Consider the following 55,769-nt stretch of genomic DNA (forward strand, 5'->3'; position numbering starts at 1 on the left):
CAGCGCCAGGACGGTGATCCCGTCGCGAAGCGCTGCCAGGTCGCGAACATGCGTGTAGAGGCTGGGCGTCTGTACGCCGAACGACCGCGCGATCGCGGCGAGCGTCACGGAGTCGAAGCCGCCGGCGTCAGCGATCTCGGCTCCGCGGGCGATCACCGCGGTGCGGGTCAGCTGCGTGCGGTCCATGACACCACCCTAACACCATTAGGTCAAATCCTAATGGTGTTAGGGTCGGTTGACCGCTCCAGGTCAGCTGCTCGGGCAGGTGTCGCGGTACTCCGAGATGGCGCGATCGCCGGTCGGCGCCGGGCAGAGGAACTGTTCGTAGCGGGTGTCGTCGTCGATGAACCGCTTGAGCCAGGAGATGCTGTACTTCGCGATCGTCGTGTTGGACGTGTTCGGGGCGAAGTGCGAGGCGCCGGCGAGTTCGAGGTACGCCTTGTCCGGAGTGCTCGGAAGGCTGTTGTAGAAGGGTTCCGCGTGGGTGGTGACCGACGCGACCGAGTCGTTCTGTGCGCCGACGATCAGGGTCGGTACCTGGTTGCCGGACCAGTTCTTGGTGGTGTTCCAGGGAGTCAGCGGGATCGCCGCCTGCAGCGCCGGCTGGTCCTTCGACGCCTCGAGGCTGCCGCCCCCGCCCATCGAATGGCCCATCACGCCCAGCCGGGAGGCGTCGATCCGGGTCCGGACCGAGCTGCGCTGGGTGAGGTAGTCCAGAGCCGCGAGCAACTGATCACCCCGGCTGGACGGCTGGTCGTACCGCGTCAGCGTGTCGATCGTGAAGATCACGAAGCCCTGCGACGCCAGCCGCGGGCCGAGCCAGCTCATGCTCGACTGGGAGGCGGTGTAGCCGGGGGCGATCGCGACCGCACCGAAGGTGCCTTCGGCGGTGCTGGTCGGGTAGTAGATGGTCCCGCCGCCGAAGCCGCTGACGACGGCCCGGGAGACCGACTGCTGCGAGGTCGCGAACGGGCCGCGGGCGGCCTCGATGCCGGCGGTCGTCGGTGCGGGACCGCGCTCGTACGGATTCTCGGCCGCCTGCGCTCCCGGTACGACGGTCAGCCCGCCGGCGGTGAGTGCGAGCACCGTGGTGACCAGGCCGAGCAGTCGCGCGGCCGGTCGGTTTCTGCGCGTTGAGTGGTTCATCAGACCGCGACTCCTTGCCAGAGAAGGTCCCGCCCCGTCGCCCCTCGGCAACACCTCGGTGAGACATTAAGGGCGAATGTTTCACCCGGCAAGACTTCGCCTACGGTTCGTGACGCACACCACGCGAAGCGTCACCGAGCACCAGGGCGCGGTACAGCCGCCCGACCTCCGCGGGCCGGGCCGGGCGCCCGGCGATCACGTCGGCATAGAAGAACGACTCGGCCATCCGGACCAGCGCGTAGGCCAGGTCGTCGACGTCCAGCAACGGCGTGAATCCGCCCGCCTCGGCATCACGCCGCAACAACCGCGCATGCGCCTCCCGTACGCCGGGGTGCACGGTGCCGAACGGATCGGTCAGCACCCGGATCGCGAGCAGCGGCTCCTCGTCCAGCAACCGGCGTACGCCGGTGTTGGTCGCGGCGCGGATCCCGTACCACTCGAGTTGCTTCAGGCAACGAAGCTCGCCCTCGGGCGTGTGCAGCGCGTCGCCGTACTGGTCGATCCATCGTTGCTCGCACAGCTTCAGCGACCGATCCGACAACCAGGCCAGCGCCGACCCCAGCAGCTGTTCGCGATTGCCGACCCGTCGGAACAACGTCGCCCGCGACAACCCGAGCTCCGCGGCCACGCCGTTCAGCTCCACCCGCTTGCCGTCCGCGATCTGCTCCGCCGCATGACGAACGATCTGCTCAGCCGAAACCACCACCACGGCCGCAGTCTAGTCAGCGGAGCCACTCGCGACCGGAGCCCCGTCATTGGTCTTCGTCCTGAACCTGCCACGACGACGCGCAACCGGAGAGCCGCGGCTAGTCTCACCAGGGATTTCGACTTCGAGGAGGACCCGATGGGCTACCAGGAACGTCGAGCCAAGCAGATCGCCGCGCAAGCCGCACCACATCTGGAGCCCGGCGAGCAGATCCAGACGGGTTTCCTCGCAGTGACCGGCGGCGCGATCTTCAACACCGGCTGGTGGGTCGTCGTCACCGACCGCGCGATCCTGGTCGTCCGCCGCGGACAGTCCGTCCGTGTCCCCCGCGACGTGGTGTTCGGCGAACCGAAGGGGGTCTACCACCCGATCGTGCTCGATCAGCGGTACCGGGTGCACCGGCAGTTCTACCAAGAACTCGTCGCCGCCGACGAAGCACTTCGGCAGATGCGGGCCGGTGACAACCCGGCGCAGTGAGGCGAGACGGGTCAGCGCCTTGGGAGGTACCTTCCCCCGGGCAATCGCGGCAATGCCGCAGGCTGATCAGGCTGGCACCCAGCTACGCAGGTCAGGCTCGGCCGTCCGGGCTGCGCGCAAGTGGTCGAGGAACGCGGCCAGACCGGGATGCCGGTTGTCGGTGTGCCAGATGATCGCGTGGGGATAGACCGGCGTGGGTTCGACGATGGGAATCCGGCGCAGATCGTACGCCTCGGGCCAGAGGTACCGGGTGCCTTCGCCGACCAGGGTCGCGAGTTCGGAGGAGCCGGCGAGTTCGTCCAGCAGCACCTCGGACCCGAAGCTCGGGCCCGCGGTGTCGATCCTGAGGGCGAAGGTGGCCGCGAGTTCGGCGTAGTACCGGCCCCACTCGGAGTCGGCCGGCAGACCTGGCATCCAGATCGGGTACGACGTGAGCTGGGCGAGTGTGAGCCGGTCGGCGGAGGCGAGCGGGTGCCGGGGCCCGACCAGCAGTTGATGCCGGTCGTCGATGACCCGCTCGGCCCGCACCTGCGGGTCGCTGTGCTCCCGCGGATACCGGAACGTGGCGTCAATGGTGCCATCGGCAACAGCAGCGACGGCTTCCTCGGGAAGGGCGTGCGACAGCTCGACGACTTCCAGCTCGATGCCGGGGTGCAGCTGGTGAAAGGCGTGCAGTGCGGCGGCCGGCGCCGTCCGGCGATTGAGTACGTCGATCCGCAGCGCGCGGCGTCCCGTCCGTACGGACGCCTCCGCTCGCCCTGCGACCCGGAGCAACTCGCGGGCATGCGGCAGGAAGGCCTGGCCGTCGACGCTCAGTTGGGCCCCGCGCGGAGAGCGGGTGAAGAGCAGGACGCCGAGATCCCGTTCCAGCGCCGCGATGCGTTTGGACACAGCCTGCTGCGTGATGCGCAGGTGGTCCGCGGCCGCCTGGAACTGTCCGGCATCCGTCACCGCCACGAACGTCCGAACGGCCTCGAGATCCACGCGGCAACTGTAGGCGGACAACCAGGCGTTGTGGCGCGGCCGGGGTCCGGTTGTTTGCGTTGTCGTTTCGCCGGTTGCTTGGGTGAATCCCATGGAAACCGCAACTGCCGTACCGGACTTCCCGGCCTTCCGCGAGCGCGTTCTTCAGGCCATCCGCGGGACCGAGCAGCTCAACAAACTCCCGTACGACCACCAGCCCGCCATCCTCGCGGCGTGGAGCCGGCTGACCGGCCAACCCGTCGACGAGACCTTCCACCTGATCCCACCGGTGTACTCCGACCACGGCATCAACATCCGGGTCGGTCAGCACGTCTTCGTCAACCAGGGCTGCCGCTTCAACGACATCGGCGGGATCGAGGTCGGCGACCACGTGATGATCGGACCAGACGTCAGCCTGATCAGCTCCGGCCACCCGGTCACGCCGTCCGAACGCCGCTCGGGAATCACCGCGGCCCCGATCCGCATCGAGCGCAACGTCTGGATCGGCGCGTCGGCGATGATCCTGCAGGGCGTGACCGTCGGCGAGGACTCGGTCGTGGGCGCCGGCGCGGTCGTCACGCACGACGTACCGCCGGGCACGCTCGTCGTCGGGTCCCTTGCGCGGGTGGTGCGAACCATCCGCTGACCACCTCAGCCGCGCGAGTCTGCTCGAACTCATCGGTCCCAGCGCACGCCGGTGGCGACAACCGTCACGGGCGACGATCCTCGGTTGGCGGAGTCGGGATCATTGGCGCCGTCGCCGGCGCGGATGCCGCTCGCGATGGTCACCGTCGCCACGTGGACGCCGCGGGGAGCGAGTTCCTGCCCCGAAGCGGGGTGGCGCCGAGCATCTGGGGTACTGGGCCGGTATGAGCGACGAGGACAACACCGGGCCGGTGGAAGCGGTGCGGGTCGGTCCTGGGCAATTCTTGTTGGCTGCCGAGCGCGCTGAGGTCGAGATCGGTCTGGTGTTCGCTACAGCGGGCCAGACGTTCGAGGTCGTCTCGCGTCCGGTCGACGTCGGCTCTGGTCGGTATCTGGCCACAGTGAACCTGATGGCCGGCCCTGGCGCCGGCCGTCAGCTCACCGTCGAAGTTCTCCAAGCCGGCCCTCGCGCCGACTGAGCTGTTGCTGACACCGGCTGTGCTGGCCGGTAGCCCAGCGATGGCTCACTTGGCAGAGGCGGCCCAGCGATGCTGCAGTCTTGCCGGCAGGAAGTGGCCGAAGACGTTCCCCGCGAAATGGCCTCCGGCGATGGTCGTACGCTCGTCGTGGTAGTCGTCGAGCAGCCTGACGCGTGTTTGCGTCCCAGCTTGGGGTCGACGTCGAAGCGGAAGTTCCAGTGGGTCTCGCTGACCTGCGCCTGGGTGTGCATCACATCGCCCAGGATCAGTACCCTCTCGTCGCTGTCCGGGGCGGTGACGAGCAGGCTGGTGTGGCCGGGCGTGTGGCCAGCGGTTGGAATCGCACGGACGCCTGGCACGATCGGCTCCCCACGATCCAGAAATTGGACGACCGGGCTCAATGGCTTCTGGACGGCCTCCGGGTCAGGTCCGGTGAGTTCGGCGCTGCCATTCCAGAACTCCCACTCCGAACGGTCGACCACGTGGCGCGCTCGGTCGAAGGTCAGGCCGGTCGGCGATCCGCTGTGGACGGCGTTCGGGGCCGGCGCGTGGTCAGTGGTCCAGCCGACGTGGTCGTGATGAAGGTGCGTGAAGACGACCGTGTCGATGTCGCTCGGGTGCAGATCCTCGGCAGCGAGGCTGTCGATCAACCGCCCGCCGGTGAACGAACCCATCCCCGGGATGTCGAAGTCGACCGCGCCGAGACCGAGATCGACCAGCACCCGGTGGGTCGGGGTTCGCACCAAGAACGAGCCGACGCTGATCGGCAACCTTCCGTCGTCGTCGAGATAGGGCGCGTACGCCGACCAGCCATCCGGCGCGGAGGCAGGGAAGAACACGGTTGGGTCGAGGTGGACCTCCCCGTCGGGAAGGTAGGTGATCGTGGTCGAGCCGAGTGTGACTCGGGATCGTGGTGCGGCGTTGAGCATCGAGAGCATCCCTTCGTGAGCTGATGGAACTAACCATTGGTGAGCGCTGATGCGCTGGACAAGTACGCACTTGCAAGTGCGTAGATCCTCGAATCGCTTCCCTGGAACGCTTCACGGTCTGATGGACCTGGCTCCCCTTGAAACGAGTACTAACCGTCGGTTAGCTTCCAGGAATGCCACGACCTCCTGTCAGACCTCGGCCCCGCCCGGGCACGCGTAGGCCGGCCCGCGCCCGGCTTGCGGACGGTCACTTGGCGAACGTCTACAGTGCGGCCTGCCCGTCTCGGCAGGCGTTGGACCGGCTGGCCGACAAGTGGAGTGTGCTGCTGATCGGTGCGCTGGAGGCCGGGCCGCAACGCTTCGGCCAGCTGCGCGATCGAATCGACGGCGTCAGCGAGAAGATGCTTGCTCAGACACTGCGCAGTCTCGAGCGGGACGGGTTGGTCAACCGGCAAGGTGACCGTCCGGACCGCACGGTCGTCTACCAGTTGACGCCTCTGGGGGAGACGCTGCGCGCACCGGTCGCCGCGATCCGGGAGTGGGCTGAGCAGTACATCAATGACATCGAGCAAGCTCGCGAGCAGGCTGACTCACGTCAGTCCGAGGATCCTGGTCGGGTCCGCGAGTGATCAGCTCATCGTCGCCCGGTGCTGCCGCAGGTGGTCGAGTACTGCGGTGAGCATCGGCGTGCCCTGGCCGCCTTCGCGGATGGCGGCGAAGAGATGACGTTGTGGGCTCGGGCCGTGCACCGGCCTGATCGCCAGGTCTGGTGGCATCGAGGTCTGGGCAAGTCGTGGCAGCAGTGCGACAGCGTGAGCTTCACGGACCAGCTGTGTGACAGCGTGCCAGTCGTCGACCCGGTGTGCGACGCGAGGTGCGAAGCCGGCGCCGGCACAGACGGCGGAGGTGACCGTGGCGCAGCAGCCGCCCGGCGTACCGGTGATCCACAGCTCTTCCCGCAGATCGCGCAAGTCGATGTCCGGCTGGTCCGCGAGTCGATGTCCGGCTGGTAGCGCGACGTCCAGGATGTCGGGTCCCAGCTCGACTCGGTGATACCGCGGATCTCCCGCGACCGGGGACCCGTCGAAACTGACCGCGATCGCGAGGTCGACGCGCCCGGCGTCGAGCAGGTCGAACAAGCCGGGAGGGTCGAGTTGCTGCAGCGAGATCTGCACCTGCGGAAGCTCAGCGCGAAGCGACGTCAGGACCGGCGGCAAAAGGCCGACCAGCGCCGAGGAGAACGCGCCGATGGTCAGTTGACCTCGAACGGTTTCGTCCCAGGTCTGGAGATCCAGTCGTGCCTGCTCCAGTCTGGCGAAGACGCTGTCGGCGTGCTCCAGTAGCGCGGCGCCGCGGGGAGTCAGCTCGACCCGGCGGCCGCGCCGTTGGATGACTGCGAACCCCAGCTCGCGAGAAAGCCCGGCGAGCTGCTGCGAAACCGCTGAAGGCGTCAGGTGCAGAGCCGTCGCGGTCTCCGTGACGGTGCCACGCTCTCGAAACTCACGGAGAACCCGGACCCGACGCAGGTCGTCGATGAAGTGCGGGCTTAAGGGTTTCATGTCAAAAGGCTAGATGGACTGAATCCTCCAGGCCAGCTCACGCTTGATCCGTGAACAGGCGACCAGTGCGATTGGGCATCATCGGTCTCGGCGCGATGGGCACGGAGGTTTTGCGCGTAGCTGCGGACCATCCGGAGTTCACCGTCGTTGCGGTGGCCGACCTCGAGCTGAGCGTGCTCGAACAACATCGCCCGGGTCATCCGGACGTTCGATGGACCCAGGATCCCGCCGACATCGTTTCAGCGGTGGACATCGACGCCGTGTATGTCGCGACTCCACCCGCAGCGCACGCGACGCTGGTTACTGCGGCGTTGAAAGCAGGTATGTCCGTGCTGTGCGAGAAGCCCTTGGCCATCGACGGAGCTGATGGCCAGCGCATGGTCGACGCGGCGGCCGAAGCCGCAGCGGCATTCGGCAGCGCGACTGCGGTCAACTTCGCCCTCTCGGATCGGCACGCCACCCGTCAACTGGAACGTGTGCTGCGTGCGGGCGACGTCGCTGAGGTGCTGTCGGTCGAGATTCGGCTGGCGTTCGCACAGTGGCCGCGAGAGTTTCAGGCCGGCGCGGACTGGCTCGATGGGCGAACGCAGGGCGGCTTCGTCCGCGAGGTTCTGTCCCATTTCGTCTATCTGACCGACCGTTTGATCGGTCCCCTGGAGCTCGTCGAGTCGGTACTGGAGTATCGCGCGGGCGACGAGACCCGCAGCGAGATCGCGGCCCGGGGGGTGCTCCGGGCCGGTGACGTACCGGTTCAGGTCTGCGCGGCCAGCGGTGTCGCCGGACCCGACACCTACGAATGGATTCTCCGTGGGACCGAACGCTCCTACCTGATCCGGAACTGGGATCAGCTTTTCGTAGCCGACGGCAACGGATGGCATCCGGTCGAGCTGATCGGTCCCCGCGGTTCGGAGGCGACCCGACTGCGCCTGTTCGCCGACGCGATCCACGGCGTGCACTCGATCGACCTCGCCGATTTCGAGACCGGTCTGCGTGTGCAGCGGGTCATCGAGGCGTTCCGCTCGGGCGGCACGGCATGAAGGTGATCGAGGTGGCCCGCCATGGCGGGGCCGAAGAGCTCCGGATGGTCCATCGGCCGGCGCCCGCGCTCGGGGAAGGTCAGGTCAGGGTCAGGACAGCTGCCATCGGCGTCAACTACCTCGACGTCCAGGAGCGCACCGGCGCGTACCAACGGGCGGTGCCTTACGTGCCGGGGGATGAAGGCAGCGGCACGATCGTCGCGGTTGGTGCCGGGGTCTCTGGATGGCGGCTGGGACAACGGGTGTGCTGGCAGGGGATCCAGGGATCGTATGCCGACGAGGTGGTGGTTCCCGCCGGGCGGCTCATCGCCGTACCCGGTGACGTGACCGACGACGTGGCGGCGGCACTGCTGACTCAGGGATTGACGGCGCACTACCTGGTCACCGACTCCTACCGAGTGCGCGCCGGGGATTTGGTCGTCGTCCTGGCCGGCGCCGGAGGCGTGGGACTGCTTCTCACCCAGGCGGCCAAGTTGAAGGATGCTCGTGTCGTCAGTGTGACCTCCACTGCGACGAAGGCCGAACTGTGTCGGGCCGCGGGAGCCGATCGGGTCGTGACCTACGACGACCTGGAGTCAACGGTGCTGGCCGAGTCTGCCGGAGAAGGCGCGCAGGTTGTGTACGACAGCGTCGGTCAGTCCACGTTCGAGAAGTCCTTGAGCTGTCTGCGACGGCGCGGAACCCTGGTGCTCTACGGGCAGTCGAGTGGTCCGGTCGCCCCGTTCGATCTGCGACGGCTCGGACAGCTCGGGTCGCTGACGGTGACCCGGCCGACCCTTCGCGATTTCGTGGTCGGTGAGACTCAGTTGCGTGCGCGGGCGGCGGAACTCATCGACTGGGCGCAGAAGGGCCTCGTGACGCCCCGGATCGGCGGCAGCTATCCGTTGGCCGAGGCCGCTCGAGCTCATGCCGATCTGGAGGCCCGACGGACCAGCGGCAAGCTTCTGCTGATCCCGTGACGGGGGAGCTGCTCCCGGGGGTGTGGGATCAGTCGTCCACCACCTGCAGTTGGACGTCATGGTGCTCGGCATCGGCGGCGGCGAACGCGAGTAGATCGGCGCCCTCGGTGGCGAGTGCCGCGGCGACTTCGGCGGATGGCCGGCGGTAGGTGCGCACTCGTAGCGTCGCGGCGGTTTTCGTCCGCTCGATCGTCCAGTCGCCACCGGTCTCGCCGTCGACCAGCACCACCGACGGCACTGGCCCGTGCGGACGGAACGAGTGGCGGTGGAAATCGGCGGTGATGATTCGGGAGCGGTCGGCGTGGGAGAGCAGCAGGTTGTCGAAGTCGTAGAGGTACCGCGGCGGCGCGGGCGTGTCGGCACCGGGTCGCGGCGCGTCGGGCAGATCGAACAGTTCGCGGTTGTCCTCGTCCCGGAAGACGAGCAGTTCGCTGCGCATCGGTTCGATGACTTCACCCAACCGGGTGAGGCCTGACCAGGTCTGGACGTCGCGCACCGACGCAGGCCCGAAGGCGCCGAGGTAGCGGCGTACCAGCCCGGCGAGATCAAGACCCCCGTCGGGTCGGCCGCCGAGCCAGGACTCCGCGGTGGTGTGCGCGATCGACCCGCTCTGACCCCACAACCCGCGGGGTGGTACCTGCACGAGCGGCACCAGGTTGCGTACGGCGTACGCGAGGCTGGCGGGCGGACAGTCGGGCCAGCGCTCGTGCAGGAGTCGCCCGAGTTCGCGCTGGGTCCTCGGACGCTCTGCGAGCAGGTCGCGGCCGGCGGCGGTTACCGCGTCCACATCGAGGTCGCGGACCGCATCGCGGTGCGTGTGGTTGGTGAACAGATCGCGATCCAGGACCGGCTGGACAAGCGGGCGCAGAGCGCCGGCGTCGCGTGCCGTGATCAGGTGGATCGTCGACCTCATCACTGCCATTCGTACCAAGGCTCGCGAGACCAGCCCGTCGGCGGCGACTTCGGGGTGGAAGCCGGCGATCCTGGTCCACAAGCCGGTGTACCAGGTGTGCGGTGTCTGCGCCTGGAGGCCGACGAGATGTTCGATCACGTCCGGCACCGGCCGGTCGGTGCGGGAGAGCAGGAACTGGCGGGCGAGGGTGGCGCGGTTGAGGTCGCGCCGGCTCAGCAGGCTCGTCATAGTGTCAAATCTCTGTTGGCTGGATGGACGGCGCTTTCAGCTCGGATCGGGACGCCTGGCTGTAGCGTTCGGCGAGCTGCTCAAGGTACGCGTGGAGTTCGGCCGGTCCGTCCTGGATCTCGAAGTCGGTGTCGAGCAGGCCCAGGTGCACCGCGAGGCCTTTCACGGAGCTTGACCCGGTGCTGAACAGGCAGGTGTGCTCGTCGATCGGTTCGATGGTGCCGGCCGCCGGCGGTAGTTGAGCAGCCATGGTCTCCGCCGGTGCGTGGACGATGATTCGGGCGCGATAGCGCCAGCCGGCCGCTGATACCCGCCGGGAGAGGTAGGTGGCGACGTCACCGTCTTCAGGGAGCCGGCGAGGCGTGAACCGTGGCCCGGTGGGTATGCGGGGCGAAATCCTGTCGACCCGGAACGTCCGCCAGTCCTGCCGATCGAGGTCGTAGCCGACCAGATACCAGCGGCGTCCCCAGTTGACGAGACGGTAGGGCTCGACCTTGCGTCTGGTGGGTTCAGCGCGGTGCGACAGATAGTCGAATCTGAGCTGCTCGTGATCGCGGCAGAGCGCGGCGAGTTGGGAGAGCAGTTCCGGATCGATCACCGGTGCGGGTTCGTCGTGGGGGACCTGGACGGTGAACGCGGCGATGGAGTTGACGCGGCGGCGCAGGCGGGACGGCAGGACCTGTTCGAGTTTGGTCAACGCTTGCAATGAGCTCTCTTCCAGCCCGGTGAGCTCGGCGGATTTCCGTAGCCCGATCACCACGGCGACGGCCTCGTCGTCGTCCAGGAGCAGTGGTGGCAGCGATCCGCCGGCGCCGAGTCGGTAGCCGCCGACAGAGCCTCGGGTCGCGTCGACCGGATAGCCCAGGCCTCGGAGCCGTTCGATGTCGGCGCGGATGGTGCGGGGGCTGACGTCGAGCTTTCCTGCCAGCTCGGCACCGGTCCAGTCGCGTGGCGACTGGAGCAACGCGAGCAGCTTCAGCAGCCGTGCCGAGGTCTCGATCATGCGAAAAGTCTGCCAGTCCATTAGGAAGCTGGCTCGCCTAATAGGGAAATAGCGTTCTTTCCATGACGACATCTACCGACATCCGCCCGTTCCGGATCGACATCCCGCAAGCCGACCTCGACGACCTGCAGAGCAGACTGGCCCGGACCCGCTGGGCGAACGAGCTGCCGCTGAAGACCGAAGGAGCGGTGCAGACCGGACCGGTGCCGCCGGGCTGGGAGTACGGCGTACCGGTCGGCTATGTGCAGCGACTCGTGGAAGCGTGGCGGACGACGTACGACTGGCGCGAGTGGGAAGCGCGGTTGAACGCGTATCCGCAGTTCGTCACCGAGATCGACGGCCAGCAGATCCACTTCCTGCATGTGCGATCGGCCGACCCGGACGCTGTCCCGCTGCTGCTGACGCACGGCTGGCCGAACAGCGTGGTCGAGTTCCTCGAACTGATCGAGCCTCTGACCGCACCGACCGAAGGTCAGGCCTTCCACCTGGTGATCCCGTCTTTGCCCGGATTCGGATTCTCCGGCCCGACCGCGGATCAAGGCTGGAACAGGTACCGGACCGCGCGCGCCTGGGCCGAGCTGATGCATCGCCTCGGCTACGACAAGTACGGTGCCCACGGCAACGACGCGGGCGCGTTCGTAGCACCTGAACTCGGCCGGATCGATCCGAGCCACGTCATCGGCGTCCACGTGACCCAGCTGTTCTCGTTCCCGTCCGGCGACCCGGCCGAGCTGGAAGGCCTGTCCGAGCACGAGGTCGGATACCTGACGTTTCTGCAGACCTTCCGGGACAGCATGTCGGCGTACGCCAAACTGCAGGAGACGCAGCCGCAGACCCTCGCCCACGCCCTGGCCGATTCGCCCGCCGGCCAACTGGCCTGGATCGCGCAGCTACTGGGCGGCACCAGCGACGAGCACGTGCTGACCAACGCGACGATCTACTGGCTGACCAACACCGGTGCGTCCTCGGCCCGCTTCTACTACGAGGACCACCACGCCGAACATCCCACCACACCGACCACCACGCCGACCGGCCTGGCGAGCTTCGCCCACGACTTCCGGCCGCTGCGGCGGTTCGCCGATCGCGACCACTCCAACATCGTGTCCTGGAACGAGTACGACCGCGGCAGCCATTGGGCCACCCAGGATGCTCCCGACCTTCTGATCAAGGACATCCAGGGGTTCTTCGGCAAGCTCACGACCTCGTAGTCCGGGAAGACGGTGAGGAAGGCGCGACCTTTCTCACCGACATCGATGGCAGGGCGTCTGGTTTCCGCGGACGCCGGGGTACGTTCCCGGCGTCCGCGGTCTTGCGGATTCGCAGCCGTGCGGTTGCTCGAGGAGTCGGGAGCGCGCTGGAACAACTCCACGCCGGATCGAGCAGAGCGACACCCGTCTACCATCTCGGAGAATGATCGGTAACGACGACCACCTTCTAGAACTGGAGATCGACACGATCTTCGGACTCGCGCCCGATCCGCCAGGCGAGCACCTACGCCTGGCGACATCGGATGTCGCCGCCGTCTTCGGATGGTCGCCGAACGCACGAGTCCTTGCTCTGAGCGCGACTGCAGCCGAAGTGATCGACGCGCTCGATCTCAGCGTCGCTGGGGACTTCTCGCCGGAGATCGAACCGACTGTGGTGACACAGGTGAAGAACTGTCTGCTCGACAGGACAGATCCTCCGTCCACGCTGAGCGTGGCAGGCGGACCCTCCTATGTCTTCCCTTCATCCGTCGAAGCTCCGCACGTGGGCTTGCCGATCGTCGTCTCCGACGACGCCGGGATCTCCGCCGCGCAGCGATTCGTCCGGCCGGACAACTGGGAAGTCTGCGAGTGGAAACAGTTGATCTGCGGCGAAATCGGACCGTGGGCGATGGCAGTGAACGATCTCGAACCAGTCTCCATCTGTCACACCCCCACCTCGACACCGAAAAGCGCTGAAGCAGGCATCTGGACCCGGCCGGATCACCGAGGAGCCGGACTTGCAGCGGCTGCCACGGTCGCTTGGTGGAAGCTCGAACGCCGATGTCGCGAGGTCATCTTCTACAGCACCGGTCGAGACAACTTCGCTTCCCGGTCAGTCGCTGCCAAGCTAGGTCTGCTACCGCTCGGGTGGTTGTGGACCATCAGATGAGCAGCCGCAGAGGTACCGTGCAGGGCGTGGGCGAGGCTGATCGGGAGGTTGCGCCTTCCGGACTGCTACGTCCAGCTGTTTCAGGGCGGTCACGTACCAGTGCTTTACTCAGCGCCGACGTCAGATCGACGAGCCAGGCGGTGGCCCGGCTTGTACAGCGACGCTATGGCGCGGCGGGCGGGATCGCGCCGAGGTGCTGGCCGGCTCTCAACGCAAAGCTCGGAAGCAGGTGGCGGACCAGGTAGGCACGCAGCCGGGCCGACCACGCGCGTCGACGCCGGAGCCCGGGGGATCACGACAGCATCATCCCACTACTGCCGAACGGCCCCGGCCCGGTCGCCTCGATCCCCGCCGCTCGCAGACGGTCAGTTGGCCTCGGCCACGACGACCTTCACGGTGGAGTACTTGCGGCGAAGCTCCTTGAACGGCTGGTACTCCGGGGAGTTCCAGAAGTCGAGGATGGCCTGCTTGCTGGGGAATTCGTGGATGACCAGGGTCGGCGGGTGCCAGTCGCCCTCCAGGGTCTGGCTCTCGGGATCGACGAGGACGTTGCGGGCGCCGACCCGCTCGATCAGCGGGTTGACGCCGTCGATGTACTGCTGGAATCCCTCGGCGTCGGCGATGTCGAGATCGATGACCACATAGGCGCTCATGGCGTTTCTCCTGATTGTCGTTGGTGACTTGTCATCAGCCTAGGAAGCAGAGAGGGGCTTTTCTATGTTGCTGTCGCCCGGAAACATGTGTGATCGTCCCGATTCACCGGTGCGGGCTCAGGCCCGAGTAAGCGTCGCGGCGGTGGTGAGGATGGCCGCCAACTGCGCCCGCAGCAGCTCCGTCAGTGGTATCTGCCGTCCGGGCGCCGCTTGCTCGGCCGCCGTTGCCCACTGGTCGAACAGCTCGCTCAGCTCCCGGTGCGCCCGCCGTACGGCGGGGGAGTGGTTGCCGACGGCAAGCTCGCCGGCGAGCAACCGCAGCGCGGATCCACAGCCGCGCAGCCGAAACAAGTGGGCCGTCTGCTGCCAGCCGAACCACTCGGCCGTCGTCGCCTCGCGCTGGTGCTCGCCGGAATGCGCGCGCAGGGCGGTGGCGAGCCCATCGACGGTACGCCGTACGTCGGCGGTCGACCGGACGAACGGTGAGTCCGGCGCGGACAGCGTGGCCGTCGCCGGATCGAGCCGCGTCCCGATCGCGGCCGACACACCGTCGAGCAGGTCCGCGGCGCCGGTCAGTACCTCGCTGAGCGGGACGCCGCTGCCGGTGGGATCGCAGCTGCGCGGGTCCGACCACTGCGGTACCTCGACGACGAGAGACAACGTGCCATGTCGTCGTGCCGCGTACTCGAGACTCGAGGTGCCGGTCGTCGTCACCGCGGCGTTCACCTCGGTGCTCGTCGGAGCGAGGAAGACGCCGGGCGCGAGTGGCCGGGCGCCGGGCAGCTCGGGATCGCCGAGATGCAAGGGAATGCCCACGTCCAGCTCGGTGAGGGCCTGGGCCAGGCCCGGCACTTCGCGCGTCACATAGTAGAAGACTCCGCCGAACTCACCGTTGTGCAGCGAGACCAGCAGGTCGGGCCGGATCGAGTCGATGGCCTCCATCAGCGCCTGGGTCTCGGGTGGGACGTCCGCCGCCGACCCGTCGCCGGGGAAGCTCCACTCGATCTGTTCGGCCAGGGGAGGGCGGTACAGGTTCCGTGCGTAGTGGCGCCGGGTGAAGGGTCCGCCGTACCAGCCCTCGTTGAGCCGGGCGGCGTCGGGATCGAGGCAACCGATGAAGTGCCAGGTGTACTCCGCGCTGAGCGGCCCCATGGTCGCGGAGCTGCTCTCTGGGCAGAGCGACTCGGCCAGATAGGGCACGGTCAGGAACCCGACCGGCTCGTTCGCATGCGGACCGGCGACGACCAGAGCCTCCCGGGGACCCGAGCCGATCGAGACCAAGTGGATCTCCTCACCCAGCCGGGAGGTGCCGAGCCGGCGGCGCCGGACCAGTTCCGGATGCCGATCGGCCAGCGCGAGCAGCCGCTCGTCGACCTCCTCGGGGGTCGGAAAGACGGTTTGCTCCGGCACCTGGTCGAGGAGCTGCGAGAGAATCATAGATAATGACATTATTCAGATAATGCCGTAATCTCAACAGCACGATGAAGCGGGCAGAGATTCAGCAGCGAAACCGGCAGGCGCTGACCGCGGCGGCGATCGACGTGATCGCCGAGCACGGGTACCGGGCCGCCACGGTGGAGACCATCGCGGCCGTGGCGGGCCTGTCGACCGGCGCCGTGTACTCGGTGTTCGGCGGGAAACAGGAGCTGTTCTACGCCGCGATCGCGGCGTGCCGCGGCGAGTCGATCGACGAACTCGCCCTGCCGGCCGACGGCTCGGTCGAGGAGATCCTCCGCGAGTTCGGGGCCGCGATGGCGGCGTCCGCGCGGTCCGACGGCTCCCGGCGGCTCTACCGGTTCGAGCTCGAACTCGCTGCTCTCGCCCTGCACGACGCCGCCTTCCGGAAGCGCCTGCGCAGTGACGGCGACCGGCTGGCCGACTTCCTCGCGGCAGCGCTGACCGGGAGGCCGGCCGCCGACGGCACCGCGTTGAGCGCGAAGATGGCGGGTCGAGTGGCGATCTTGGCCGTGTCCCTGGCCCGCGGGCTGATCCAGCGCAGTCTGTGGCTGGACGACGACGAGGTCGATCTGTCCTCCGCGTGCGCCGCGTTGGCGCCGGTGTCGGCCGCGGATCGGTGAGGCACAAGGGAGATGGCGATTGTGGCTACGCTGATCGACCATGGAGTTTGACGCGGTAGTGGTCGGCACCGGGTTCGGCGGGTCGGTCGCGGCGGCGCGGCTGGCGCAGGCCGGTCTGCGCGTCGTCGTCCTGGAGCGGGGCCGCCGCTGGCCGCGTGGGTCTTTTCCGCGCAACGACGCGGATCTCAAGGACGGCTGGTTGTGGCGGTTCGGGCGCGGGCTGTACGACGTCCGCTGGCTGGACCAGATGGTCAGTGTGCAGGCCGCGGGCTGGGGTGGCGGCTCGCTGGTGTACGCGAACGTCTTCGCCCGGCCGCCCGCCGACGTGTTCGACGACCACTGGCCGAGCGCCCACACCCGGGACACGCTGGCGCCGTACTACGACCTGGCCGCGCACATGCTCGAGGTAGGGCCGGTGACTCCGGATCCGGCCACCGGTGAGTATCCGTTGCGGACCGCGGCGATGGAATTGGCGGTCAACGGGATGGGCCGGCCGGCGGGCACAGTTCGGCCAAACCTCGCCGTCCGGTTCACCGACGCTCCCGACGTACCCGAAAAGAACCGGCACGGCGCTGAGCAGCTGGGTTGCACATTCCTGGCGGAGTGCGTGTTGGGCTGCAACCGGGGCGCGAAGAACAGCCTCGACCTGAACTACCTGACCGTGGCCGAGAAGGCCGGCGCCGAGGGCCGGACCGGATGCGAGGTCACCGGCATCGAGCCGGTCGAGGGCGGCGGCTACCGGGTTCGCTACCTGGACCACGAGGCCGGGGAGTCCCGCACGGTGACCGGTACGCAGGTGTGGCTGGGCGCCGGCGCGGTCGGTACGACGGAGCTGTTGCTGCGCGCGCGGGACGTCGCCCGGACCCTGCCGGGCCTGTCGCCGGCGCTGGGCAACGGGTTCTCCGGCAACGGTGACTTCCTCGCGTTCGTCCGTCGGACCAAGACTCCGCTCGACCCGGACCACGGGCCGACCATCACCACCACCAGCATCGTGGACTGTGAGATCGACGGCCGGCGGTTGTGGTTCCAGGTGCAGGACGGCAGCTATCCGCGCCGGCTCGCGATGCTGGTGGCTGGGCTCAACCCGGCCCAGGCGCCGCTGGATGCGATCCGCTCGTGGACCAAGCGGTTCCGCACCGGACCACGGCGCGGCGACAACATCATGACGCTGCTGCTGATGGGCCGCGACAGCTCCGACGGCCGGCTCAAACTCGACCACAAGAACGAAGCCGCCGTGGACTGGCGATACATCGCCAACAAGGATCTGTACGCCGCGCAGAGCCGGGCGTCCCGCGAGGTCGCACGGCAGCTCAGTGGCCGGATGAGGCTGACGCCGACGTGGCGGTTCCTCAAGCAGGCCGTCACGGTGCACAACCTCGGCGGGACACCGATGGGCAAGGATCCGGCGACGGCCGTGATCGACGAGTACGGCCAGGTACACCGCTATCCCGGGCTGTTCGTGGTCGACGGAGCGGCGGTGCCGGGGGCCACCGGTACCAATCCGTCCGCCACGATCACGGCCATGGCCGAGCGGATGGTCGAACACGCGATCCGCCGGCACGTCGGCGACCCGACGTGGTGCGCCCCGGAGATGCGCGACGTCGTACCGGCCAACGTGCCCGAGGACGCCGCGATGGCAGCGATGGCCCAGGCTCGGGTGGAGACCGTGGGCAACGGGGTGCGATTCCAGGAACGCATGACCGGGACGGCGCGGTTCCCCGACGGGAGCGCGGCAGTGGATCTGCGGTTGTCGGTCCGGATGCCCGGGTGGCAGCCGTTCAGGGCGGACCCACGGCACAAGCTCACCGTCAGCGGCACCGTCACGGTCGGAGCGGTCACGGCCGAGACTGAGGTCGCCGGGACGCTGGCACTGTTTCCGAGCGGCGACTCGGTCGCCATGCAGTACGACCTCGGCTTCGTCGCCGACGACGGCACCGACTGGGTGCTGCGCGGCGTGAAGAACCAGCGTCGCGGAAACCCGCTGGCACTGTGGAGTGACCTGACCACGCTGTCTTTCGACGTGCACCCGGCCGAGGGCGGCGGCCCGGTCGGATCGGGCGTCGTACGGTTCAGCGTGCCCGGCGCACTGTCCCTCGGTTTGTCCTTGCGTGGTGAGGCCTACAGCCGCCGCAACCGCATGGCCGCGCGAGCCCGCTTCGCCGGCTTTTTCACCGCCCAGGCCGCACGAGGCCTCATCGCCCGCCGCTGATCCGCGCAAGGGCGGGCCGGACGACGGCGCGGTTCACTGGCCGCGGCGGCCGACTAACGCGGGAGTGAGGCGAAGAAGTCAAGGAGCCCCTGTGGGTCGGACCTGCGACCGGACGCGCGAACGCTCGCCGGCCTCCCGCAGCGTCGTACCGGCGTCGAGCACGGCGTGGCCGAGCGGTGTCAGGGTGTGCCACACCCCGTTCCGCTCCCGTTGTGACGCGACCAGACCGGCTTTGCGCAGCACGGCTGCATGCTCGGAGGCCGACGGCGCGGAAACACCGAGCTGCCTTGCCAGCTCGCCCGTGCTCGCGCCGTAGGTCAGTGCGACTAGCGCGGCTCCGCGCGTCTTGCCCAGCAGCGCGGCGAGTGCGCGCTCGTGCTGATCTGTCCCGGATGGCTGGAGCGACGACATCCGGTGCGAGATCGGGTAGACGAGAACAGGTGCGAGGGCCTGGCCGGTCAGCGAGAAAGGAGCGCGCCAACAGAAGTAGGCCGGCTGCAGAGTCAGGCCTCTTCCCTCCAGGTGCAAGTCACGCTCCGCGCTGGTTTCGATGGTGAGCACCGGCTCGCGCCAGGTGATCGACGGGTGCACCGAGGCCAGGAGGGCCGCCGTCCCAGCGCCGGCAAGGATCCGCGCGCGAGCTGCGATGTCGGTGCCGACATCGCGGCGCAGCGCACTCCAGTACGGCGCGATGGCCTGGTCGTGGTAGGCCCGGAGGGCAGTGGCCAGTTGTCGCCAGGCTCTGGCCGAGTCCGGCGGACCCGCAGCCCACCGGGGCATCTCACCCTGTCGGCCAAGGATTCCCAGCTCGTTCCGGAAGCGGGCGGTCGATGTGCTCAGCACTGTGTCGTGGCGCTCGTCCTGGCCGGCGCCAGCAACGGGCGCGAGGAAGTCGAGTGAGCATCCCCGCGAGCGCGCGAGTCGTACGTACGCACGCGCCTCCCTGGACAATGCGGACTCCACCCGCGAGCGCCACTCGGCGAAGACCGGCGGACCGCCGGCCGAGTTGACGTGGTGCGTGCTCAGGATCGCTTCCCACCGGGGGTCCGGTCCGGATGCGAGCCGGACACGGGTCAGGTCCTCCGAGGTGAAGTGGATCCGCAGCATCGGCAACCTCCGGCGCACCCGCGCATGGGTGGTGACGCCGTCTTTCGGCGTCACCACCCATTCCACGTGGCAGCGCTTTCAGAACGCTGTCACAGCTGCGGAGATCTGACAGCCGGGCCGGGGGCGACCGTGCGATCGGGACGAGGGCGGCGTCGATGGCGCCGGCCCGTGGTGAGAATCCGGATCACTGGATCTCCACGTGGAAAGGATCGTTGTCGAGCACCCGGTAGGGGATGTACAGCAGCGTGTTCAACTCCCTGCCGGCCCCGCTGTTCTCCTCTTCGTCGATCATGCAGGCGCTGAACCCCGGCCCGGTGCGCCCGATCCGGTGGGTGTCGCTGTCGGCGATCTCGCACCACTCGAACGTCCGGCCCCCCGTTCCACCGCCGGTGTATCCGCCCTCATAGGTCGAGGCGAAGGGGTATTCGTCGCAGCTCTTGTCGCTCGGCCGCGGCAAGGACGACGGGCAGGACGTGGCGCGGTTCACCTCTTGGAACGCGGGGTTCGTGAGGCGGTGCAGAGGCCGGCCCGAACCGGGCGACCCTGGAAGACCGCTCGCCTGCGCCTCCTTGATGTGCCGTCCGTACGCCGGGAGAGCGGAGCTGTACCAGGTGATGACCGGGACCGAAGCGGCGAAGACGCAACCGGGGCTCGACACGCCGGGGAGCTCGTTGTCGCACCGCACCTCGGCCGCGGTGGGCACGTCGAGCGGATGCGGCTCGGCAATGGGGGGAGCACGGAAGGACAAGGTCCACCAGGGCGTCGCCGTCCCGCGTTCGTCGAACTCGACGGGCCATTCGAAGCTCGACTCGCCAGACACGCTGGCACCGGACGCGGACAGAGTCGCCAACGGGAAGGACTGGGAGTGGTCCGCGCACTCACCGGAGCAGTCGGCCACTCCTCTCACCTCGGTGCCTTTCGCGTCGCCGGACACGAAGTCCGCCGTGACGGTGACCTGGTGCGTCCAGACCGGAGACGTCACCGACGTCGTGGTGTGCTGGTAGACCGTGAAGCGCATCAGGCCGGTCACCCTGGTGACACCGCTCTGAGTTCTTCGCACGGTGAGTGTCCCCGGCGAGACCGTGCACGCCTCCGTGCGGAGCATGCTCGTTGCGCCCGTACCGAGTTGCTGGCACCACTGGGGCACTGCAGCGGCGGCTCGCCGATCGGCACCGGCCTTCGACGACCGTTTGGCGGTGTCGACGGCGAGGCAGACCTCGACGCCTGGTGCGGTCGCGTCAGCGCAGCCTCCCGTGGAGGTGAGGCGCGCACCGGCGCGCGGCTGCGCGACGGTCGCGGCCCGGGAATGGACGGCGTACGCCGTCCCGGCGCTGTCCGTCGAACGGATGGATGGGTCGTCGCCGGCGAAGGCGGGCAGCGGAGCCAGGACCGCCGCGAGGGCGATCGCTGCCACCGTCCGCACCGAACGAGTGGTCCGTAGACCTGAGTCTGATTTCATCGGTCACCTGTCAAGGGAAGGGAAACGAGACGGTGGGCTAGTCGCGCCAGCGACCGAAGCCCCGGAGCTTCACCTGGAGCAGCCGGCTCGTGTCGGCGGGATTCGGGTAGTAGACGATCATCGACGTGCCCTCCGGCAGCAGGAGCTGGATCGCCTGCAGGCAACCTGCGACCAGTTGCCGCTGAGCGTCGGGCCCTTGGCCGTCGGCCGGCAGCGCGTCGCAGACGCCGCCCGAGTTGTTCATCACCAGCCGGAGCGTGTTGTCGCGCAGCGCGACCTCGCGCGACGCCACCAGGTTCACCAGCTTCGTCTCCAGGTGGTTTGCGGGTGGGCTCAGCGCGACTCCGAACTCCTGGAGGTAGAGCATCGCCAGTCGCTGACGCAGCTCGGCCACGTCATCGTGCAGCCCGCTCTCGACCGCGTAGTGCGACCAGGCCTCCAGATCGTCGGCGGGCGGCGGGGTCGTGATCGGCAGCCCGCTCGGGTCGAGGATCACTCCCGACTTGTCGACCAGGTAACCGACGTTGTTCTCCGGCCGGTACTGATCGCTCATCTGTCTCAGCGTTGCCGCGAGGTCGTCGTACACGCAGGTCTCCTGCTCCAGAGTGCACTCGATCGGCAGGATGGCCAGCAGCTCTCGCGCCCACTGCGTCTCATCGATCGCGTTGGTGATCACCTGGTCGGACCAGTGCTCCGACAGATAGACCGTCGCAGGCAGGCCCCAGACGTCCTTACCGCCGAACTGAAGTTCGGCGGGAAGCTGAACCGGGTCGTAGGTAATCTTCAGGCTGTTCCATCGATCCATGAAGTCGCCGTACTGGTCACTGCCGGGGAGCTCGATCAGGCACTGAAGCGCACCGAGCAACGTCTTGCACTCGCCGACCCCCTTCGCCGCGTCGAGGATCGAGATCAGCTCGCCGAACTGCAGGTCGCGGGCCCGGTACGCCGCGTCCTCGGTGTCCGAGATCCGGCCGTGGATCCCTCGTACCACCCGGTCGAAGTCCGGGCTCAGCACGGCCGCCAGGCAGGTGTCGTACTGCCGTCCCTGGCCGGCGAAGAGCCGGTGGCACTCCCGGACGTTCTCCTGCGCGAACGGGCCGTAGAGGGGATTCTTGTCACCGCCGAGAATGCTGTCCCGGTACTGGCGACACTCCTCATCGGTTCCTACTTCCCCGTTGCTGTCCGGAATTCTCCGGCAGTGGCCGTACCAGTTCGCCTGGAGTGAGCGAAGCTTGTTCTGGGCGTCCTCCTTGTGCCGTTCGAACACTTCCGCCGCGATCCGCGCGGCCTCGGAGGCGTGCGCTCCCGCGACGAGCTGAGAGACATAGGCGTCCTCGTACGCCGCGTACGCGCTGGCCGCCGATTCCATCGCGCTGACGGCGGACGCACGGGCCCACTGCGCCGATCCCGCCGCCTGACGAGCGGAGGTGTTGGCCCGTGCCGCCGCCGCTGCCGCCGTCCGCACGGCCGCCGCGGCCCGCTCGGCGGATCCGGCGGCGTTCTCGGCATGTGCCACGGCCTCCGCCGCGAACCCTCGGGCTGCCTCGGCCGCCGCGACCGCCTGGTTGCGGAAACCGATCGCCTCGTTGGCGGAGTTGTTCGCATCCGCCGCGGCGGCCTGGGCCAGGCGGGCGAGCTCCACGGCCTGCTGTGCGATCTGCGACGTCTCCACCGTCAGCGACAGCGCCACGAAGTTGTGCGTCGCGGTGGCGAGGTCGCGTTGCGCGGCCTGGTGCCGGCCGACCTCGAGGAACTCGATCTGCATCCCCGTGGTGCCGGCCAGGGCGATCTGTGCGCCGTTGCGGACCTCGACGCCGTTCGTGGTGTCACCCGCGATCCGCTGCACCTTCCCGCGAACGTCCATGGCCTGCGCGGTGGGGTACGTCGTCTCGAGGAAGCGACGCAGTGCCGTGGCGCTGCCGTCGTTCAGCGCCGCCTGTGCGGCGCCGGCCACTTCGGTGCCACCGTTCGCCCTGGCGTCGGCCAGGAGTCTGTTGATCTCCGTGCGGTCCTCGAGGACCCGCTCGGGGTACACCTGCTCGCGCAAGAAGCTCGCCACCTGCGCACCCGTGCCGTCGAGCGCCTGCTGGGCGGCCCGGCGCATGGCGTCCGACCCCATCACCATCAGGCCCGACAACGTCGTCCGGTCGTCCTGCTCCTGGGCCTGCGGGAGTGCGGTTCGCACGAATTCCAAGACCCGCGTCTCGTCGTCCGCGCCCAGAGCCTCGACCGCCGCCATGCTCGTCCAGGTCCCCGGAACATGCACCAGTTGCAGGGCCACCTCGCGCGCCTTCTTCGCCAGCAGCGCCTGGTCGGCGTTCGGATCGTCGGCCTGCTCGATGACCTGGTCGATCAGGGTGTTGGTCTTGTCGGAGTGGTAGTCGGACATCGGACTGTCCAGCGTCACGGTCATGTCGTAGGTGACATCGTCCGCCGCGTCCTGCGCCCGCCGTGCCCTCGCGAGCCCTGCCTCCAGTTCGTCCTGGAGACGCTCGGCGTCGGCAGCCCGGGCGGCGGTGTAGACCTCCTGGGCCAGCTCCGCCGCGCCGAGCGCGTCGGACGCGGCCTGATACGCCTTCTGGGCATGGGCGCTCGCGAGCTCGGCGGCATTGACGGCGTTGCCCGCGTGCTGACCCGCGCTGATCGCAGCGGCCGCGGCCTGCTCGGCGTTCGTGATGGCCCGCTCCGCGGCATCCCGTGCGGTCCGTGCCGCACCGACCGCGATGTCGGCGAAGTGGGCCGCCTGCTCGGTCGCGCGTCGAGCCCGCTCCGCGCTCGCCTTGGCCCGCGTTGCCGCGGCGTGTGCGAGCTTGGCCTCCGCGCTCGCCTCGCCCGCGAGGGCCCCGGCCTCTTCTGCGGCGACGCCCGCCGCGTAGGTGGCCTGGCGCGCCGCGCCCGCGGCGAGCACGGCGTCCAGCGCCGCGGAGTTAACGGCCACGATCTGGTCGATGCCCGACCGCCACCCCGGCATGTCGGCGCCGACCGCACCGAGCCTCGTGGCAGCGGCGAAGGCCGCGGCAGCATCACTCTCGGCGAGCTCGGCGTCCGTGGCCGCCGACCATGCTTCGCCCGCCTTCGTGTGCGCGCGGGCCGCGGCGGTCGCGGCCCGGCCGGCAGCCCCCGCCGCCGCCCTGGCCGCGTTACCTGCGGCACGAGCAGCGCTGACAGCGACTTCGGCGGCCGCGACAGCCTTGTCGGCCGCACCAGCGGCGATCCGGGCCTGCTGCTTGGCCACCGCCGAGTTCTGCCCAGCCTGCTTCGCCTTGTTCCGCGCCTCCTCAGCGGCCAGCCGCGCCGCATCGGCCTCGGCCCGCGCAACCCGCGCCTGTGCGACGGCGGCCGTCGCCTCGAGCGCTGCCCGCCGCGTTGCCTCCGCGGCCACGTTCCTGAGGTCGGTGAGCGTCTGCTTCTCGTTGTCGCGAGCCTGCGCGACACCCCAGTCGATCTCGACGAACCGGACCAGCATCTCCAGACTGCCGTCGTTCAGCGCCCGGTTCGCGGTCGCCTGCACCTCCGGACCGCCCTTGGCCATCGCGGCGTTGACACTCGCCCGCAGGTCCATCCGGTAGGGCTGACGCCAGCCTGAGTCGAGGAACTTACCCAGGACGTCGGCAGAGCCGTTGTTCAGCGCGGCCTGGGCGGCGGCCCGCACCTGCGGACCGCCGACCGCCTTCATCTCACCGACTCCGCCGCGCAGGTCCATCTGGCGCGCCGACTGCCAGCCGGACCGGAGGAACTCGGTAACCGCCCCCTCCTGGTCGGACCGCAGAGCGGCATTGGCCGCCTGGGCGACGTTGACCCCGCCGCCTGCCTTCATCCGGCCGGCCGCCTCGCGGTCGTCCAGTGCGACCAGACCGGGCAGCTGTTCCAGGAACGCGCAGATCTCCGGCTCACCGCCCAGCAGAGCTTCGGCGGCGGCGGGATGCACGTTCATTCCGCCGGTGATCCACGCGTCCAAGACGATTTGGCGCTCGCACTTGGTGGCTGCGCCGCGCTGCGCCGAGGCCACAGTCGGTACTACACCGGACGTCGCCGTCAGCGCGGCGGCCACCAGGAGTGCGACCAAGGCCCGACCACGACCGGACCGGCCCGGTCGCGCGACTCCGAACATTCTGCTCATCGTGCGTTCCTCCCCTTCAACCTGCGCGATCGGTCGGCCGTGGCGTCGTCAGCCGGCAACCCGGATCTCCAGCAGCGCTTCCTGGCAGTTGTCCGGAAAGTCCGGATCGCTGGTGTCGCAGTTCGCGTCGACGTAACCGAACTGCTCGCTCTCGTTCGCCTCGACCAGCTTGGTCCGCTCGGCGCCCGTCTCCAGGTTCGTCACGGTCGCGTTCACGTCGTGCCCGGCGCCCGCGGCGCGGCTGTCGCCCTGGATCTCGAAGACGTTAGGGATGCGCAGCTTCAGGTGGCCCTGATCGCCGAGCACCTTGAAGCAGACGGCCGTCACGCCCAAGTGGTCCTCACCGACCTTCGCAGCGCCGTCGAGCAGGCCCGGGAACACCTTCAGCACCCCCACGCCGTCGGCCGGCGCCGTCGCGCAGGAGACCCACACGATGTGTCCGTCCCCCGAGACCAGCTCGAACTCGAGCTCCGGTGCGCGCGCGCCGCCCCAGTCCGGGTTGTCCGGGTCGTCGTCGACGTCCGGGAAGTTGGGCACCGGCCCCGAGCGGATGAATCGCTCGGGATAGGCGAACTCCTCGACCAGGGACTGCTCGCCCCGTGGGCGCTGGACCGGCGTCGTACTGGGCAGTGGCGGGTCGAGGCGATCCATCACCCAGGCGATACCGGAGCCGGGGCGGTGGGTCAGCAGGTTCGTCCGGCTGCCGATGTGCTCGCTGTCGAAGGCGACGATCCGGTCGGACACGACGCGAAGGTCGTAGCCGCCGATTCCGCCCGCCGTGAGCGGCACCTTGTCCTCGAAAGCCGTGCCTGGCCCCTTGGAGATGATCGAGTGGTGGCCGGTCTCCCCGGAGCGGTAGGCCAGGATGTCGTCGGCGCGGCCGTCGTGGTCGTAGTCGTAGGCGATGGCGTGAGCGTTCGCGTTGCCCAGCATCCACCACGAGGTGCTGTACGTCTTGGTGAAGGTGTTGCCGGAGCCGCGGGTGAAAACGGTCAGCAGCGACGCACCTGGGCGGTACACGAACAGATCGTCAGCCTTGCCAGTGTGGTCGTAGTCGAAGGCCACGACGCGGTCGGCAGCGGTCAGGGTGTAGCCGGGCAGACCGCCTGACGTGATGGGCAGCTTGTCCGTGAAGGCGGCGCCGGTGCCCTTGGTGATCACCGAGACCTGGTTGCTGCTGGGCCGGTACGCCATCAGGTCGTCCGACTTCCCGTCGCGGTCGAAGTCGTACGCCAGGAGCTGGGCGTCGGCGCTCAGCATCGACCACGGTGTGGAGTACGCCGTACCGAACGAGGACCCCTGACCATGGGTGATGACCGTCAGCTGCTGCGCGCCCGGCCGGTAGACGGCCAGTTCGTCCAGCTGACCGTCGTGGTCGTAGTCGAACGGCACGATCCGGTCGGCGGTGTTCGTCAGCGCGTACCCGCCGATTCCGGTCTTGCTCACGAACACCGCCACGTACTTGTCGTCCGCAGGGTCCTGAGGGTTCTTGAAGTCCAGCTTCGAGATGATGACGACGTTGCTTCCGGGCCGGTACATGAGCAGGTGGTCCTGCCGACCCGAGTGGTCGAAGTCGAACGCCACCACCTGGTCCTGGGCCAGGTGGAAGTCGAACCCGCCGATTCCCCCTTGTTTCCCAGGCGTCGTGGGGCTGGCCACGCTCAGGTACGTCGCATGGAACCCGCTCCGGTATCCGGGAGTATTGGTCTCGATCCAGTCGCGCAGACCGTCGAGCCGGACCGCCGTGGCGCCGGTGCCCACCCCGCTGGGCTGCTCCAAGCAGCCGTCATGGGCAGCGCCGATCAGCAGTCCCACCACTTCCGGCTGTCCACCCGAGGCTCCGGGCCGGGTGATGGGCCCGCCGGCATCGCCCTGGCAGGCAGAGACGGGTGGCTCGTCCGCCGGGGTCGTCGGGTTCTCGTGCCCGAGTACGCCGAAGGTCGCACCCGAGACGTTGCCGACCGCCACCGTCGCGGCCTCCACCTCGTCGGGCACCCAGGTGTCATCCGTACGGCCGTACCCGCTGACTGCCAGGAGTTCGCCGGCCGAAGGCGCCGTCGCGCTCACCGAGATCGGCGTCCCGGTCGTCGCAACCAGCGCCAGCCGCAGCAGCGCGACGTCCTGGACCGGATGTGGCACGACCCGATCGACCGGTAGAACCTGTCCGGCCACGGCCGTGAGATTCGGGCGCCCGACGGTCGCCGTCGTCGGACTGGCCGGAAAGCCCGGTTTGACTACGCCCTCGGCACCCTCGGCGAAGCAGCTCGCCGCGGTCACCACCCACTGCGGATCGACCAGGGCGCCCGTGCACGCCTGCGGGTTTGCGCCCCCGATGTTGATCTTGACCACGAACCCGACCCAGCTCGGGTTCACTGTGCCACCACCCGAGATCGCCTGCGCAGCAATCGCCGGCGCCGCGACGCCGATCACCCCCACCAGCAACGCGACAAGTAGTTTCCGCACCATGCCGTCCCCTCCGACGATTACTCGCATCCCCTGATGGGGCACGAGTATGGGGTGGCCGCCGTACGCGCCAGAAGGATTTTCGGCCGAGGCCGAATTCCCGGCGGGGGCCCCGTTTTCGCCACGGTGGTGGGACCACCCGCACGAACGGCTCCAACTCAAGCACCTACACGTGGGGCGGTGCCGACCAGAACGAACGGCTCCAACTCAAGCACCTACACGTGGGGCGGTGCCGACCAGAACGAACTCATCGCCCTGGAGGAGCCACCGACTACTACGCCCTCGACAACCAAGCCAGTCCGGTCAACCTGATCACCAACGCCGGCGCCCTGTCCGCCACCTACACCTACGACCCGTCAGGCAAACAACTCGCCGCTACCGGGACGGCCGCCACGACACCACCACCGCCAACTGGACCGCCCAAGGTGCAACTGCGAGTGGAGGTTTGGCCCTGCCTGTGGCCCTGGGTATGGCGGGCATGGGCCTCGGGTTGATTGGTGCTGGCACGGGGATGATGGACGATTGTATTGAGTGGGCAGAAGAGGAGGATTGAGTGCTCGTGGGAAGGCCTTCTGTGCGTTGGCTCATCGCGTACTGGGCCGTCATCCTCTGCGTTGTCGGAGTGCTCGTAGCCAGGATGGTTACCGCTGATGGAACCCTCGCCAAGGCCATCCTGGGCGTCGTGTCAGCGGGTCTCGTCCTCATTGCACTGGGCTTCAGCATCGCCGCACTCCGGCCATCTAGAAGAACGACGCCCTGACTGCTCCCGATCAAGCGGCATGAATCACGGCATACGACGCAGTGGACGATGGGTACGGTGGTTGCCGGACCGCTCGGCTTCCCGGTGGTGGACAGCATCGACGAACTGTTGGCGCCGGGCGCCCACAACCACTTCGAACGCGCCGCCGGGCTGACCGACGGCGGTTACGCGGTGCTGGATGCGCCGCCGCGGACGCTCGTGCGGGTCTTCTTTGTTCTGGTAGTGCTGGGTTTTGTCCTGTTCGAACGGCACCGTCTCGGCCGGCAGATGAAGCTTCTCAGGATTCACGCTCGACACTTCTTGGCCAGTCGTGGAGCTACATCCGGCGTGGCGGCGATGCTTGAGAGCATCGCCGCTTGCGACAGGTCGGATGCCCCTCCTGCGGAGACTTTCCGGCCCGTCTTGTGCGGTTGGACGCTGCCCGCCGACCTGGCGGTCGACCCTCGTATTGCGGCGAAGCAATCAGCTGCGGCCGTAGTAGGCGGCGAGCACCATCTACGCGCCACCCTCAAGCTCGGCCGGCCGTGCTTGCGATGTAGAGCGTGGCATCTGCAGAGAATCGCCGCCGAAGTTCCGTCGTAGGCGGTCCTCGGACGCTGGCTGCGTTGTCTCTCCTCTGTCGACCGCGGCTGTCAGCGCGCAGGGAGGCCCTGAGAGCGCATTGGTCGGGCAAGCACGACCGGCCGATCTGTTCCTGCTCTGAGGCGTCAGATTGCCTTCGCCATGTGGCCGCCGTCGACGAGGATGGTCTGGCCGGTCAGGAAACTCGCGCGATCGCTCGCGACGAAGGCAACGACGTCGGCGATCTCCTCCGGCGTGCCGAGACGGCCGAGCGGGTTCGTTTCGGCCATTTTCTGGAACCTGTCGGCGCCGATGAACTCGGTGACGTTCTCACTCGACACGTTGCCCGGCGCGATACCGATGACCCGGACGTTGTCGGGGCCCCACTCAACGGCCCACGACCTGGTGTAGGAATCGATGGCAGCCTTCTGTGCGCCATAGGTGGACATGTAGGGCATGTGGCGCGTCCCGGCGATACTGCTGATGTTGATGACAACCCCGCCGCCGCGGGCGGCCATCCCCGAGGCGAAGCCTGTTGTCAGGGCGAAGGCTGCCCGGATGTTGACGTCCCAGGACTCGACGTTCGCGTCGAGATTCTGCTTCAGGCTCGGCGCGATGCTGTCCCGGTAGCTCGCCGCGTTGTTGACGAGGACATCGACGTCACCGGCCTCGGTGATGATCCTGTCGACGTCGGCGAAGTTGCTGAGGTCGGCAAGGATGAAACGGGCCTCACCGCCCCGCGCCCGGATGTCTGCGACGACGGCGTCCCCGCGTTCCTGGTTTCGACCTGTGATCACAGCCGTGTGCCCGTCGCGGGCGAACGCGTGCGCGATCGCCGCGCCGATTCCACCCCGTGCGCCTGCCCCCGTGATCAGAACGTTCTTCCTTTGCGAGCTCATGGCTGCCCTTCGTCGTAAACTGTAGCGAGCGTTATCTTTAACGTTCGCTAAGAATATAAGCATGGGGATCGTAGGCATGCAAGTCCGGCAGCCGACCATGCCGAAGACTCCCGGTCGCGATCGGCGCTACTACGGGACCGTCGACCTCGGCGAGGACGCCTACGACGCGTTCCTCAAGAGCACCCCCGCGACAGGTGCGTCAGGGCCCACTCAACGCGCCGTACGCTCGCACCAGTGCCCGCTGCCTGTGGGTGAGCTACTGCACGACGTCAGGGTCGGCACGCTTCACGCCGAGGATCGGCAGGCCACCGACGACGGCTGCTCGGTCGCCTAGTGCTCTGACCACAAAACGTTGGCCGGGTTAGGTGACCCACCGGGCCGGGGCCGCGCAGCAGGCCCGGTATCGGTCACGGCTGTGCGGGTGGCAGATTCCGTTCGAGTACGCCGATTAAGTGATCCAGAAGGCCAGAAGTTGCCGCCTCGTGCGTCGCGGGACCGGCTCGACAATCCGGCTGCGCCGGGCGATGGTCGTGTCGCCTTCGCCGACGGCAGCATCGTGCCGGTCATCACCCGTCTGGTCCAGGCCGACGAAAACTCCGTCCGCGCCGTCACCCACCGGGTCAACGAGAGGGGAATGCCCAGCCTGGACCCTGACGGGCCTTACCGGGATCTGGGCGGCATCGCTTCTTGATGTTGATACAGGAGACTCGGGCGGTAGCCGCTGGCGGGTGAGCAGTCTTGTCCTGGCTGCTGGTCAACGCCATCGAGGGTGAGGAAAGCAACATTGCTGGCGCAACGCCAACGCCCGCCACCCCGACGTCCTCGCCGCCCAACGCCGCGAACGCGCACGCGTCCGCAGGCGAACGTCAACACCGCTGGGGCCACCCGACCACGAAAGCCGCCCAACCGACCCGACCAACATTCGTGGTTGAGCACTGGTGCGCCGGCCGGGTGGCAGCCGACGGCCCTTCCTCTCCTCCGGAAGATTCGGCCTGCTGCGGTTGTTAGGGTCATATTCAGAAAAGGAGGTCAGCATGCCCCGTGGCAGGCCGCGAGAGTTCGACGCCGACCAGGCGCTGGACCGCGCAACCGATGTGTTCTGGCGTCAGGGTTACGATGGGACGTCCATCACCGACCTGACCGCCAGCATCGGCATCAATGCGCCCAGTCTCTATGCAGCATTCGGGAACAAGCGCCAGATCTTCGACAGAGTCATGGACCGTTACATGCAGACCAGGCTCGTCCGTCGCGCGCAGGCACTTTCCCTCGACGACCCCGTCGAAGCCTCGCGAAAATACCTGCAGGGAGTCGTGCTCGACGCGACCATGCCGGACCATCCGAAAGGCTGCCTCATGGTCGGAGGCGCGCTGGTATGCAGCGATGCCAACCGCGACGTGGCCGATCAGCTCGCCGGCCTGCGAAAGGATGTCCGGAAGGACCTCCAGCGATTGTTCGCGCGGGCCATCAAAGCCGGCCGGCTACCCGCCAACGCCGATCCCGCGTCACTCGGCGCTTACGTCGCGGCCGTCGCGCAAGGAATCTCCGTCGACGCCTCGGACGGCGCGTCCAGGCAGAGCCTCATGAAAATAGTGGAAGTGGCCCTGTCAGCATTGCCGACGTCTGCCACCTGATCCGCGATCGTCCGGCACTGCTCGCCGCTGCTGGATCCAGGTCAAGGTCGCTGACCGCGTAGTGCACCTCCAGAGCGAGGACGGCATCCGGATCGCGCAGCGGGCTCAGCCGCTGTGCGCTCGACGGGGTGGCTGAGGTGTAACACCCCGAGCATGTTGATGTGCCCATACCCGAGCGGCGACAAGCGAGCGGCGTCCTCGTCGCGGACCGGGTAGCGCTGCTCACGGAGCGCGTTGACTGCCAGGTCGATGTAGCGGGTGTTGAAGAGCGCGACCGTGTTGAGGATCTGGCGGGCGGTTTGGCCGCTGTCGTCGAGGGCTGTGGCTGTGGTCTTGCGGAAGACGTGGGACGTGATCCAGAAGAGTGCGTCGGCGTCGGCGGGTTCGGTTGCTGCGTCGACTCGGCTGGCGAGGTTCGGTAAGTTCTGGAGGCCGTATGTGGCGATGAGGTCGGTGATGAGTGGGCGGCCGATCTTGATTCGGCCGGTTTCGATGAGTTCGATCTTGGTTTGGGGCCAGCCTAGGGAGTCGGCGACGGCTTTGCGTGTCATGCCGGCTTCGCGTCTGGCTGCGCGGAGGGTTAGGCCGAGGTCTCGGCGGGCTGTGCTGCCGACGGGGAGAGGCTTGTGCGGAGCGAGCGACGGACGTTGGAGGGGTCGCGGTAGCCGCCGTTTGTGTCTGGGAAGACTGGTTCGTCGAGGCGGACTCCTGTGGCGAATCATCTGCGGAGGACGGCGCGTAGCCACTCGGGTGTGGCGAGCTCGCGTTGGCGGCCTTGGATTTGGTGGTCTTGCTCAGGAGGCCCTCGCCTTTGACTCGGACGACGGTGTTGGTGATCTTGACTCGTCCTGCCTCCAGGTTGATCTGGTGCCAGAGGACTGCGAGGGCTTCGCCGATGCGGGCCCCGGTCCCGAGCATGAAGGTGACGAGGTCGGGGAGGTCGGCTCTGACGGCGGTTTCGTCGTTGGCGAGGTGGGTGCGGACCAGGCGGACTTCGTCGGTGCCGAGGGCGCCGGGGAGCTTCTTGGCGTGGTGTTCGATGCGGTCGACTTCGCGGACGGGGTTGACGGAGATGTTCTTCTCCCAGAGTTCGATCGCCTTCGAGACCTTGTCCATCGCGGTGAGCTCGCCGGCTCGGCTGTTTCGGGAGCGGTCCTGGAGCTTCGTCAGCAGCGCCCGCTCGGCTGCCGAGGAAGTCATCCTGTACGCGGACACGGGGCGCACTTGGCCGTCGTGGTCGCGGAACCTGGCTTTTGCTCTGAAGCTGAGCGGCTTGCCCTTGTCGTCTGTCTTATCGATCGAGGTGGAGATTCGTCCCCACGATCCGATCGGGAGCGGCGGCCTGGGCATGTAAACCTCCAACCTGTTCGATGGTTGGCCGCTCAACGTCTGGCTCGGCGCGACGATGCAGAGCAGTGTGATGTGACACACAGTCACAGTCTCGTGAAGGTCTGGGGGAGCGCCCAGGAGCGTTTCGGCGACGTCGACGGAGGTTGCTGGCTGCGGGGCGACATGCGGACCGGCGGCAAAGTGGTTCGTAAGTGGTCCGCTGGACGCACAAAGGCCCAGGATCAGATGCGATGTCTGCCTGGGCCTCGATGCTGGTGCGCCGCCAGGGACTCGAACCCCGAACCCGCTGATTAAGAGTCAGCTGCTCTGCCAATTGAGCTAGCGGCGCGTGTTGTTCAGTTGGTGTTTCCTTCGAACGAAGAGAACAGTAGCAGGGGATCGGGGGAGAAGAAAAATCGGTTCTGGGGGCGGTGGATCAGGGGTGGAGGGACAGGACTGCCTGGGCCGCGTTGTGGCCGGCGATGCCGCTGACGGCGCCGCCTCGGCGGGCGCCGGAGCCGCAGATGAGGAGGTTGGCGACGTCGGTTTCGACGCCCCAGCGGCCGGTCTCGGAGTCGTCGTCGGACCAGGGCCACTGGAGGTCGCCGTGGAAGATGTGGCCGCCGGGCATGCCGACGCTCGCCTCGATGTCGACGGGGGTTTTGGCCTCGATGCACGGGTTGCCGTCGGCGTCGCGGGCGATGCAGGCGTCGAGCGGTTCGGCCAGGTAGGACTCGAGGCCGGCCAGGACGCGGCGGACGGACTCCGCGCGGGCCGATTCGTTGTCGGAGGCAAACAGGCGGGTGGGGAAGTGGACGCCGAAGACGGTCAGGGTGTGGTGACCTGAGGCAACCAACGACGGGCTCAGGATCGACGGGTCGGTGAGGGAGTGGCAGTACACCTCCGACGGCGGTACGGCGGGCAGCCCGCCCGCGGCGGCTTCGAGATACGCGGTGTCGAGCTGGCTGTAGTCCTCGTCGATGTGGAACGTGCCGGCGAAAGCGCGTCGAGGGTCGTCGCCGGACTTCAGCCGGGGGAGGCGCGAGAGCAGTAGGTTGATCTTCAGCTGGGAGCCCTCGGGCACGGGACCGCCGGACCGACCCCGCAGCCGATCCAGTACGGCGGGCGCCACGTTCGCGAGCACGTACGAGCAGTCGACCGATCGCTCCCCGTCACCGCCGAGCCAGGTCACCGCGGCGCGCTTGCCGTCGGCCTCGATCCCGGTGACGGCCGCGTCGGTGACCACCGAGGCGCCCGCGCGCCGCGCGGCGTCGAGCAGCGCGTCGGTCACGGCGCCCATGCCGCCGACCGGGACCCGCCACTCGCCGGTGCCGTTGCCGATCAGGTGGTAGAGGAAGCACCGGTTCTGCAGCAGTGACTCGTCGCGCAGGCGAGCGAAGGTCCCGATCACGCCGTCGGTCGCGACCACGCCGCGCACGGTGTCGTCGGTGAAGCGGCGTTCGATCGTTTCGCCGAGGGGGCGGTCGACCAGTTCGGACCAGAGGGCGGGATCGACGCGTTGGCGCAGGGCCGCGGCGGGTTGGAGGGGTTCCAGGAGGGTGGGGGCGACTGCGGCGGCCAGGTCGGAGACGGATGAGTAGAACCGCTGCCACGCGTCGTACTCGGCATCGCTCCCGGTCAGCGCCGCGAACGACTCGCGCGTCGCCGAGCCCTCCGGGCGCTCGACCATCAGTCCGAGGTCACGACCGCCCCGGCGTACCGGCGTGTACGAGGCGACCGAGCGCGACCGCAACTGCAGGGACAGTCCCAGGTCCGCGACGATCTTGTCGGGCAGCAGGCTGACCAGGTACGAGTACCGCGACAGCCGCGCGTCGACGCCGGGGAACACCTGCTGGCTGACCGCGGCGCCGCCGGTGTGCGGCTGCTGCTCCACGACGAGCGTGCTCAGGCCGGCGCCGGCCAGATACCCGGCCGCGACCAGGCCGTTGTGCCCGCCGCCGACGATCACGACGTCGTAGAAGTCCTTCATCGGACCGGCCACTCCAGTTCCTGGTACGCGGCGTCCCAGAACATCCACTCGTACCGGGTCGTGACGGAAAAGTGCCGGTGGCAACGATCCCGTTCGCCCGGGCCGACCTCGGCGCCGAGGCGGTCCGTCACCGCCAGCACCGACTCTACGACCGCGTCGAACTCCGGGGAACCGTACGTCGCGATCCACTCCGCGTAGACCGGATCCGGCGAGGACAGCTTCAGCAGCTCCCGGCCGACGTCGCGGTAGATCCAGTAGCAGGGCAGCACGGCCGCGACGGCTTCGGCGTACGTGCCGGTCGCGCAGACCGCGGTCAGATACGACATGTACGCCGTCGTGGTCGGCCCCGAGCCGGTGGCGTCGACATCGGCCGAGGTGAGCCCGAGCTTGCCGAGCAGGGAGGCGTGCAGCTCACGCTCGACGTCGATCGCCTCGGCGGCGTGCCGGGCGAACATGCTGACGGCGTCCTCGTCGGTCGCCCGGCCGGCGGCCAGCGCGAGGGACCGGGAGTAGGCGCGCAGGTAGTGGCTGTCCTGGATGATGAAGTACCGGAACTTGTCGTGCGGCAGGGTCCCGTCGGTGAGTCCGGTGATGAAGGGGTGCCGCAGGATCTCGGCGTACACCTTGGCGGCCCCGGCGTCCCACAGCTCGGCGGAAAACGTCATCCTGGATCTCCTCGTGCTCGACTGGAACGACCCTAGCCAGAACCGGACGGTCGTAGACGAGACGAAAGTCACGTCGCGGACTTACCCTGGCGCCATGGGGGAGCAGCGACTGGAGGTCGCGGGACCTTCCGACGGTGTCGCCGCGAGCATGCCGCCGGACACTGCGTTGCTGCGCCGGATCCGTGAGTCGGTGATCGGCGACGACCAGGTGATGCCGGGTCCGTACGGTCCGCGACGGGTCACCTACGCCGACTACACCGCCTCCGGCCGCGCGCTGACCTTTCTCGAGGACTTCATCCGCGACGAGGTGCTCCCGCGCTACGCGAACACGCACACCGAGTCCAGCGGCACCGGGCTGCAGACCACCCGCCTGCGCGAGGACGCCCGGCGGATCATCCACGACAGCGTCGGCGGCGACGAGCAGACCGCGGTGATCTTCTGCGGCTCGGGCGCGACCGGCGCGATCGACAAGCTGATCGGCGTCCTCGGACTCCGCATTCCGGCGCCGCTGGACGACGAGTACCACCTGACCGCCACGATCCCGCCCGAGCAGCGGCCGGTCGTGTTCATCGGCCCGTACGAGCACCACAGCAACGAGCTGCCCTGGCGTGAGTCGATCGCCGACGTGGTGGTGATCGGGCAGGACTCCGACGGGCACATCGACATCCCGCTGCTGGAACGCAAGCTGATCGAGTACGCCGGCCGCCCGCTGAAGATCGGCTCGTTCTCGGCCGCCAGCAACGTCACGGGGATCGTCAGCAACACACATCGCGTGTCCGCCCTCCTGCACCGGTACGGCGCACTGTCGTTCTGGGACTTCGCCGCCGCCGCGCCGTACATCGAGATCGACATGTACGGCGGACAGGCCGACGACCCGCTCGCGTACAAGGACGCGATCTTCCTCAGCCCGCACAAGTTCATCGGCGGGCCCGGCACGCCCGGCGTACTGGTTGCGCGGCGGGAGCTGCTGCGCAACCGGGTGCCCGACGTACCGGGTGGGGGAACGGTCGCGTACGTGAACCCGGTCGAGCATCGCTACCTGGACGATCCCGTGCACCGCGAGGAAGGCGGCACACCGGCGATCATCGAGTCGATCCGGGCCGGGCTGGTCTTCCAGCTCAAGCAGGCCGTCGGCATCGAGGTGATCCGGGCGCACGAGGACGCCTACCTGCGGCGCGCGGTCGAGGCGTGGCGGGCCGAACCGAACCTGCAGATCCTCGGCAACCTCGACGCCGACCGGTTGTCGATCGTGTCGTTCGTGGTGAAGGCGCCGTCCGGGCGGTACCTGCACCACAACTACGTGGTCGCGCTGCTGAACGACCTGTTCGGCATCCAGTCGCGCGGCGGCTGCTCGTGCGCCGGCCCGTACGGGCACACGCTGCTCGGCATCGACCTGGCGCGGTCGGCGGAGTTCGCCGAGGAGATCGAGCACGGCTGCGAGGGCATCAAACCCGGCTGGGTGCGGGTCAACTTCAACTACTTCATCTCCGAGGCGGTCTTCTCGTACGTCGTGGAGGCGGTCCGCCTGGTCGCGCGGGAGGGCTGGCGGCTGCTCGGCGACTACCGCTTCGACCCGTCGAACGGCCTGTGGCGCCACCACCGCGGCCCGGTCGAACCGCCGATGCGCCTGTCCCAGGTCGGCTACGACGCGGACGGCTCGCTTCACTATCCCAAGCATCACGACACCGCGCCCGAGTCCGCGCTGGCGGACTACCTGGCCGAGGCCCGCGAACTACTCGGAGCCTGTCCGCACGCCGGCACCGACGACGAGGGCACGGTCAACACCGAGTTCGACCATTTGCGCTGGTTCGACCTGCCGAGCAGCTGTCTGTCCCCGGTGGTGCCCTAGCCCTCAGTGTGTCCGCAGGTGCTCGCGCAGCAGGTCGGCCAAGGGGTCGCGTTGGACGCAGTTGGCGAAGGTGAACGACTCGGCCAGCGTCCGCGCCTGCGATTCGTCGACGCCTTCGAAGCACGCGGCGAACTGGTCGACCAACGGCTCGGCGAGCAGGATGTTGCGGACCAGGACGTTGATCCACTGGCGCTGGCCCCACGGGTACGGGTCGTGGTCGGGGAACTCCTCGGCGAAAAGTTGTTCGATCGGGGCGAGGATGTGGCGGACGCCTGCGTCGTTGCCGCCCCAGGAGTCGGCGCCGAGGCGTTGCTTCTTGGCGAGGAACGGCCGGATGCGTTGCAGATAAGGGCTCTCGGGCCTAGCGTGCACGAGGCCCTGGAGGCCGATGTCCTTGTACGTCCACAGCGTCCAGCTCGCGTCGTGCTCCGCGTAGATGTCGAGCTGGTCCTGGAGCAGCTGGTAGCGCGCGGCGTCCTGCGCCGGGTCGCCGGTGTAGACCGGGCCGAATTCGCCGATCCAGATCGGCGTACCGGTGGAGCGCATGAACTCGGTGCGTTCCAGGAAGGTCTTCTCGACCAGGCCGCGGTCGAAGTACTTGCCGCGCGTCACGCCCGGATACTCGCTGGCGGCCGCGATGCCCGGCAGGGCGTAGTCGTGCGCGGTGAAGACCGTGTTCTCCGGCACGTCGGTGAACATCGAGAAGTCGGTGGAGTAGCGGTTCCCGTCCAAGAACAGCACGTGAGCAGGATCGATCGCCCGGATCGCCGTGGCCAGGCGCTGGTAGAACGGCCCGATCACCTCGCCGCTCGGATCGGCCGGTTCGTTGACCGGGTTGTACCCGGCGACCCACGGGTCGTCGCGGTACCGGTCGGCGAGCGCCTCCCACAGGCGCACGACCCGGTCCTGGAAGTGCCGGTGGTTCCAGAACTCGGCCCAGTGCGTCGGGTTGTCGCTGTGCCAGTGCTGGTTCTGCCGGCCGGGTACGGCGTGCAGGTCGAGGATCGAGTAGATCCCGGCGTCCGCGCAGAGCCGCACCACGCGGTCGAGCTGCCGGAAGCCCTCCTCCTTCAGCTCGAACGGCCGGTCGTCGTCCTCGAAATGCTTGTAGGAGAAGGGGATCCGGATCGCGTTCAGGCCCAGCGAGGCCAGGTACGCCGCGTCGTCCGGACCGAAGAAGCCGGTCAGGAACGTGTCGAAGAACGCCTCGTACGCCGCCGGGCCGAGCACCTTGCGCAGCGCGCGCCGCTGCTGCGACTCGGTGGCCGGGTAGCCGGTGATGAAGTTCTCCATATTCATCCAGCCGCCCAGGCCGATGCCGCGCAGCAGGACCGGCGTACCGGAGCTGTCGACGAGTCGGGTGCCGTCGACCCGCAGTGGTCGGGTCATCGTGGTCCCTCCGCCGTGCGGCCGGTGCTGCCGCGGACGAGTAGACGCGGCCGGAAGTCCGCCGCGCCCGCGCCGTCGTTGCCGTCGAGCTGCATCCGCAGCCGCTCCCAGGCCTGCCGGCCCAGCGTGTTCCTGGGGACGGCGGCCGAGGTCAGCGGCGGGGTGGTGAACCGGGCGAACGGGATGTCGTCGAACCCGGTCATCGAGATCTGGCCGGGCACCGAGACGCCCAGCTCGTGCAGCCCGCTCAGCGCGCCGAACGCGACCATGTCGTTGAACGCGACGACGGCGGTCGCTCCACTGGCGGCGACCTCGCCCGCGACGGCGTGCCCGTTCTCGAACATGGCTCCGCAGGGCACCTGAAGCAGCTCGAACTCGCGGCCGTCGCGCGACAGCTTGATCAACGCGTCCAGGCGCTCGCGGTTCGACGTACTGGCTGGTGGGCCGGCCAGGTAAACGATCCGGCGGTGGCCGAGCGAGAGCAGGTGGGCGACCAGGTCCTGGATGCCCGCCGCGTAGTCGACCGACAGCGACGGTACGCCGGGCAGCTTGCGGTTGATCAGCACCAGCGGCGCGAGCTGGGGCGCGAGCCGCTCCAGGTCGGCGGTCGGCAGCCGGGGGGACGCGAGCACCACGCCGTCGCAGCGCCGGCGGGCCTCGAGGGCGAGCACCTCCTCGTCCTCGACCTGCTCGTTCGACTCCGCGATCAGCAGGCGGTGCCCGTCCTCGCCGGCGGCCTGGCTGAGGCCGCGCAGCACGTCCTGGAACATCGGGTTCGACAGGTCGGGCACGATCAGCGCGATGGTGGCGGTTCGGCCGAGCGCGAGGCTGCGGGCGACCTGGCTCGGCGCGTAGTCGAGCGCGCGGGCCGCCGCGAGCACCCGCTCGGCGAGCTCGGGCGCGACCGTGGAACGGCCGTTCATCACCCGGGAGACCGTCGCCCGGGACACACCCGCGACCTGCGCGACCCCGCTGATGGTCGCCGCCGATCGCTGCTGCTCGACCACGACTGCACCTCCTCGCTGACCGGCGACGGACGTCACCGGTCTGGAAAAGATAACCCGCTCCGAGGGATGTGAGAAACCGGTCTCTTGGCCGATAACGGACACCGAAGCCCTTGTAACGAAACAGTTTCGAGTTCGTTGTTCACCCATTGACACGTTTCAAGAATCACTGCTAGAAACCGGTTACTCGATCCGGAGGTGACGCGTTGAGCCCGACCGGCAGCACCCTGACCCGCGAGCCACAGGAGGTGGCCGGTGAGCCACGTCCACCCGGCCGCGACCGCTCCACGCGGTACAGCCAACGCCGCCGCGACGCGGTCACCGGCTACCTGTTCCTGACTCCGTGGCTGATCGGCCTGGTGGCGATCACGCTCGGCCCGATCCTGGCGTCGCTGTACCTGGCGTTCACCGACTACTCGCTGCTCAAGCCGCCGGAGTGGATCGGCCTGGCGAACTTCCAGGAGATGCTGTCCGACCGGCGGCTGCACAAGTCGCTGCTGGTCACCTTCCAGTACGTGCTGATCTCGGTGCCGCTGCAGTTGCTGATGGCGCTCGGTCTGGCGATCGTGCTGAACAAGGGCATCCGCGGGCTGGGCTTCTACCGCTCGGTCTTCTACCTTCCCTCGCTGCTGGCCGGCAGTGTCTCGATCGCAATCCTGTGGCGGCAGATCTTCGGCCAGGAGGGCCTGGTCAACGACGTCCTGGCGAAGTTCGGGATCGAGGGCCAGAGCTGGGTCGCACACCCGGACTTCGCGCTCGGCACGCTGATCCTGCTGAACGGCTGGACCTTCGGCGCCCCGATGGTGATCTTCCTGGCCGGCCTGCGCCAGATCCCCGCCTCGTACTACGAAGCGGCCGCCGTCGACGGCGCCGGGCGCTGGACGACGTTCGTGCACATCACGCTGCCGCTGCTGACCCCGATCATCTTCTTCAACCTGGTGCTGCAGGTGATCGGCGCGTTCCAGAGCTTCACGCAGGCGTTCGTGGTGAGCGGCGGCACCGGCGGCCCGGCCGACTCGACGCTGCTCTACACGCTCTACCTGTACGACGAGGGCTTCGGCTCCTTCCACATGGGCTACGCGTCGGCGATGGCTTGGTTGCTGCTGGCCATCATCGCCGCCCTGACCGCGATCAACTTCCTGTTCGCCAAGCGATGGGTGTTCTACGGTGACGAGTGAGACGCTGCCCCGGGTCCGCGCAGGCCGCACACCCGGCACGGAGTCGCGAGGCAAAGGCCTGCTGAAGCACCTGCTGATCATCGCGTTCGGTTTCGTGATGCTGTATCCGCTGCTCTGGCTGCTGTCGAGCTCGTTCAAGCCGACCGAGGTGATCTTCCGCGAGCCGTCGCTGCTGCCGAGCAAGGTGCAGTTCGACAACTACACCGACGGCTGGACGGCGCTGGCGCACCCGTTCCAGCACTACCTGCTGAACTCGGCGGTGATCGCCGTGCTGGCGATCATCGGCAACCTGCTGACCTGCTCGCTGGCGGCGTACGCGTTCGCCCGGGTGGAGTTCCCGCTGAAGAAGCTGTGGTTCGCGTTGATGCTCGGCACGATCATGCTGCCGATCCACGTGCTGATCGTGCCGCAGTACGTGTTGTTCTCCAAGCTGGACTGGATCAACACGATCCTGCCGCTGGTGGTGCCGAAGTTCCTGGCCCACGACGCGTTCTTCGTGTTTCTGATGGTCCAGTTCATCCGCGGACTGCCGCGCGAGCTGGACGAGGCGGCCCGCCTGGACGGCTGCGGGCACTTCCGGATCTACGCCCGGATCGTGATGCCGCTGTGCCTGCCGGCGCTGGCTACCTCGGCGGTCTTCACGTTCATCTGGACCTGGAACGACTTCTTCAGCCAGCTGATCTTCCTCACCGACCCGGACAAGTACACGGTGCCGGTGGCGCTGCGCTCGTTCATGGACGCGCAGAGCGGCACCTCGTGGGGGCCGCTGTTCGCGATGTCGGTCGTCGCGCTGGTGCCGATCTTCGGGTTCTTCCTGGCCGGCCAGCGCTACCTCACCCGCGGGATCGCCACTACGGGGCTCAAATGACCACTGGACAAAGGAACACGATCATGAAGCACCACGCGCCGACGTACCGTGCGGCCCGGCGGATCACCGCGCTGGCCCTGGCCGGTCTGTTGCTCGCACTGCCCGGCTGCGGCGGTGACTCCGGCAGCGGTTCCGGCGACCCGAACGCACCGGTCACGTTGCGGTTCTCCTGGTGGGGCAACGAGGACCGGGCCAAGCTCACCCAGCAGGCGATCGACGCCTTCCAGACGGCGAACCCGGGCATCACGGTCAAGCCGGAGTACGGCGACTTCAACGGGTACTTCGACAAGCTCGCCACCAGCGTCGCCGCCAACGACGCGCCGGACGTGATCACGCTCGGCGGCGCGTACCCGCGGGAGTACGGCGACCGCGGCGCGCTGCTCGACCTGGCCGAGGTCAAGGACACGCTGAAGACCGACAAGATCGACCAGGCGGCGCTGTCCAACGGCAACTTCGACGGCAAGCAGTACGGCGTACCGACCGGGGTGAACGCGTTCGGCGTGGTGGTGAACCCGAAGGTGTTCAAGGCCGCCGGCGTGCCGCTGCCGGACGACGACACCTGGACGTGGGAGGACTTCCGCCGGATCGCCGAGCAGGTGGCGAAGGGCTCGCCAAAGGGCACGTACGGCGCCGAGGACCCGACCAGCGCCGACATGCTGGACCTGTACGCGCGTCAGCGCGGCGAGTCGCTCTACACCGAGGAGGGCAAGGTCGGGATCAGTGAGAAGACGCTGACCGACTGGTTCACGATGACCACCGCCTTGCGGGACGCGGGCGCCACGCCGCCGGCGTCGCTGACCTCCGAGCTGGCCGGGCAACCGGCGCCGGAGCAGACGCTGATGGGGCGCGGACTGGCCGGCATGCAGCTGGACTGGACCAACCAGCTCGGCTCGTTGCGCAAGGCATCGGGCGCGGAGCTGGTGCTGATGCGGGCCCCTGGTGAGAGCACGGCGACCAAGCCGGGGATGTGGCTGCAGGCGTCGCAGATCTACACGATCAGCGCGCGCACCAAGCACCAGGAGGCGGCCGCCAAGCTGGTGAACTTCCTGGTGAACGACCCGGCCGCCGGCAAGATCACGCTGGCCAACCGGGGTATCCCGGCGAACTCCGAGGTGCTGACCGCGGTCAAGCCGTCGCTGCCCAAGGACGAGGGCGCCTCGGCGGACTTCATCGCCCAGATCACCCCGAAGGTGGGACCGGCGCTGATCATCGGGCCGACCGGTTCGACCGAGAGCGTGAAAATCCTGGAGCGCACGAACGCGGAGGTCCTGTTCAACCGTCAGACTCCCGCCCAGGGCGCCAAGCGCTTCCTCGAAGAGCTGACCTCGGCGATTCGGTGACGGCACAGCCGCCGATCGATCGGCGAGCCCTGGTGGGGCGGCACGACGTCCAGGTGGTGGGCGTCGTGCCGGAGTCCCCGGTGTCGGTGGGCAACGGGGAGTTCTGTTTCACCGTCGACGTGACCGGCCTGCAGAGCTGGCCCGAGCGGTACCCGGTCGAAGCTCGGACGAGTGACGAGGCGCCGGGCACGTTGCTGGGGACGCTGTCGCAGTGGGGATGGCACAGCTTCCCGGGCACGTACGCGTTGGACGAGACGCGGCGGGTCTACCAGACCCCGACCGGACCGGTGCCGTACGTCGATCTCGGTGGCGAGATGGACCTGGCGACCACGCAGGAGCCGGGGCAGTCGGAGGCCGAGCAGTGGTTGCGGGCCAATCCGCACCGGCTCGATCTCGGGCGGATCGGCTTCGTGTTCGCCGGGCAGACCTTGCCGGAAGTCGAGGACGCGCGGCAGCGGCTGGATCTGTGGGGCGGAGTGATCGAGAGCTCGTTCTCAGTCGCGGGGCACGACGTGCGCGTACGGACGCTGTGCGCGCCGGACGACGACGTGGTCGCCGTACGGATCGAGTCGCCGGCGCTGGCCGTGGGGCTGGGGGTGCGGTTCGCGTTCCCGTACGGATCAGGTGCCTGGGGCAACGGAGCGGACTGGGCCCGGCCCGAGGCGCACACGACGACCGTGCACGAAGCCGACGGCGGCTGGCAGGTCGAGCGGCGCCTGGACGACACGCAGTACTGGGTGGCGGTCGGTGCCGATGACGCGCGGCTGGAGCACGTCGGGGCGCACGAGCTCGTGCTGACCTCGGACTCCGACGTGCTGGAGTTGCGGGTCGGGTTCTCGGAGCAGCGGGCTGAAATGCCGGCGGGTTTCGCGGAGATGGAGGCGGACTGCCGGCGAGCCTGGGCCGACTTCTGGGCGTCGGGGGCGGCGGTCGAGCTGTCGGGCGATCCGCGCGCGGCCGAGCTGGAGCGGCGGGTGGTCCTGTCGCAGTACCTGACCGCGATCAACTGCGCGGGCTCGCTGCCGCCGCAGGAGACCGGGCTGGTGTGCAACAGCTGGCGCGGGCGGTTCCACCTGGAGATGCACTGGTGGCACGGCGCGCTTTTCGCCTTGTGGGGCAGGCCCGAGCGGCTCGAGCGCAGCCTGGGGTGGTACGAGCGGATTCTGCCCGAGGCGCGGGAGACGGCCCGGCTGCAGGGGTACGGCGGAGTGCGCTGGCCCAAGCAGGTCGCGCCCGACGGGCGGGAGAGCCCGAGCAGCATCGGGCCGTTCCTCGTCTGGCAGCAGCCGCACCCGATCTACCTGGCGGAGCTGATCCGCCGCACGGGCTCGCCCGAGGCGGTCGAGCGGTACGGGCGGATCGTGCTGGAGAGCGCGGAGTTCATGGCGTCGTACGCCGTGCCGACCGAGCGGGGCTTCCAGCTCGGTCCGCCGCTGATCCCCGCGCAGGAGTCGTATTCGGCGATCCGGGCCGAGCTGGTGAACCCGACGTTCGAGCTGGCGTACTGGCGATGGGCGCTGCTGGTCGCTCAGGAGTGGCGCGGCTATTTGGGTCTCCCGCCCGAGCCGCGCTGGGCCGAGGTCGCTGACGGGCTGGTGCCAGCGCCTGTTCAGGACGACTGTTACGCCGCGATCGACGGCGAGCCGTGGACGATCCGGACGGACCATCCGTCGATGCTCTATGCGCTGGGCCTCGTGCCGGACACCGGGTACATCGATCCCGCGACCATGCGGCGCACGCTGGCCGGCGTACTGGGTGACTGGGACTGGGAGAGCACCTGGGGCTGGGACTACCCGGCGATCGCGATGACCGCGGCCCGCCTCGGTGATCCGGCGACCGCCGTCGACGCGTTGTTGCTCAAGGCCACCAAGAACGACTTCCTGCCGAACGGTCACAACCGTCAGACGCCGTCGCTGCCGCTCTACCTGCCCGGCAACGGCGGCCTGCTCGCCGCCGTGGCGCTGATGGCGGCAGGCTGGGACGGTGCGGACGGTCCCGCGCCCGGCTTCCCCGCAGGCTGGACCGTCCGCCACGAAGGACTGCTTCGCTCACCCTGACCTCACCACCTCAAGGAGACCCGTGACGCTTCCGCAGAACCGCCGCTACGCCGTGGTCGGTACCGGCTCGCGCGCCGGCATGTACGTCGACGCCCTCACGACGACGTACGCCGACGTCGGGACGCTGGTGGCCTGGTGCGACACCAACCCGACCCGGATGGCCTACTACGACGGTGTGGTCACGGCCGCGGGCGGGACGGCTCCGCCGCACTACGGGCCGGACGACTTCGGGCGGCTGCTCGAGGAGCAGCGGCCGGACGTCGTGGTCGTCACGTCGCCGGACGCGACCCACCACCGGTACGCCGCGGCCGCGCTCGAGGCGGGCTGCGACGTGGTTGTGGAGAAGCCGCTGACCACCTCGCTCGAACCGGCGAAGACGATCGTCGAGGCGATCGAGGGTTCGTCGGGTGACCTGGTGGTGACGTTCAATTACCGGTACTCGCCGCGCAACAGCGAGGTGCGGCGGCTGATCGCGTCCGGTGCGATCGGCAAGGTCACCTCGATCCACTTCGAGTGGGCGCTGGACACCGTGCACGGCGCCGACTACTTCCGCCGCTGGCACCGCGAGAAGGCGATCTCCGGCGGCCTGCTGGTGCACAAGTCCAGCCACCACTTCGACCTGGTGAACTGGTGGCTCGCGGACGTGCCCGAGGTGGTGACCGCGGCCGGGGGCCTGCGCTTCTACGGCGACAAGAACGCCGCCGAGCGCGGCCTCACCGACCGCCCGGCCCGCTCGGCCGGATCTCCTGGACTGTCGTCCGACCCGTTCGCCCTGGACCTGGCGGCCGACGAGAAACTCCGCGCCCTCTACCTGGACGCCGAGGCCGACGACGGCTACATCCGCGACCAGGACGTCTTCAGCCCCGGCATCACCATCGAGGACAACATGGGGCTGCTCGTCACCTACCGCTCGGGCGCGATCCTGACCTACTCCCTGAACGCCCACGCCCCCTGGGAGGGCTACCGCGTCTCGATCAACGGCACCGAGGGCCGCCTGGAACTGGACGTCGTCGAGCGCAGCTTCGTCGAGGGCCCCAACGGCGTCGTGGGCCGCCCAGCCGTCGACCCCAGCGTCAACCCCGACGACCCGTCCTTCGGCGGTACGACGAACCCACGCCCCGCCGGCGAACGCATCCTCCTCCAGCGCCACTGGGAGCCGGCCCAGGAGATCCCCATCCCCGAAGGCGAAGGCGCCCACGGCGGCGGCGACAACCACCTGCTCGACGACATCTTCCGCCCCACCGGCACCCCCGACCCCCTCGACCGCCGAGCCGGCTACCGCGACGGCCTCCGCAGCGTCGCGGTAGGCATCGCCGCCAACCGCTCCCTGGAAACCGGCCTACCCGTCAACATCACCGAGTTCGGCCTCCCCCTCGACCGCTGACCAGTCCGCACACCACACCAAGCTCCGGCGCGGTGTGGTGTGTGCTCAACCGCCGCTGGTCCGAGCCGAGGTGCTGAGGGCCTGCTGATACGTGCCGTCACGCGCAGGTGTCCACAAGACGCCGTTGACGATGAGCGACCGGTCGTCGAGGGGACGAGCGGCCGTAGCCAGTACCGGCTTCCGTTGCCAAGTGCATCCGGTCCGGTAGGCCTGCTGAGTAACCCGAACGGCGACCGCGCCGGGCCCTTCCGCGTACGTCGTGGCCCGCAGTGCACGAGCGCACCCCGCCGGGGTCGCCACGATGATCACCACCTGACGATCATCAGCCGCCACCGCCCGCACGTCGTACACCCTCGCGACGGTGGTCTTCGGCGCCGGGGTCGGGGAAACGCTCGGTGCTGCCTGAGTCACGTCCGGCGGCGGTGGGGCAGGATCGGCCTCGGACGAGCCGAAGACCTTGGACAGCACGAACACGCTGAACGAGAGCAGGCCGACCAGAAAGGTCACCACCACGGCGACCCCGTAGACGAACCACACGCTGCCCGACGATTTCATCCCGAAGATCTTCTCAGCCCCACCGGCTCAACCCCCGCAGAAACGCGAGCCGAGCGAAGCGAACGCATCCGCGAAGCCGAGCGAAGCGAAGGCGGCACCCCATCGCGGCGGCCGGCCCCAGAGCCGAGCGAAGCGAAGGCGTAACCCCGACCGGCGGCATCAGCCCAGGAGCCGAGCGAAGCGAAGGCGCAGCCCGACCGGCGGCCCCAGCCCCGGAGCCGAGCGAAGCGAAGGCGCAGCCCAACAGCCGGCCCCAGCCACGGAGCCGAGCGAAGCGAAGGCGCCAGGGGGTGCGGGTGGCGGAGCCCCCGCTCGCGGCAAGCGCAGCGCAGCCGCACAAAACGCCGAAGGCGACCTGTGTCCGCGCTCTCCGCGGACACAGGTCGCCTTCGCCTGAGGGTGAGTGACGGGACTCGAACCCGCGGCCACCTGGACCACAACCAGGTGCTCTACCAGCTGAGCTACACCCACCATTGCCGCCCTGACTGCGACGGCTGGGTAATCATAGCGATGATGGTCAGTTGTCGGAAATCGGGGTGCTGACCAGGCTCGCGGCGGCCCGGGCGGTGTCGGTGTCGGGGCCCGGCTGGGGCACGAAAACGGTCTGCCGGTAGTAGCGCAGTTCGGCGATGCTCTCGGTGATGTCGGCCAGCGCGCGGTGGTTGCCGGTCTTGGCGGGGGTGGCGTAGTAGACCCGCGGGTACCACCGGCGGACGAGTTCCTTGATGGAGCTGACGTCGACGTTGCGGTAGTGCAGGTGGGCTTCGACCTTGGGCATGTCGCGGACGAGGAAGGTCCGGTCGGTGCCGACGGAGTTGCCGGCCAGGGCGGCCTTGCGCGGTTCCTTGACGTAGCCGTGGATGAAGTCGAGGACCTGCTGCTCGGCGTCGGCCAGCGGGATGCCGTTGGCGAGTTCGTCGAGCACGCCGGAGCCGGTGTGCATCTCGCGGACGAAGTCGCCCATCTGTTCGAGGGCTTGCGGCGGGGGTGCGATCACCAGGTCGATGCCTTCGCCGAGGACGTTGAGTTCGTAGTCGGTGACGAGCACCGCCACCTCGATCAAGGCGTCGGCCGCCAGGTCGAGGCCGGTCATCTCGCAGTCGATCCACACCAGCCGGTCGTTCATGAGGAACCACCTTACGGCGAGGGTGTCCCGCCGTCGCGCCCGGCAGCCGAATCGCCGGGCGTGGCGGGGTTGTCCGGTACGCCGTGGGTCACGCCGGAGCGTGGCCGACGTGGATGCTGCGGACGGACAGCGACGCGAGATCGGTACGCCGGCCGAGGTAGTGCGGGCTGCCGGCGTCGAGCAGTTGCCGCCAGACCGTGAGGTCGTCGGCGTCGAGAGTGATTTCGGCAACATCCCCGTGCCCGTGCCCGTGGCCGTGCCCATGACCATGCCCGTGATCCGAGTCCTGCTCAGCCGGATCCAGCCGCGCGACCCGCAGCCGGAGCTGCTCGATGACCCGCTCGCGGTCCTCCTCCGGCAACGGCACCGGCTTTTCGGTGAGCACGCTCTGTGTGGTGACGTCGGTCAGCCCCGCGTTCCGCAGCGCGTCGGTCCACCCGTACGGCATCGGCACCGACCCCGGGATCGCCTCACGCATCGCCGCGAACCAGCGATCCTGCGCGAGGTCGAGCCGGAGCTCCAGTCCGGGCTCGCCCAGACCGAGGTCCCAGGGCAGCATGCGCGACGGCAGGCCGCCCTCGGCGAGCGCGAGTCGTCCACCGGGCGCGAGCAGCGACGCAAGGGCGTTGACGGCCGCTTGCTGGTCAGCGGCGTGGTGGACGGACGCCGACGCCCAGACCAGGTCGGCGGGCGCGCCGATCGCCGCGCGCAGCGGTTCGGGTCCGTCGTCCATCGAGACGAGTTCGCAGCGGACCAGGCCGGCGGTGTGTTCGCGCGCCTGGCGCAGCACCTCCTCGTCGGCGTCCAGCGCGACGACGGTCGCACCCGGTACGGCGCCGGCGAGGGCCTTCGCCATCCCGCCTCCTCCGCAGCCGACGTCGACGACGAGTTGGTCGGTGGGTCGGACGAGGGCACCGGCGACCAGTTCGTTCCAGTCCGCCTCGTCGGTCGCGGTCTTCCGCAGGTGCTCGGCCTGCGCGGCCCAGTCGATCTCGGTCATGCCGACAGTGTCGCGGATCACACGCCGGTACGCCGTACGGTGGGCCGATGATCGCGACCAGCTTCACCACCGAGCGGCTCGAGCTGCTGCCGCTGAAGGTCGAGTACGCCGCGGAGATGGCCGGGGTGCTGTCGGCGCGTGAGCTCTACGCCTTCATCGGTGGCGAGCCGCCGTCGGTCGAGCAGCTCACCGAGCGGTACCGCCGGCAGGTCGCGGGATCCGGGCGGCCGGGGGAGCACTGGCTCAATTGGGTGATCAGCCTGGACGGCGTACTGGTCGGCTACGTGCAGGCGACGGTGACCGGCGACGGGGCGGAGATCGCCTGGGTGGTCGGCGCGGACTGGCAGGGCCAGGGAATCGCGAAGGAGGCGGCGGCCGGGCTGGCCGAGTGGCTGCGCCACTCGAGCCGGGAGGTGGAGCGACCGGTCGTCGGCGACTCGGCTACCTCGGCCGGGCGTGCGTTCCGGGGCGATGCGAGGGGAGCGAGCGGCAACGGCCGGCTGCGGATCGTGGCCCATGTGCATCCCGGCCACGCGGCATCAAAAGCGGTGGCGCAAGCGGTGGGGCTCAGCGCGATCGGCCGGCTGGACGACGACGGGGAAGAGCTGTGGATCGGGTGAGAAAAACGGAACAGGCCCGCTCCGACGAATCGGTGCGGGCCTGCTGCGTCTGTGGGGTTCAGACCGGGCGGACGTTCTCCGCCTGCGGGCCCTTGGGGCCCTGCGCGAGGTCGAACTCGACCTTCTGGTTCTCGTCGAGGGTCCGGAAGCCGTCCGTCGCGATCGCCGAGTAGTGCACGAACACGTCGGCGCCGCCGCCGTCCTGCGAGATGAAGCCGAAGCCCTTTTCGCCGTTGAACCACTTCACTGTTCCGCTAGCCATGATCTGCTCCTTTGGTGGGGCGGGTATCAGGTCCGACGGTCGCCGGCACCTGGGTTGCCGAACGAGCCCTCCCACCCGGACCGTGGCCCGGAAATGAGAAAAACGCCCTGCGGATCACACTTCCCGCGGGCGTTTCAAGAACGAACGTGGAACTGCAAAACTGCAACCGAGAGAAACCGTAGCACGAATTGACTGGCTGTACAGGCAGCCACGACACATCACCATGAGCCGCGGTGGTCCGGGACCATGAAGGCGAGCGGCACGATCAGCACCAGTACCGCCGCGAACACCACGAAGCTGTGCGCCTGCGCGACACCCGGGTGCGCGGCGTGCGACAGGATCGTCGTGGTCACCGAGACCGCGATGATGCCGCCCGACTGGCGGAACATGCCGCGTAGCCCGGCGATCGCGGAGATCTGGTCCGGCGCGAGCTGCAGCGAGGCGTTGTTCGACGCGGGGATCGACAATCCCATGCCGATCCCGGTCACGGCGGCGGCCACGGCCAGCCACCCGTACGGCGCGAGGCCGTGCGGTGCCAGTGACATGATCGTCATGCCGCCCGCGACCAGCAGGAAGCCGCCGATCATCGGCGCCCGGTAGCCGGTCCGGCGGAGCGCGAAGACGGCCAGCCCGGCGACGCAGATCATCCCGACGGCCCTTGCCGTGAGCAACGTTCCGGCCTGCAGCGGCTGGATCCCGTAGCGGGCTTCGGCGTACAGGGGGACGAGGGCGCCGAAGCCGAGCACGGCGGCGCCGTACAGGAGGTTGATCGCGTTCATCACGGCGAAGCCGCGGCCGCGCAGCAGCTTGACCGGGATGAACGGGTCGGCGGACCGGTTGGCGTGCCGCAGGAACAGGAAACCGAAGCACAGCGCGAGCACTTCGCTCGCGATGAACAGCGGATCCGACGCCGAAGCGCCGCCGCTGCCCAGCGAGCTGATCCCGAACATGCCGAGCAGGATCGTCACGGCGAGCAACCCGGCGCCGACCAGGTCGATCCGGGCGGCCTGCTTCGGCGCGCTGTGCGGCACGAACTTCCAGGCCAGCAGGATCAGCAGGACGCCGGCCGGGACGTTGACCAGGAAGATCTCCCGCCACGACCAGTAGGTGACGATCACGCCGCCGATGATCGGGCCGAGAATGCCGCCGATCGGGAAGATCGAGGTGAACATGCCGACCGCGCGGTCCCGGTCGCGGCCGAACTGCTCGGCCACGATGCCGGTCGCGGTCGGCATGAAGGCGCCGCCGCCGATCGCCTGGAAGGCGCGGAACACCACCAGTAGGTAGATGTTGCCGGCCAGGCTGCAGGCCAGCGAGGCGAGCGTGAACAGCACGGCGGCGCCGAGAAAGATCTTCTTGCGCCCGAACTGGTCGCCGAGCCGGCCGGCCACCGGCATCACCAGGATCTGGCCGAGGGCGTAGATGGTGATCGTCCAGCCGCTCCAGTTGAGCTGCGCGTGCAGGTCGCGCTGGATCGCGTTGAGTGCGGTGGCGACGATGGTCTGGTCGATCGAGGCCATCAGCAGCGCGATCGACACGATCGGGAACACCACCCAGCGGCGTGGCGACGGCTCGCCCCCGGCGGGTGGCGGTGGGGTCTGCCCGGCCACCGGCCCGTTCGTGGCCGGGGTGGTGGCGGCTGGGAGACTCTGGGATTCCATCACCAGTCAGAGTACATTGCTTGCCAGCAGGCAATAAAGGGGTAGAGATGTCCGACACCGAGACGTTGAACAGGTTGCGCGGCGTGATCTCGCGGCTGGCGCGCGAACTCAACGCCACGGCGACCGACGAGGGCCTGACGCCCACCCAGGCGTCGGTGCTCGGCCTGATCGCGTTCCGCGGGCCGCTCGGACTGACCGAGCTGGCCCAGCTCGAGGGCCTGAACCCGACGATGGTCTCGCGGGTGATCGGCCGCCTGACCGAGCTCGGCCTGATCCAGCGCGACCCGAACCCGGCCGATCTGCGGGCGATCCAGGTCGAGGCGACCGACCAGGGTCGCGAGCTGCACCAACGGATCAAGCTGTTGCGCACCGAGGCGATCGGCAAGTGCCTGGACCAGCTCCCCGAGGAATCCGCCCGCACGATCATCGACGCGCTGCCTGCTCTGGAGGAACTGGCCCAGGCTCTGCGCTCGACGCACAACTGAGGTCAAGCGGCGTCGCGCCGCAGGAACGTCGAGGTCGACGCGGTCAGTGCCGCGACGGCCCAGGCGACGAGGGCAGCCGTCGACAGACCGATCGCCGGGTCGCTCTGGTGGAGCTGACTGCCGGCTTGCCCCGGGAGGTAGTCGCCGACGCGTCCCAGCAGCGGCAACGCGACGTACGCCAGCAGCAGGACCGTGACGAGGGCGGGGATCGTGCCGCGGAGCATCAGGCCGACTCCGTGGCCGAAGAGTGCGAGCACGGTGAGGTAGACGATCGTGCCTGCGGCGCTCACCACGGAGGTCTCGGCGAGGCGGTTCACCACCGCGAGGTGTGCCGCCGCGACGGTGAGCGTGGCGATGCCGGCGACCGTCAGCGCGCAGGCGATGGCTTTGGCGCAGGCGAGGAGCAGCCGGTCGGGCACGCTGATCAGCGACGTGACGATCTGCCGGTCGTCGTACTCGCTGGTGGCCGCGAGGATGCCGACCAGCACGACCCCGATCTGGCTGTACGTCGTGACCTGCACGGTAGCCGCGTCACCAGTAGCGCTGAGAGCCAGCGTGAGCAGACCAGTCAGTACGACGGTCGTCGCGGCCGCGAGAATCACGGCCGGCAGAGTCCGCAGCTTCAGCAGTTCGGACGCGACGACGTTGCCCGGACGTGGGCCGCCGGCCCGCTCAGGCATCGCGCCGCGCGAACAGGAATCCACTGGCCAGCAGGATTCCGGCGGTCCACAGCGCCATCACCAGCCCACCCGTCAGCGGCGCCACGCCCGTCCCGGTGTCGCGGATGATCATGCGCAGCCCGGCCAGATCAGGGAAGTAGTACGCAACCGAAGTCACCTTGGACAACAGGTACGTCACTGAGACCACCGACGAGTTGACGACCAGCACGATCAGCGGAATCACCCCGCTCCGGGTGACCCAGGTGATGCCGAACCCGATCAGCGCGCTCAACGTCCAGTACACCAGTCCACCGACCGCGCGGCCGCGCTCAGCGCCGTCCAACCCGTTGGCCAGCACGCTGTGCGGTCCGAGCAGCACGCTGGTCACGGCGAGGACCCCCACGATCGCAGTCGTTGCCAGCACGACAGATGCGATCACCAACGCGAGTGCCTTACCGGCGACCAGCCGCCCCCGCTGCGGTACGGCGAGCAGGCTGGTCGTGATCTGGCGGCCACCACCGGCGTCCGTGCTGTTGCTGGTGTACTCGCTGCCCACCAGGACGACGCCCAGCACGATCGCCCCGACCGCTCCCGGCATGACCAGCTGGAACACATTGTCCGCCGCGGACCCGTACGCCGTACCCGCGTCGAGCCGCTCGCGGAGGCCACCAGCGGTCAACGCGCCGATTGCCACCTGGCCGGCAACGCTGAGACCACCGGCCAGCAAGGCGATCGGCAGCGACATCAGCTTCCGGAGTTCGGCGACGACGAGCTGCCTCATGCCTTGCCTCCGGCGGTCAACGTGAAGAACGCGTCTTCCAGACCGGCATGGTCGCCGACCACTTCGTCGATCGACCCCTGCGCGACAACGCAGCCGGCCGCGATCACCACCAGGTCGTCCGCCGTACTGCTCATCTCGGCCATGAAGTGGCTGGACAGCAGCACCGTGCGCCCGTCGTCGGCCGCCGTACGGACGAGCCGGCGCAGCCAGCGGATGCCTTCGGGGTCGAGGCCGTTGACCGGTTCGTCGAGCACCAGGACCTCGGGATCGCCCAGCAGGGCGGTGGCGATGCCGAGCCGGCGGCTCATGCCGAGCGAGAACTTCCGGATCCGGGTACCGGCCGCGTCGGTGAGACCGACCTCGTCGAGTACCCGCGGCACCCGGTCCCGCGCGATTCCGTTGCTCAGGGCAACCCATTCGAGATGGGCCCGGGCGGTCCGGCTGCGATGGGCGCCGCTGCCTTCGAGCAGGGCGCCGACGGTCCGCAACGGCGACGCGAGCTCACGGTAGGGCTTGCCGCCGATGGTGGCGGTGCCGCCGTCGGCGTGGTCCAGGCCGAGCAGGATGCGCAGCGTCGACGACTTGCCCGCGCCGTTCGGGCCGAGGAAGCCCGTGACGCGGCCGGGCAGTGCCCGGAAGCTGACGTCGCGCACGGCCGGCGTCCCGCGGTGGTGTTTGGTCAGGTGGGTTATCTCGATCACGCGAGGAGTCTGTCGCCGCGCGCGCCCGCGCGGCAGCGGCCAAAGGTTGACTCTTCGCTCAGCGCTCGGCGAAGCCCGACTCGTAGGCGAGGATCACCAGCTGGGTCCGGTCGCGGACGTCGAGCTTGGTGAAGATCCGGCTCAGGTAGGTCTTCACCGTCGACAGGCTCAGGTACAGCTCGGCCGCCAACTCCTCGTTGGACAGGCCGCGCAGTACCGCGGCGACGAGTTCCAGCTCGCGCGGGCTCAACTGCTCGAAGGCTTCCGGCGTACGCCGGGCCCGCCGGCGCGAGACGTCGGCGATCAGGCGCCGGGTGATCTCCGGCGACAGCATCGCCTGGCCGTCGTACACGGTGTGGATCGCGCGCAGGATGTCGGTCACCGGCGCGCTCTTCAGCAGGAATCCGGTCGCTCCCGCACTCAGCGCCTCGTACACGTACTCGTCCAGGTCGAACGTCGTCAGCACCAGCACCTTCGTGGCGGGCAGCCGTGAGCAGATCACGCGGGTGGCGGCGAGTCCGTCGGTCCCCGGCATCCGGATGTCCATCAGTACGACGTCCGGCTGCAGCCGCGTCGCGAGCTCGATCGCCTCGTCGCCGGTCGCGCAACTGCCCAGCAGCTCGAGCTCCGGATCGCTGCCGACCAGCTCGGTCAACGCGGCGCGGACGCTGTTCTGGTCCTCCGCGACCACCACTCCGATCATCGCCGGTCCTCCGTCGGAATCACCGCGGCGATCCGGAAACCACCGTCGGGCAGCGGGCCGCAGGAGAAGTCCCCGTCGACCAGCTCCACACGCTCACGCAACCCGACCAATCCGTAGCCCGCGCCCTCCGCAGGCGAGTCCGTGCCGGGCCCCGACAACACCTCGACCTCCACCGCCTCCGGACGCCCGGCGACAGTCACGGTGCAAGCAGCGCCCCGCGCATGCCGGACGGCGTTCGTGAGCCCCTCTTGCACCACCCGGTAGATCGTCGACTCCAGACTCGCCGGAACATGCTCGCGCCCGGTCAGCGACAGCTCAGCCCGTACGCCGGCCGGCCGCACGTCGGCGACCAGCTCGGTCAGTGCGTCCAGCCCCGGCGCCGGCGCTCGTTCGGCCGCTTCGGCGTCGTCCCGGGCGGCGCCGAGAACGATCCGGAGATCGGCCAGGGCCTGCCGGCCCGACTGCTCGACCCGGCTCAGTTCGCGCGACAGTCGCTCGGCGTCGCCGGAGGCCACGTGTGTCGCCACCCCGGCGGACAGCGTGATGCTGGTCAGCGAGTGCGAGACCACGTCGTGCACCTCCCGGACCAGCCGCAACCGTTCGGCCAGGACGGCCTGCTCCGCCTGCAGCCGGCCGTTCTCCGCGACCTCGGCCAGCTGTCGCCGGGTCGCCTCGCCGAGCGCCCAACTGCCGGTCAGGACCAGGATGCTGATCAGCGCGTAGCGCGCGGCCTCGGCGGCCTCACGGGTGCCGGCGAATCCGAGCACTGTCACCCCGATCAGCACCGCCGTTCCGACCGTCCGCGCGATCTTCGCCGTGCTGCGCCGGACGGCGATCGGGTAAAGCGTCCAGGCAACGGCGACGAACGGGTCCTGGGTGGCGCCCAGCAGAGCACCGGCCAGCGTCGCCGTTGCGGTCAGGGCGAGCGCGGTCATCAGGAACCGGCCACGCAGTAGCAGCCCGGTCAGCAGGACGACGATCAGCCCGAGCTCCAGCAGCACCCAGCGGCCGGGCAAGTCGACCGGCAGCCAGAACACCAGGAC

General features: G+C 68.8%; 53 protein-coding genes and 2 tRNA genes (2 of these 55 running past the window's edge). 23 read left to right on the forward strand and 32 right to left on the reverse strand.

Annotated features, from left to right (window positions below; genetic code table 11):
• From BWI15_RS08385 to BWI15_RS08395, 3 genes are all read right to left on the reverse strand, one after another.
• Window positions 1-186, reverse strand: partial view of a TetR/AcrR family transcriptional regulator gene (locus tag BWI15_RS08385; RefSeq protein ID WP_077013720.1) — the start only. Its footprint begins 411 nt before the window's first position; the window shows 186 of its 597 coding nt (coding positions 1-186); it begins with the start codon at window positions 184-186; the stop codon falls past the left edge of the window.
• A 63-nt stretch (window positions 187-249) separates the two neighbouring features.
• Window positions 250-1,146, reverse strand: coding sequence for a bis(hydroxyethyl) terephthalate hydrolase (bdeA, locus tag BWI15_RS08390; RefSeq protein WP_083750613.1), 897 nt, complete (start codon window positions 1,144-1,146; stop codon window positions 250-252).
• A 100-nt stretch (window positions 1,147-1,246) separates the two neighbouring features.
• The gene (locus BWI15_RS08395) at window positions 1,247-1,855 is read right to left on the reverse strand and encodes a QsdR family transcriptional regulator (RefSeq protein ID WP_077013721.1); all 609 of its coding nucleotides are present in this window, start codon (window positions 1,853-1,855) and stop codon (window positions 1,247-1,249) included.
• Window positions 1,856-1,990: 135 nt separating this feature from the next.
• On the opposite strand from BWI15_RS08395, the gene BWI15_RS08400 reads away from it, so the two are divergent.
• The gene (locus tag BWI15_RS08400; RefSeq protein ID WP_077013722.1) at window positions 1,991-2,329 is read left to right on the forward strand and encodes a hypothetical protein; all 339 of its coding nucleotides are present in this window, start codon (window positions 1,991-1,993) and stop codon (window positions 2,327-2,329) included.
• Between the two features lie 66 nt (window positions 2,330-2,395).
• Here BWI15_RS08400 and BWI15_RS08405 read toward each other — a convergent pair whose 3' ends face one another.
• Entirely contained in the window at window positions 2,396-3,313 is a 918-nt protein-coding gene (locus BWI15_RS08405) for a LysR family transcriptional regulator (protein ID WP_077013723.1), read from the reverse strand.
• Between the two features lie 91 nt (window positions 3,314-3,404).
• Between BWI15_RS08405 and BWI15_RS08410 the strand changes: the two genes are divergently transcribed.
• Both BWI15_RS08410 and BWI15_RS08415 read left to right on the forward strand, forming a co-directional pair.
• On the forward strand, window positions 3,405-3,938 hold the full coding sequence (locus BWI15_RS08410; RefSeq protein WP_077013724.1) for a sugar O-acetyltransferase: 534 nt from the start codon (window positions 3,405-3,407) through the stop codon (window positions 3,936-3,938).
• Window positions 3,939-4,161: 223 nt separating this feature from the next.
• A complete protein-coding gene (locus BWI15_RS08415; RefSeq protein ID WP_077013725.1) occupies window positions 4,162-4,416 on the forward strand; it encodes a hypothetical protein in 255 nt (84 codons plus the stop codon).
• On the opposite strand, the gene BWI15_RS08420 is transcribed toward BWI15_RS08415, so the two are convergent.
• Window positions 4,371-5,345, reverse strand: coding sequence for an MBL fold metallo-hydrolase (locus tag BWI15_RS08420; protein WP_202817593.1), 975 nt, complete (start codon window positions 5,343-5,345; stop codon window positions 4,371-4,373). The two genes, BWI15_RS08415 and BWI15_RS08420, sit on opposite strands and share 46 nt — an antisense overlap.
• 251 nt (window positions 5,346-5,596) lie before the next feature.
• Here BWI15_RS08420 and BWI15_RS08425 point away from each other — a divergent pair, with 251 nt between their 5' ends.
• The gene (locus BWI15_RS08425) at window positions 5,597-5,974 is read left to right on the forward strand and encodes a winged helix-turn-helix transcriptional regulator (RefSeq protein ID WP_077013726.1); all 378 of its coding nucleotides are present in this window, start codon (window positions 5,597-5,599) and stop codon (window positions 5,972-5,974) included.
• Here the strand turns inward: BWI15_RS08425 and BWI15_RS08430 are convergent, their stop codons facing one another.
• Window positions 5,975-6,904, reverse strand: a complete 930-nt coding sequence (locus tag BWI15_RS08430; RefSeq protein WP_077013727.1) for a LysR family transcriptional regulator — start codon at window positions 6,902-6,904, stop codon at window positions 5,975-5,977.
• 65 nt (window positions 6,905-6,969) lie between these two features.
• Here BWI15_RS08430 and BWI15_RS08435 point away from each other — a divergent pair, with 65 nt between their 5' ends.
• Both BWI15_RS08435 and BWI15_RS08440 read left to right on the forward strand, forming a co-directional pair.
• Entirely contained in the window at window positions 6,970-7,941 is a 972-nt protein-coding gene (locus BWI15_RS08435) for a Gfo/Idh/MocA family protein (RefSeq protein ID WP_237771194.1), read from the forward strand.
• On the forward strand, window positions 7,938-8,900 hold the full coding sequence (locus tag BWI15_RS08440; protein ID WP_077013729.1) for a quinone oxidoreductase family protein: 963 nt from the start codon (window positions 7,938-7,940) through the stop codon (window positions 8,898-8,900). Before BWI15_RS08435 ends, BWI15_RS08440 begins: the two co-directional genes overlap by 4 nt.
• Window positions 8,901-8,928: 28 nt before the next feature.
• On the opposite strand, the gene BWI15_RS08445 is transcribed toward BWI15_RS08440, so the two are convergent.
• Both BWI15_RS08445 and BWI15_RS08450 read right to left on the reverse strand, forming a co-directional pair.
• Window positions 8,929-10,041, reverse strand: coding sequence for a winged helix DNA-binding domain-containing protein (locus BWI15_RS08445; RefSeq protein WP_077013730.1), 1,113 nt, complete (start codon window positions 10,039-10,041; stop codon window positions 8,929-8,931).
• A gap of 4 nt (window positions 10,042-10,045) precedes the next feature.
• Window positions 10,046-11,044, reverse strand: a complete 999-nt coding sequence (locus BWI15_RS08450) for a helix-turn-helix transcriptional regulator (RefSeq protein ID WP_077013731.1) — start codon at window positions 11,042-11,044, stop codon at window positions 10,046-10,048.
• A 62-nt stretch (window positions 11,045-11,106) separates the two neighbouring features.
• Here BWI15_RS08450 and BWI15_RS08455 point away from each other — a divergent pair, with 62 nt between their 5' ends.
• Both BWI15_RS08455 and BWI15_RS08460 read left to right on the forward strand, forming a co-directional pair.
• Window positions 11,107-12,252: an epoxide hydrolase family protein gene (locus BWI15_RS08455; protein WP_077013732.1), complete on the forward strand. Its 1,146-nt coding sequence runs from the start codon at window positions 11,107-11,109 to the stop codon at window positions 12,250-12,252.
• Window positions 12,253-12,454: 202 nt separating this feature from the next.
• Window positions 12,455-13,180 carry a GNAT family N-acetyltransferase gene (locus BWI15_RS08460; protein ID WP_083750616.1) on the forward strand — a complete coding sequence of 242 codons (726 nt, stop codon included), beginning with the start codon at window positions 12,455-12,457 and terminating at the stop codon, window positions 13,178-13,180.
• A 365-nt stretch (window positions 13,181-13,545) separates the two neighbouring features.
• Here BWI15_RS08460 and BWI15_RS08465 read toward each other — a convergent pair whose 3' ends face one another.
• Together BWI15_RS08465 and BWI15_RS08470 are read right to left on the reverse strand one after the other, a co-directional pair.
• On the reverse strand, window positions 13,546-13,833 hold the full coding sequence (locus BWI15_RS08465) for a DUF1330 domain-containing protein (RefSeq protein WP_077013733.1): 288 nt from the start codon (window positions 13,831-13,833) through the stop codon (window positions 13,546-13,548).
• A gap of 117 nt (window positions 13,834-13,950) precedes the next feature.
• On the reverse strand, window positions 13,951-15,270 hold the full coding sequence (locus BWI15_RS08470; protein WP_077013734.1) for a M14 family zinc carboxypeptidase: 1,320 nt from the start codon (window positions 15,268-15,270) through the stop codon (window positions 13,951-13,953).
• A gap of 44 nt (window positions 15,271-15,314) precedes the next feature.
• Here BWI15_RS08470 and BWI15_RS08475 point away from each other — a divergent pair, with 44 nt between their 5' ends.
• Window positions 15,315-15,911 carry a TetR/AcrR family transcriptional regulator gene (locus BWI15_RS08475; protein ID WP_077013735.1) on the forward strand — a complete coding sequence of 199 codons (597 nt, stop codon included), beginning with the start codon at window positions 15,315-15,317 and terminating at the stop codon, window positions 15,909-15,911.
• Between the two features lie 40 nt (window positions 15,912-15,951).
• The gene (locus BWI15_RS08480; RefSeq protein WP_083750618.1) at window positions 15,952-18,120 is read left to right on the forward strand and encodes a GMC oxidoreductase; all 2,169 of its coding nucleotides are present in this window, start codon (window positions 15,952-15,954) and stop codon (window positions 18,118-18,120) included.
• Window positions 18,121-18,198: 78 nt separating this feature from the next.
• Here BWI15_RS08480 and BWI15_RS08485 read toward each other — a convergent pair whose 3' ends face one another.
• The 4 genes from BWI15_RS08485 to BWI15_RS08500 all read right to left on the reverse strand — a co-directional run bounded on the left by BWI15_RS08485 (window position 18,199) and on the right by BWI15_RS08500 (window position 27,299).
• A complete protein-coding gene (locus BWI15_RS08485; RefSeq protein ID WP_143465447.1) occupies window positions 18,199-19,281 on the reverse strand; it encodes an ArsR/SmtB family transcription factor in 1,083 nt (360 codons plus the stop codon).
• Window positions 19,282-19,411: 130 nt separating this feature from the next.
• The gene (locus tag BWI15_RS08490) at window positions 19,412-20,641 is read right to left on the reverse strand and encodes a NucA/NucB deoxyribonuclease domain-containing protein (protein WP_168197277.1); all 1,230 of its coding nucleotides are present in this window, start codon (window positions 20,639-20,641) and stop codon (window positions 19,412-19,414) included.
• A gap of 82 nt (window positions 20,642-20,723) precedes the next feature.
• Window positions 20,724-24,806 carry a hypothetical protein gene (locus tag BWI15_RS08495; RefSeq protein WP_083750619.1) on the reverse strand — a complete coding sequence of 1,361 codons (4,083 nt, stop codon included), beginning with the start codon at window positions 24,804-24,806 and terminating at the stop codon, window positions 20,724-20,726.
• A 48-nt stretch (window positions 24,807-24,854) separates the two neighbouring features.
• Complete coding sequence (locus BWI15_RS08500) at window positions 24,855-27,299, reverse strand: S1 family peptidase (RefSeq protein ID WP_083750620.1); 2,445 nt, start codon at window positions 27,297-27,299, stop codon at window positions 24,855-24,857.
• Between the two features lie 778 nt (window positions 27,300-28,077).
• Between BWI15_RS08500 and BWI15_RS08505 the strand changes: the two genes are divergently transcribed.
• Window positions 28,078-28,611, forward strand: a complete 534-nt coding sequence (locus tag BWI15_RS08505) for a hypothetical protein (RefSeq protein ID WP_077013741.1) — start codon at window positions 28,078-28,080, stop codon at window positions 28,609-28,611.
• A 125-nt stretch (window positions 28,612-28,736) separates the two neighbouring features.
• Here BWI15_RS08505 and BWI15_RS08510 read toward each other — a convergent pair whose 3' ends face one another.
• Window positions 28,737-29,489 (reverse strand): SDR family NAD(P)-dependent oxidoreductase, encoded by a 753-nt coding sequence (locus BWI15_RS08510; RefSeq protein ID WP_077013742.1) that lies wholly within the window; start codon window positions 29,487-29,489, stop codon window positions 28,737-28,739.
• 61 nt (window positions 29,490-29,550) lie between these two features.
• Between BWI15_RS08510 and BWI15_RS08515 the strand changes: the two genes are divergently transcribed.
• The 3 genes from BWI15_RS08515 to BWI15_RS08530 all read left to right on the forward strand — a co-directional run bounded on the left by BWI15_RS08515 (window position 29,551) and on the right by BWI15_RS08530 (window position 31,120).
• Window positions 29,551-29,823, forward strand: coding sequence for a hypothetical protein (locus tag BWI15_RS08515; protein ID WP_143465449.1), 273 nt, complete (start codon window positions 29,551-29,553; stop codon window positions 29,821-29,823).
• An 87-nt stretch (window positions 29,824-29,910) separates the two neighbouring features.
• A complete protein-coding gene (locus tag BWI15_RS08520) occupies window positions 29,911-30,180 on the forward strand; it encodes a hypothetical protein (protein WP_202817594.1) in 270 nt (89 codons plus the stop codon).
• A gap of 343 nt (window positions 30,181-30,523) precedes the next feature.
• Window positions 30,524-31,120 carry a TetR/AcrR family transcriptional regulator gene (locus BWI15_RS08530; protein ID WP_077013744.1) on the forward strand — a complete coding sequence of 199 codons (597 nt, stop codon included), beginning with the start codon at window positions 30,524-30,526 and terminating at the stop codon, window positions 31,118-31,120.
• Between the two features lie 41 nt (window positions 31,121-31,161).
• Here the strand turns inward: BWI15_RS08530 and BWI15_RS08535 are convergent, their stop codons facing one another.
• Window positions 31,162-31,842: a helix-turn-helix domain-containing protein gene (locus BWI15_RS08535; protein WP_077013745.1), complete on the reverse strand. Its 681-nt coding sequence runs from the start codon at window positions 31,840-31,842 to the stop codon at window positions 31,162-31,164.
• 350 nt (window positions 31,843-32,192) lie between these two features.
• Here BWI15_RS08535 and BWI15_RS38710 point away from each other — a divergent pair, with 350 nt between their 5' ends.
• Entirely contained in the window at window positions 32,193-32,474 is a 282-nt protein-coding gene (locus tag BWI15_RS38710; protein ID WP_143465450.1) for a hypothetical protein, read from the forward strand.
• Between the two features lie 248 nt (window positions 32,475-32,722).
• On the opposite strand, the gene BWI15_RS08545 is transcribed toward BWI15_RS38710, so the two are convergent.
• The 3 genes from BWI15_RS08545 to tenA form a co-directional block, all read right to left on the reverse strand.
• A tRNA-Lys gene (locus tag BWI15_RS08545) sits at window positions 32,723-32,798 on the reverse strand.
• An 87-nt stretch (window positions 32,799-32,885) separates the two neighbouring features.
• Window positions 32,886-34,439, reverse strand: a complete 1,554-nt coding sequence (locus BWI15_RS08550; protein WP_077013872.1) for a phytoene desaturase family protein — start codon at window positions 34,437-34,439, stop codon at window positions 32,886-32,888.
• Complete coding sequence (tenA, locus tag BWI15_RS08555; RefSeq protein ID WP_077013747.1) at window positions 34,436-35,104, reverse strand: thiaminase II; 669 nt, start codon at window positions 35,102-35,104, stop codon at window positions 34,436-34,438. Before tenA ends, BWI15_RS08550 begins: the two co-directional genes overlap by 4 nt.
• Before the next feature lie 94 nt (window positions 35,105-35,198).
• On the opposite strand from tenA, the gene BWI15_RS08560 reads away from it, so the two are divergent.
• Window positions 35,199-36,953, forward strand: a complete 1,755-nt coding sequence (locus BWI15_RS08560; protein WP_237771196.1) for an aminotransferase class V-fold PLP-dependent enzyme — start codon at window positions 35,199-35,201, stop codon at window positions 36,951-36,953.
• A 3-nt stretch (window positions 36,954-36,956) separates the two neighbouring features.
• On the opposite strand, the gene BWI15_RS08565 is transcribed toward BWI15_RS08560, so the two are convergent.
• On the reverse strand, window positions 36,957-38,342 hold the full coding sequence (locus BWI15_RS08565) for a glycoside hydrolase family 5 protein (RefSeq protein WP_077013748.1): 1,386 nt from the start codon (window positions 38,340-38,342) through the stop codon (window positions 36,957-36,959).
• Entirely contained in the window at window positions 38,339-39,349 is a 1,011-nt protein-coding gene (locus BWI15_RS08570) for a LacI family DNA-binding transcriptional regulator (protein ID WP_077013749.1), read from the reverse strand. The genes BWI15_RS08565 and BWI15_RS08570 overlap by 4 nt, the downstream gene beginning before the upstream one ends.
• Window positions 39,350-39,552: 203 nt before the next feature.
• On the opposite strand from BWI15_RS08570, the gene BWI15_RS08575 reads away from it, so the two are divergent.
• Genes BWI15_RS08575 through BWI15_RS08595 form a run of 5 tightly spaced genes read left to right on the forward strand, consistent with a single transcriptional unit; the run spans window position 39,553 to window position 46,173 of the window.
• Window positions 39,553-40,524: a carbohydrate ABC transporter permease gene (locus BWI15_RS08575; RefSeq protein WP_077013750.1), complete on the forward strand. Its 972-nt coding sequence runs from the start codon at window positions 39,553-39,555 to the stop codon at window positions 40,522-40,524.
• On the forward strand, window positions 40,514-41,392 hold the full coding sequence (locus BWI15_RS08580) for a carbohydrate ABC transporter permease (protein WP_077013751.1): 879 nt from the start codon (window positions 40,514-40,516) through the stop codon (window positions 41,390-41,392). Before BWI15_RS08575 ends, BWI15_RS08580 begins: the two co-directional genes overlap by 11 nt.
• 23 nt (window positions 41,393-41,415) lie before the next feature.
• On the forward strand, window positions 41,416-42,732 hold the full coding sequence (locus tag BWI15_RS08585; RefSeq protein WP_077013752.1) for an ABC transporter substrate-binding protein: 1,317 nt from the start codon (window positions 41,416-41,418) through the stop codon (window positions 42,730-42,732).
• Window positions 42,729-44,789 (forward strand): hypothetical protein, encoded by a 2,061-nt coding sequence (locus tag BWI15_RS08590; protein WP_077013753.1) that lies wholly within the window; start codon window positions 42,729-42,731, stop codon window positions 44,787-44,789. The genes BWI15_RS08585 and BWI15_RS08590 overlap by 4 nt, the downstream gene beginning before the upstream one ends.
• A 22-nt stretch (window positions 44,790-44,811) precedes the next feature.
• Complete coding sequence (locus BWI15_RS08595; RefSeq protein ID WP_077013754.1) at window positions 44,812-46,173, forward strand: Gfo/Idh/MocA family protein; 1,362 nt, start codon at window positions 44,812-44,814, stop codon at window positions 46,171-46,173.
• A gap of 45 nt (window positions 46,174-46,218) precedes the next feature.
• Here BWI15_RS08595 and BWI15_RS08600 read toward each other — a convergent pair whose 3' ends face one another.
• The 4 genes from BWI15_RS08600 to BWI15_RS08615 all read right to left on the reverse strand — a co-directional run bounded on the left by BWI15_RS08600 (window position 46,219) and on the right by BWI15_RS08615 (window position 48,854).
• Window positions 46,219-46,728 (reverse strand): hypothetical protein, encoded by a 510-nt coding sequence (locus tag BWI15_RS08600; RefSeq protein WP_077013755.1) that lies wholly within the window; start codon window positions 46,726-46,728, stop codon window positions 46,219-46,221.
• Between the two features lie 398 nt (window positions 46,729-47,126).
• Window positions 47,127-47,199, reverse strand: a tRNA-His gene (locus BWI15_RS08605).
• A 46-nt stretch (window positions 47,200-47,245) separates the two neighbouring features.
• The gene (gene orn, locus BWI15_RS08610; protein ID WP_077013756.1) at window positions 47,246-47,854 is read right to left on the reverse strand and encodes an oligoribonuclease; all 609 of its coding nucleotides are present in this window, start codon (window positions 47,852-47,854) and stop codon (window positions 47,246-47,248) included.
• 88 nt (window positions 47,855-47,942) lie between these two features.
• Entirely contained in the window at window positions 47,943-48,854 is a 912-nt protein-coding gene (locus tag BWI15_RS08615) for a class I SAM-dependent methyltransferase (protein WP_077013874.1), read from the reverse strand.
• A gap of 47 nt (window positions 48,855-48,901) precedes the next feature.
• Here BWI15_RS08615 and BWI15_RS08620 point away from each other — a divergent pair, with 47 nt between their 5' ends.
• Window positions 48,902-49,474, forward strand: coding sequence for a GNAT family N-acetyltransferase (locus BWI15_RS08620; RefSeq protein ID WP_077013757.1), 573 nt, complete (start codon window positions 48,902-48,904; stop codon window positions 49,472-49,474).
• 58 nt (window positions 49,475-49,532) lie between these two features.
• Here the strand turns inward: BWI15_RS08620 and BWI15_RS08625 are convergent, their stop codons facing one another.
• On the reverse strand, window positions 49,533-49,736 hold the full coding sequence (locus BWI15_RS08625; protein ID WP_012919747.1) for a cold-shock protein: 204 nt from the start codon (window positions 49,734-49,736) through the stop codon (window positions 49,533-49,535).
• 218 nt (window positions 49,737-49,954) lie between these two features.
• Window positions 49,955-51,397: an MFS transporter gene (locus tag BWI15_RS08630; RefSeq protein ID WP_083750622.1), complete on the reverse strand. Its 1,443-nt coding sequence runs from the start codon at window positions 51,395-51,397 to the stop codon at window positions 49,955-49,957.
• Window positions 51,398-51,444: 47 nt separating this feature from the next.
• Between BWI15_RS08630 and BWI15_RS08635 the strand changes: the two genes are divergently transcribed.
• Window positions 51,445-51,882, forward strand: coding sequence for a MarR family winged helix-turn-helix transcriptional regulator (locus BWI15_RS08635; protein ID WP_077013759.1), 438 nt, complete (start codon window positions 51,445-51,447; stop codon window positions 51,880-51,882).
• 2 nt (window positions 51,883-51,884) lie between these two features.
• On the opposite strand, the gene BWI15_RS08640 is transcribed toward BWI15_RS08635, so the two are convergent.
• The 5 genes in view from BWI15_RS08640 to BWI15_RS08660 are tightly spaced (at most 58 nt apart) and all read right to left on the reverse strand, a layout consistent with a single transcriptional unit that may run on beyond the window.
• Window positions 51,885-52,562 (reverse strand): hypothetical protein, encoded by a 678-nt coding sequence (locus BWI15_RS08640; RefSeq protein WP_077013760.1) that lies wholly within the window; start codon window positions 52,560-52,562, stop codon window positions 51,885-51,887.
• Window positions 52,555-53,322 (reverse strand): hypothetical protein, encoded by a 768-nt coding sequence (locus BWI15_RS08645; RefSeq protein ID WP_077013761.1) that lies wholly within the window; start codon window positions 53,320-53,322, stop codon window positions 52,555-52,557. Before BWI15_RS08645 ends, BWI15_RS08640 begins: the two co-directional genes overlap by 8 nt.
• Entirely contained in the window at window positions 53,319-54,023 is a 705-nt protein-coding gene (locus BWI15_RS08650; protein WP_077013762.1) for an ABC transporter ATP-binding protein, read from the reverse strand. Before BWI15_RS08650 ends, BWI15_RS08645 begins: the two co-directional genes overlap by 4 nt.
• Window positions 54,024-54,081: 58 nt before the next feature.
• Window positions 54,082-54,726 carry a response regulator transcription factor gene (locus BWI15_RS08655; RefSeq protein WP_077013763.1) on the reverse strand — a complete coding sequence of 215 codons (645 nt, stop codon included), beginning with the start codon at window positions 54,724-54,726 and terminating at the stop codon, window positions 54,082-54,084.
• Window positions 54,723-55,769 carry the 3' portion of a sensor histidine kinase gene (locus tag BWI15_RS08660; RefSeq protein WP_077013764.1) on the reverse strand. Its footprint extends 63 nt past the window's final position, so 1,047 of the gene's 1,110 nt are visible here — the last part of the coding sequence; its start codon lies off the right edge, out of view; the stop codon is at window positions 54,723-54,725. Before BWI15_RS08660 ends, BWI15_RS08655 begins: the two co-directional genes overlap by 4 nt.

The organism is Kribbella sp. ALI-6-A, assembly GCF_001984195.1.
GTDB lineage: Bacteria > Actinomycetota > Actinomycetes > Propionibacteriales > Kribbellaceae > Kribbella.

Coding starts and splice junctions, on each gene's coding strand:
- bdeA (WP_083750613.1), bottom strand. CDS start 1,146: ATGAACCACTCAACGCGCAGAAACCGACCGGCCGCGCGACTGCTCGGC.
- BWI15_RS08400 (WP_077013722.1), top strand. CDS start 1,991: ATGGGCTACCAGGAACGTCGAGCCAAGCAGATCGCCGCGCAAGCCGCA.
- BWI15_RS08410 (WP_077013724.1), top strand. CDS start 3,405: ATGGAAACCGCAACTGCCGTACCGGACTTCCCGGCCTTCCGCGAGCGC.
- BWI15_RS08415 (WP_077013725.1), top strand. CDS start 4,162: ATGAGCGACGAGGACAACACCGGGCCGGTGGAAGCGGTGCGGGTCGGT.
- BWI15_RS08420 (WP_202817593.1), bottom strand. CDS start 5,345: ATGCTCAACGCCGCACCACGATCCCGAGTCACACTCGGCTCGACCACG.
- BWI15_RS08430 (WP_077013727.1), bottom strand. CDS start 6,904: ATGAAACCCTTAAGCCCGCACTTCATCGACGACCTGCGTCGGGTCCGG.
- BWI15_RS08440 (WP_077013729.1), top strand. CDS start 7,938: ATGAAGGTGATCGAGGTGGCCCGCCATGGCGGGGCCGAAGAGCTCCGG.
- BWI15_RS08445 (WP_077013730.1), bottom strand. CDS start 10,041: ATGACGAGCCTGCTGAGCCGGCGCGACCTCAACCGCGCCACCCTCGCC.
- BWI15_RS08450 (WP_077013731.1), bottom strand. CDS start 11,044: ATGATCGAGACCTCGGCACGGCTGCTGAAGCTGCTCGCGTTGCTCCAG.
- BWI15_RS08455 (WP_077013732.1), top strand. CDS start 11,107: ATGACGACATCTACCGACATCCGCCCGTTCCGGATCGACATCCCGCAA.
- BWI15_RS08460 (WP_083750616.1), top strand. CDS start 12,455: ATGATCGGTAACGACGACCACCTTCTAGAACTGGAGATCGACACGATC.
- BWI15_RS08465 (WP_077013733.1), bottom strand. CDS start 13,833: ATGAGCGCCTATGTGGTCATCGATCTCGACATCGCCGACGCCGAGGGA.
- BWI15_RS08470 (WP_077013734.1), bottom strand. CDS start 15,270: ATGATTCTCTCGCAGCTCCTCGACCAGGTGCCGGAGCAAACCGTCTTT.
- BWI15_RS08475 (WP_077013735.1), top strand. CDS start 15,315: ATGAAGCGGGCAGAGATTCAGCAGCGAAACCGGCAGGCGCTGACCGCG.
- BWI15_RS08480 (WP_083750618.1), top strand. CDS start 15,952: ATGGAGTTTGACGCGGTAGTGGTCGGCACCGGGTTCGGCGGGTCGGTC.
- BWI15_RS08495 (WP_083750619.1), bottom strand. CDS start 24,806: ATGAGCAGAATGTTCGGAGTCGCGCGACCGGGCCGGTCCGGTCGTGGT.
- BWI15_RS08500 (WP_083750620.1), bottom strand. CDS start 27,299: ATGCGAGTAATCGTCGGAGGGGACGGCATGGTGCGGAAACTACTTGTC.
- BWI15_RS08505 (WP_077013741.1), top strand. CDS start 28,078: ATGGGTACGGTGGTTGCCGGACCGCTCGGCTTCCCGGTGGTGGACAGC.
- BWI15_RS08510 (WP_077013742.1), bottom strand. CDS start 29,489: ATGAGCTCGCAAAGGAAGAACGTTCTGATCACGGGGGCAGGCGCACGG.
- BWI15_RS08515 (WP_143465449.1), top strand. CDS start 29,551: ATGGGGATCGTAGGCATGCAAGTCCGGCAGCCGACCATGCCGAAGACT.
- BWI15_RS08530 (WP_077013744.1), top strand. CDS start 30,524: ATGCCCCGTGGCAGGCCGCGAGAGTTCGACGCCGACCAGGCGCTGGAC.
- BWI15_RS08535 (WP_077013745.1), bottom strand. CDS start 31,842: ATGATTCGCCACAGGAGTCCGCCTCGACGAACCAGTCTTCCCAGACAC.
- BWI15_RS38710 (WP_143465450.1), top strand. CDS start 32,193: ATGTTCTTCTCCCAGAGTTCGATCGCCTTCGAGACCTTGTCCATCGCG.
- BWI15_RS08550 (WP_077013872.1), bottom strand. CDS start 34,439: ATGAAGGACTTCTACGACGTCGTGATCGTCGGCGGCGGGCACAACGGC.
- tenA (WP_077013747.1), bottom strand. CDS start 35,104: ATGACGTTTTCCGCCGAGCTGTGGGACGCCGGGGCCGCCAAGGTGTAC.
- BWI15_RS08560 (WP_237771196.1), top strand. CDS start 35,199: ATGGGGGAGCAGCGACTGGAGGTCGCGGGACCTTCCGACGGTGTCGCC.
- BWI15_RS08565 (WP_077013748.1), bottom strand. CDS start 38,342: ATGACCCGACCACTGCGGGTCGACGGCACCCGACTCGTCGACAGCTCC.
- BWI15_RS08585 (WP_077013752.1), top strand. CDS start 41,416: ATGAAGCACCACGCGCCGACGTACCGTGCGGCCCGGCGGATCACCGCG.
- BWI15_RS08600 (WP_077013755.1), bottom strand. CDS start 46,728: ATGAAATCGTCGGGCAGCGTGTGGTTCGTCTACGGGGTCGCCGTGGTG.
- orn (WP_077013756.1), bottom strand. CDS start 47,854: ATGAACGACCGGCTGGTGTGGATCGACTGCGAGATGACCGGCCTCGAC.
- BWI15_RS08615 (WP_077013874.1), bottom strand. CDS start 48,854: ATGACCGAGATCGACTGGGCCGCGCAGGCCGAGCACCTGCGGAAGACC.
- BWI15_RS08620 (WP_077013757.1), top strand. CDS start 48,902: ATGATCGCGACCAGCTTCACCACCGAGCGGCTCGAGCTGCTGCCGCTG.
- BWI15_RS08625 (WP_012919747.1), bottom strand. CDS start 49,736: ATGGCTAGCGGAACAGTGAAGTGGTTCAACGGCGAAAAGGGCTTCGGC.
- BWI15_RS08630 (WP_083750622.1), bottom strand. CDS start 51,397: ATGGAATCCCAGAGTCTCCCAGCCGCCACCACCCCGGCCACGAACGGG.
- BWI15_RS08635 (WP_077013759.1), top strand. CDS start 51,445: ATGTCCGACACCGAGACGTTGAACAGGTTGCGCGGCGTGATCTCGCGG.
- BWI15_RS08640 (WP_077013760.1), bottom strand. CDS start 52,562: ATGCCTGAGCGGGCCGGCGGCCCACGTCCGGGCAACGTCGTCGCGTCC.
- BWI15_RS08645 (WP_077013761.1), bottom strand. CDS start 53,322: ATGAGGCAGCTCGTCGTCGCCGAACTCCGGAAGCTGATGTCGCTGCCG.
- BWI15_RS08655 (WP_077013763.1), bottom strand. CDS start 54,726: ATGATCGGAGTGGTGGTCGCGGAGGACCAGAACAGCGTCCGCGCCGCG.